A 57,671-nucleotide genomic window follows, 5' to 3' on the forward strand; every position below is an offset into this window, starting at 1 on the left:
GCCAATTATGTTCTGAATTACGCAGAAACACGTCAGTTACCATTTCAGGTTGCACTCGATGTTGATGGCAAATTAGCGCAAGCATTTGGCGAAGTAAAAATGACCCCGACGACCTTTGTCATCGATAAGCAAGGCAATATCTTAAAGCGTTATCTTGGTGAACCTTCGTTTGATGAGTTGCATGGCATACTTGAAAAAGCACTCAAGGCGTAACTAGCCATGACGAAATATCCCTCCGGCGACGTTACGATTGCAATGTCATAAATGTGAGTTCGTGTATCCGCTGGGGGCGGGTGGACACCCAGTGATTGATTTACACCCCAAACCCAATATTAAAAGGCTTAGAAACACGGCATAAACTTCGCTCAAAAATCTTTGCGCCTTCTTTAGGTTTAGTCTGATCGAGCTTAATACCTTTGATAACGGGAGAAATGCCAGTTAAACCTTTTTTAGTGTTCGCGTTGGCGCCGATTCCCATGATGGTTAGGTAGCCATTCTTGGGATAAATAATGTACATGCCGTGGTAACCCTCACTTGCAGTATGTTCATCCGGTTGGTGTAGATTTTTTCTAATATTCTGTATTGCTTCTTTGTTGAAATTGAAAATGTCTTGTATTGTGTGCCCATTTATAAGACGCAAAAAACCATAATTGAGATAATGTATCCCCGAAACGCCATCTCCATAATGCTGCCAACATTCATCGAAATGGTAATTTCCGAAATTATTTGTAAATTGCTTAAAAATCGGAGATTGATAAAAATCGCTATCCCCTAGATTTTCCAATTTAACATCAAGACCTTTTGTACCTGCGAATGCCATTGGAATTGCCATTAAATTTAATAAAAATATTCTGGTAATAAATAACATTTTTTGTATCCATTAAAATTATGCCATTGGGTCTGTTTGACCAGCACCTGGATTTTCACGAATATCAATTGCCCCACCAAAATATAATCGAGCTGCATTAATATCAACTTCATGCAACCCCTTTTCTTGCTCCTTCTCCGCAAACTTTTGATACGCAATCGGCACAAAATACTCCACTCCTTTGCTGGTCGGATCAGGGTATTCAATCAATATCGTATCGTGCTGGTTACCTCCCAACACCAGCATCTTTCCTTTCCATGTGCCATACACAAAACAAACATGCCCACCACCATCTCGCCTGCAATAACGAATGGCGCCATAAACAGGCTTGCTAATTTTGACGAATTTGTCCGGATTGTTGTGACAGAAATGAGAGCTCATGAATCCTGTAGGTGCGGGTGAGTAGCCGGCTTCTCGCAAGCAATAATTCACAAACGAAGCGCACCATGCATTGGCGTCACCAGCTAACGTAGGATTGCCATCATATTTCACGTCACCTGCTTTGCTTTCTACCCCTCCGGCTCGGTCGTTGTCTCATAGTGAGTAATTCATTTACACCCCAAACCCAATATTAAAAGGCTTAGAAACACGGCATAAACTTTGCTCAAAAATCTTTGCACCTTCTTTGGGTTTAGTCTGATCGAGTTTAATGCCTTTAATGACCGGAGAGATGCCAGTTAAACCTTTTTTAGGATCAGCGTTGGCACCAACTCCCATGATGGTTAGCTGCCCATTTTCAGGTTTAATGATGTACATGCCGTGAAACCCTTCACTGGTTGTTTTTTCATTTGCCTCGTGCAAATCTTTTCTGATTTTTTTTATTATTTGCTTCGCACTTGCTGCCTCTTGTATTGGGTCACCGTGTTTCTTTACATTCCAATTTCCGTATTCCATATAATCTATTCCGGACATACCATCGCCGTAATGGTGCCAACATTCATCTTGGTCGTAATTTTTGCTGTTTTCTAAATACTGCTTAAAAATAGGCGTCTTGTAAAAATTTTCGTCACCTATATTTTCTAACATGACTGCAAATCCTTTAGTTCCAGATTGAACAGAAAGAGAGATAGTTATCATCGAAAAGAACGCTATCATTTTTAATAATTTATTCATGGTATAAATGAGGAAATTAATTGTAAATAGGTTTTTCGTCACGACTCTTACTGATAAATATAGCTTCACCAAAATATTTTCGAGCACTTTGAATATCAATTTCTGGCAACCACTTCTCCTGCTCCTTCTCCGCAAACTTTTGATACGCAATCGGCACAAAATACTCCACTCCTTTACTAGTCGGATCAGGGTATTCAATCAATATCGTATCGTGCTGATTACCTCCCAATACCAGCATCTTTCCTTTCCATGTGCCATACACAAAACAAACATGCCCACCACCATCGCGCCTGCAATAGCGAATGGCGCCATAAACAGGCTTGCTAATTTTGACGAATTTGTCCGGATTGTTGTGGCAGAAATGAGAGCTCATGAATCCAGTAGGTGCGGGTGAGTAGCCGGCTTCTCGCAAGCAATAATTTACAAACGAAGCGCACCATGCATTGGCGTCACCAGCTAACGTAGGGTTGCCATCATATTTCACGCCACCTGCTTTGCTTTCTACCCCTCCTGCTCGGTCGTTGTCGGTGACCAGGCGATGGAAGTTTTGTGTTTTTGTGATGACGTCTTCTTTTTTACCTTGCCATAGCGCCGCCTCGTAGGCTGCGATGATCATCCACGGGGCGATTTCTCTGCTGACGGGCACCAGTGCTAACGGTGCGCCTTTGCCACCCTTGCTGCGCACTACGGGGACATTGTTGGGTATGGTGGATAAATCTTTGGCTTTTTTATGCTCTGACATTAAATGGGAAATTTGTACAATCGGTACAGTATACCCGCGAGAAATTCCCTTACCGTCTATCCACAGTAATTGCTCTGGAAAGACGCCATTACCGTTTAATTGATTGATTTTTTTTAGCTCGTCTTCTGTCGTTTTAAATTGCGCTGCTATTTTGGCGAGCGTGTCACTTGGCTTTACTCTGTATTCATGCGGTGGTTTGATCGATTCCGCACCTGCTGGGGCTGCATGGCTCATGGTTGAGGCCTTTGCATAAATCATTTCTGATACCAGTAAAAAGAATCCTGAGGGCGTGGTTCTCGTTAGCACTTTAAGAATTTCTGACGTGCCATTGGACAGCCGCTGTCTGATAACAGTGTAGTCGTCCCCTTGGGGGTGAGGAATCGTTGGAAATTGGCCAAATTTATCAGCTTTGATAATCGTAGATTTACCCTTGTGCTCGACGTGCAGTTCTGCGTGAGGAATAGGTTGAGAGCCATTAGTAACGATCAAACTGGTCGCGTCTATCCATGTTTCTTTGCGTGTCCGGATATCTTTGTCATAGCCTTCCATCGTTTGAATGGCATTGACTAACTTATTGAGATCAGCATCAGAGAAGTCGCCAATGGTAGCGTCGCTGGAAAAGCCAGTACTGTGCGTCACCATATCTAAATAGTGCTGCGGATCGTTGCCATCACCTTGGGGGGCATATTTGGGTACCGTTTCAGCGATGGTCTTTTTACCGTACTTACGTTTGAGTGATTTTTTTAGCTCAGCTTTGCCAGTTTCATAGTCGGGGAAAATAAAGAAAAAATGTGGCTCGGGATTGTTCACTTCAGCAAAACCAATGTAAGACTGGGTTTTTTGGGGCGCTGGCAATCCATTGACAACAGGAGAACTCATGTTTCCGCAGTTATTGAGACGCCAACACAGGCTGCCACCTTCACGCAATAGTCGACGGCCTTCTTTGGTGACAAATTCTGCGACTTTATGATCCCTGTGATAGGTGGCTTTAACAAATTCAGTCATGATAACGATTCACTTTCCTTTTTCCTTGTTCGTTCACGTTAAGGTGAAAGCAGTTGGTTGAAGTTTAAAAACGCATGATGTTGATCTTGCACACCGTGATAGCGATTTGCATAAATTTCTGCCCAATCCACATCTGATGACTCACTATCTGCCTGTGTTACTTCAACGTGCTCGTGTTCATGTTCGACCTTGCTACTTGCGGGTGGCTTGGACGCAGGTAATTGGCGAGCTTCATTGCTGATGTTGAAATGCAAGGCGCTGAAAAGAACAAAAATCGTAGCGAAAGATAAAACTTTGCGGAAGGATTCTTACGAACAGATGCTTCTATTACATCTTGCAACTTTTACCGCTAAAGACGCTGATGCGTTGTAGACATGCTGCTCTTTGTGGCTATAAGGCGAAGATAAATCTTGTGAATGGGAGAAAGTAGGATGTGAAAAAGTATCCAGCTTTACGTAAAAAAAACGCCTTAAACCGAATGGTCTAAGGCGTTTTTCTTTAACTGTTTCAGCGGCGCTGAAACAGTGGCAGTAAGGATGTTTAGCTCAGTTTTTTAACCACAACGCAGCCGATTGAGTAGCCAGCACCGAATGAGCAAATAACGCCAATGGAACCAGGTGCCAAATCGTCCTGATGTTTGTGGAAAGCGATGATAGAACCAGCGGATGAAGTATTCGCATAGGTATCAAGAATCGTCGGTGATTCTTCAGTTGTCGCATCACGACCGAGTATCAAACGAGCGATCAGCAAGTTCATATTCAAGTTCGCTTGATGTAACCAGAAACGGCGCACGTCAGTGACTGCCAATGAGGCATTGGTGACGGTATTCGTAATCATTTCAGCTGCCATCGGGCAAACTTCTTTGAATACTTTGCGGCCTTGTTGACGGAATAGCTTGTCTGGTTTGCCGATGCCTGATTCATCGGCGCGATTCAAGAAACCGAAGTTGTTGCGGATGTTGTTGGAGAATTGCGTTTTCAGTTTCAAACCAACGATTTCAAACTGGTGTGCAGACGTTGCGAGATCGGCGCGTTCCACCAGAATCGCGGTACAAGCATCACCAAAAATAAAGTGACTGTCGCGATCGCGCCAGTTTAAGTGACCGCTGGTGATCTCCGGATTAACCACCAATACCGCTCGTGCCTGACCGCTTTGAATCGCAGTGACAGCTGCCTGAATGCCAAAAGTGGCTGATGAACAAGCGACATTGATATCGTAGCCATAACCATCAATACCCAGTGCGTTTTGAATCTCAACAGCCATTGCAGGATAGCCGCGCTGCATGTTACTCGCTGCGCAAATCACCGCATCGACGTCAGCAGCAGTACGACCAGCGCGCTCCAGTGCCTGTTTTGCCGCTGCAACTGCCATTTCGCACATGATCGATGGCTCGTCATCGCTACGCTCTGGAATGCGTGGCACCATGCGGTTGATATCCAGCACGCCGTCTTTATTCATTACATAGCGGGATTTAATGCCAGAAGCTTTTTCAATAAAAGCTACGCTGGATTCTTCTAATGCAACAACTTCGCCAGCCGCAATGGCAGTCGCATTTTCAGCATTGAATTGCTGAACGTAGCCGTTGAAACAAGCAATCAGTTCTTCATTGGAAATCGATTCAGAGGGAGTGAACAGGCCGGTGCCGCTGATGACTACATTGTTCATCGTTTAACTTTCTTTTTTGGGGCGCGCGGCCTCCGCTGGTCAAGGACGCCGAGACTGGCATCCTGGAAATCGGTGGCGTCGTGCCCTGATGTTGTGTGTGGTGGATGCGCAAAATGCGCGACCTTGTCGCTCGATTTTACACAAAAATAATGACGGATTAGGATTTATTGCACAGAAATAGAGTGCTTATTCGATCGGGCTGACGCAACACCGCTTATGCTGCGTTGCACTCTCCTGGCAGTGCAAAAGCACTCTCAGCGTCGGTCATTCTTGCCGTATCAGTCTCACGCTGACATGTATCGCCCGGGCCGATGGTTGAGGCTGATCGCCAGATTCAGAGCGAACGCACCAAGTATCGATGCTGCCAGAGCCATTGGCGTGACTACGGTCAGTGATGCTAATACAATGCAAATATCCAGACCCATTTGCAGCTTGCCAGCGCGAAGTCCACGGGTTTGTTGCAGATAAAGTGCCAGAATATTAATACCGCCTAAGCTAGCTTGATGTCTGAATAGCACGACAAACCCGACACCCATCAATAAGCCGCCTATCAGGGCAATATAAAACGGTGTCCATTGCGTGACGTTAATCAATTGCAGGAAATGTGCATGAAAGCCTGATAACGTGGAGACCAGTGCTACCGAGCAAAACGTTTTGAGCGTAAATTTCCACCCCATGCGTTTCCATGCCAACCAATAAAATGGCAAATTAATCAGAAAAAACACTAAACCAAATGATAGGCCTGTCCGGTAATGAATCAAAAACGCCAGACCCGCGGTACCACCAGTCAGTAACCCAGCTTGGTTGAATAAGGCAATACCCAGAGAAACAAATAAGGTGCCCGTGACGATCGCCAGCACATCTTCCACCAGACTATGCGGCACAAAGCGTTTGGAGGGACTAGGCTGGGTCATGTTGAGTGAAATTTATGCGATGAAGGAAACAATCGATTGTACGCGTTTCAATTTACGAAAAAGCCTTTCGACGTGGCGACTTGATATGCGTCAAGCCGCCACAGCAAACTCACTTTTGTATTAAACTGCCAGACTGAATCGATCAGCTTTCAGCGGTTTTTTCTTGTTCTTTAGCAGGCAAAAAGAAATCTCTGGTGCCCGAAACAAAGCGCTTCATTAGCAAGCGGATCAGATTGCCACCGTTGCCAAAACTTGCTCTGCGTGAACGCAATGCCACCAACATCGCAAGGCTAAAGCTTACTGTCAGATTGACCATGCCAATCAGGATAATTCCAAATAGCGTATAGACCGCTAAATGCCAGCTCATGTGGTTGTCCATTCCCGCCAATGCAAACGCAAAATTCGCACTGGAGAAAGTAATATGCCGGATGTCGATAGGCAATCCAAAAAACTTACCAAATTGCCCAATTGACCCAAGCATAATACCGAAGAAAAAATTACCAGCCAGGGCACCGAGGTTATTACCTATGTATTCAGTGATCTGGAATAAGCGCTGTTCACCGAGTATTTTTCGCAACCATTTGAGCTGTCGCAGACGCGCAGGGATATTCGAATAGCTCGCTTTGTTATCGTAATAGCCTGAAATTAATCCGGATAAAAACAAACAAATCCCGGCAATCGCAGCGTGTGGTAACGCCAGACTGCCGAACGGGTCTAGCTCATGCAACAGATACTGCGCTTTTTCAGGGCTGACCAGGTGTTCACCATAAATCCCATGCCAAGCCCACGCAATAGCAAACGCAGTGGGCATGGCAAGACCGATATTACCGATGATTGCGATAAATTGTGAGCGGAAAACTCTGACAATCAGCTCAACCAGTTCATCGAGTTTTTGCTTACTGTCGTCAAGCGCTTTGGCAATCAGCGCGGCGGTCATCGCGGGCTGTTTGGTTGCAATCGTAAAGTGCAAAACGTGCACCAACATAAAGCCAAATGAATAGTTTGCGCTATACAAAAGCGCAAAACCAAACGGCGCCAATGCCAGCGTTCCAAACAGAATTTTGATCATTGCCATAAAGCCGACAATAAACCCGGCGCCCAATGCCGAATACAGCATATCTAGCCATTCAGCGCGGGTATTCGTGACGTAATGCTCACCACTTTTACCTGCACGCTCAGTCACTTGCAGCGACAATAGCTCGGTATTGGTTTTCATTAATTCGCGCAGACTGTGGCGTTTATTATCTGCGGTAACCAGCTCTTTGAGCAACTTGGTACCTATGCTGATACTGGTCTGAGGTTGGCGGCTATCGAGTAACTGCAAGAGCGTGCGTAAGCGGGCAATACTTTGATCCAAGCGTAGCAACAGTCGCGTCAAGCTGACTGATACACCTGCCACAGCTGCCGTGCGACGTATGCGGCTGGCGATGTCTTCACATTGTTCTAACAATACTTCTATATGTTTGGCGTCATCCCGTTCTATGTGGTGATCCATGAGCCACTCACGGTAGCGTACGATGTATTCATTAATGCCATCGTTCTGTCGCAAAAATGGTGACTCGAATTTTTCTATTTCAGGATAATTGCGCACCAACTCGGCTTCTAAGCCTATGTTGGTAATCCTGTACGAAAGTACCTGAATTGCATTGAGCACTTCATTCGCCAATGTTGCATGGGTATGGCGTACTCGTTGGGTGCGAAAGCCGATCGCGCGAATGACGTCGTGCCAGACCTCATCCGTTACCGCATTGACCCACACATAGTCCTTAGGATGATCAAAAATTTGTCCGAAAATATCGCGTACGTAATCATCATTGACCAGTGGCGGTAGCAGTTTGGAGAATAGTCTTTGCGCTCCTGCCCCCCAAAAACCATTGTTTAAGGTAATCCCCGTGTCCGTCAGTAAATGGACCAGTTTGCGTGATGTAATGACCTGTACCATATATTCGCGCAAGGTTTTCTGCCATACAGGATTTTGCTGTAATACATAGCAAAATGCCCGTAAATTATCGGTGGCACGCTGCGCATCGTCAGATTGTTGAGGGCGTATAAACGCAATCAACGACCGCAAGCAGCGCACCTCGTTGAATGACGGTGTTGTATTGAGGCTGAGGTTGATTTCAGCCAATATAGTATCCAAAGACAAATTTTTCTCCTTCTCAGACTGACGAAAAGCCGCACCCGCTGCGTTATGACTCCTTGCCGTACGTTTGTACTGTCTGCGTCGCCATCCCTTGCCGGTGCGGCTTTGAGTCAGTCTTGTTTAATGCCGAAAAGCCGTTCCTGCTGCGTCATGACTCTTTGCCGTGCGTTTGTACTGTCTGCGTCGCCATGCCTTGCCGGTGCGGCTTTGCGTCAGTCCTGTTTAATGCCGAAAAGCCGTTCCTGCTGCGTTATGGCTCCTTGCCGTAGGTTTAGCCCTTCTCGCGCATGCCGGAGAAGGGCAGGGAGAGGGGGCGAGAGGTAAAAATAACGAGAAATTAACAGCACTTTTTCTCATACTCCCTCTACCAATCCCTGACACTACCCGCTAGCTAGCGCGACACTTGTCTCTTAAAAACATAATTAACTGCAAATGTAATTTTCTTCCAAATTTTAGCAATGTAAATCAAATTGCAGAGCGTAAAAGCCGTGACAAACAGTTGGAATCATTATCCGACAATGATTGTACTTGCTGCCCAACGCTTTTCATTCTCACATTGAAGCTCATATGGGGACGAATTTGTAAAAAACTTAACTTGTTATGACAGTGAAACAATGTGACCATAAAATGCTATTCAACGTTCCATGGTTTGATCTGCATCGGCGTAAGAATGTGCATGATGCTTTAAATTAGTCTAAAGTGTTGTGATGTTTACTACTAGGGTTTCATGTTGGAAAATTTTTTTCTGGTCGTTGCCGCGCTTTTACTGGTGTTGTTAAATGGTTTTTTTGTTGCCGCTGAGTTCGGTCTGGTCAAGTTACGTCAGACTCGTGTGCGCAGCATTGCCAAAACCTCGGGTTTGCGTGGTCGTTTGTTAGTCACAGTACATCAACATCTCGACACCTATCTGTCGGCGTGTCAATTAGGTATTACGCTCGCGTCTCTTGGGCTCGGTTGGATCGGTGAACCCGCTTTTGCCAGATTGTTATTGCCTATTTTTGATTTGTTAAAGGTGTCCTCGGTGGAAATTATTCACGGAGTGTCTTTTTTCTTTGCTTTCTTTGTGATTTCGTTTTTACACATCGTTGTCGGGGAATTGGCACCAAAATCGATGGCGATCCGGATGCCTGAGCGCGTTTCATTATGGACAGCGCCAGCTTTGTACGCGTTTTATTGGGTCATGTATCCGGCTATCTGGATGCTCAATTACAGCTCGAACAAAGTGTTGAAATGGGTTGGGTTGGATGTCGCACATGGCAGCGACAGCCATTATTCTCCGGAAGAATTAAAGCTGATCTTACGTGGTAGTCATACCGGCAACAAAGAAACCCGCGATGAGTGGAGCATCATGGCGCAGGTGCTCGATTTTGGTGGTTTGGAGATTTCAGACCTGATGCGTCCTATCAATGAAGTGGCCGCCATGTATAAGGGCATGAGCCTGGAAGAAAACATGAGTACGGCAACCAGAAATCGTTTCAGCCGCTATCCTTACTTCGATGAAGATGAAGAAACGGTATTGGGTATGTTGCATCTGAAAGATTTATTTCTGGCGCAACTGGCAGGCAAAAAGCTGGATGATCTGAGCAAGCACTTGCGTCAGGTTGAATATGTGCCGCCAAATATGCCCGCCTTAGAATTGTTCCGCCGTTTTCGCAAGGGTGCACCGCATTTTGCTATTGTCGGCCACAAAGGAAGCAGGCCAGTCGGCTTTTTGACTTTGGATAATTTGCTAAGTGCTTTGGTCGGACAGATTCGGGATGAATTCCGTCAAAATGAAAATGACTGGACCTTGTTAGATGATGGTACCTTGATAGGAAAAGGAAGTTTGCCTTTATATACGTTGGGCATGGCTCTGGGCTTTGATCTTGATAGCGACGAGGTCGAATCGATAGGCGGCCTGATTATGCAAAAATTGGGCGATTTGCCAGTTGAAGGGCAAAAAGTTGAATTCGAAAAGTTTGATGCTGTCGTTAAAAGAATGAACGGTCCGAGAATTATTCTGGTACGTATTTATCCTAAAGAAGTCTGAGTTTTTTCTATGTGAAATAGAAGGTTTTTAAGTGAAACTTATACCGACGCATCGTAGCTTGTCCGCCTATACCCGAAGTTTTTGGTGGCTGTTGCTTGTCATGCTGGCATTTGCACTGATGTTAATCTTTTATGTACGTTCTGCTGCAGAAGTTGAGCATGCAAAAGATCTGCGCTTTGAGTCCTATATTCTGTCTGAAGAACTACGACAATCATCCAACGACCTGACCCGTATGGCGCGTAGCTATATTGCTACTGGCGACAGTCGATTTCCGCGTTACTATCAGGAGATACTTAATATTCGAGATGGTAAACGCCCGCGTCCCGCTACCAATCGAGCCAACTATTGGGAAATTTTGTCTGAGAAAGAGCAACAGGAAATGAGTACACCAGTTACTCGTTTTCAAGGTGGTAAAACAATTTCTATGCTCGATTTGATGCGTCAGGTCGGCTTTACTGAGGCAGAATTCGCTAAGGTAGCCGAAGCAAAAAAAGAATCTGATGCGCTCACTGCAACAGAGCGCAAAGCAATGCACTTGTTTGAAATGGCTGGTGATAAAGATCAAGTCAGTCGCGAAGAAGCAAGGAAGTTGTTATATGACGAATCGTATCAACATGCAAAAGCTTCCATCATGCATTCTATCGATGACGCCTATCACTTTATGGATATGCGCACTGCAGATTTACTTCGTGATGCCCAAACCTTAAACTCTCGACTCAGGCTGTGTTTCATTTTTTTCGGTCTCCTATTTCTGTCTTTGTTGTGGCGCGCGCAACGTGCTTTAAGTGAAACACTGGGCGCACCTTTAGAAGAAATTTACTCCTTACTGGCACAAATTGGCAGCGGCAATTTTGCACAAGTAATTCAAGTCGAGCCAAGGCAAGAAGCTAGTATCAAAGCCTGGATCGCATTGACTCAACATAAATTAGCCATCTCTGAAGAGAAGCACGAAGATATCAACGAGAAGAATCGCCGCTTAACAGGTTTGTACAATGCATTAAGTCAGTGTAATCAGGCCATCGTTCGTAGTCACTCTGAGCAGGATCTGTTTGAAAAAATTTGCCATAGTGCGGTGGCCTATGGCGGTATGAAAATGGCCTGGATAGGCATCATCAAGCAAGATACGCAAGAGTTTGTTCCTGTTGCCTATTATGGTGTTGACGGGAAGGAATATATCGAAGGGCTGACTATCTCGCGCAAACCAGATAGCAATGGCCAGTTAGGTCCGATTTCCTGCGTGCTGATCAATAACGAACCCATGTGGTGTCAAAATTTTGTACAGGATGTCGCAAGTTTTCATTGGTATGAACGCGGTGCGCGTCATGGTTGGCAATCGATGGCCATTTTACCTTTACATAAAAATGGTAACGTCGTTGGTACCTTTAATTTATTTTTGGACAGAATCAATGCCTTTGATGAAGCTTCGCGCCAGTTGTTGTTAGAAATGACGATGGATATCAGCCATGCTTTAACTCGCTTTGAACTGGAACGGACAAACGAGCAATCCCGCAAGGCAGAAGGCTTACGCAGCTTTATGCTGGAAAAAATTAACAGTAGCTTATCCCTGGCAGAAATTTTGCGGGACGTGGTGCTGGAACTGGAAAAAATTATCCCTGACAGTATTTGTTCCATCATGCTGGCGAGCGAAGATGGAAAGTGTTTGAAACTTGGCGCTGCCCCCCATTTACCGGATTTTTACTGTCAAGCGATTGATGGACTGGCGATCGCCCCGGGCGTAGGTTCTTGCGGCAATGCGATTGCTACCGGTCAAAGAACCATCGCGGTAGATCTTGCGCTTCACCCGTTCTGGGAGCCCTATAAATCATTGACTGAACAAGCAGGTTTGGGATCATGCTGGTCAGAACCAATTTTGTCTTCATTAAACAAATCACTGGGCGCCTTTGCGATTTATCACAGAGCAGCGGCGATTCCACAAGAATTCCATTTGCATCTACTGCAAATGGCGGCGCATTTTATTGCGATTGCCATTGAACGTAAACAATCTGAAGATAAATTACGTAAGCTTTCACAAGCTGTCGAGCAGAGTTCCAATGCCATTATTATTACAGACGGTCGCGCCAAAATTGAATATGTGAATGCCGCATTTTTAACAAGCAGCGGTAAAACGCTGCATGAAGTCATCGGCAAACGACCATATTTAAATCAAAGCGATCGAACTTCTAAATCAAGTTATAAAACGATGCTGAAAGCTTTGCGCCGCGGCGAAAACTGGCATGCAGAGTTAACGCATTTTGATCGTTTAGGTAGTGAGCACACCGATTTTATTCAGGTGTCTCCAATTCGGGACGAGGCAGGACAAATAAGACATTTCTTATTTGTACAAGAAGATATTACTGAAAAAAAGCGTAGCGAGGAACGGATACAATATCTGGCACATTTTGATGCCCTGACAGGAATCGCTAACCGGACTTTGCTAGAAGAACGCGCGCGTTATTCGCTTGGCCGCGCTGTGCGTTCGAAAGAGCCTTTGGCGGTAGTGTTTTTTGACATTGATCATTTTAAGGACATTAACGATTCCTTGGGACATAGCTTTGGTGATGCTTTGCTGGTCGAATTATCGAAACGTTTGGTAAGCAGTTTGCGTGCTGAAGATACTATTTCACGTTTAGGTGGCGATGAATTTGTTCTTTTATTACCGGGCATTGATAGTCATGGTGTCGAGGCGGTTGTGCAAAAATTAATGCACATCGTCAATGCGATTTACCGCATCGGAGAAATTGAACTCAATATTACGACATCGATGGGGATTGCAGTGTTCCCTGAAGATGGCAAAGACCTCGAAACTTTATCCAAGAATGCTGATTCGGCGATGTACCGGGCAAAGCGCGAGGGACGCAACACTTATCGCTTTTTCACTCCGGAAATGCAAGCACGCTCCGCACGTCATCTTGAACTGGTCAACGCTTTACGCTATGCGCTGGAAAAGGAACAGCTCTCTTTACATTATCAACCGCAAGTATCGATAGCCAGTGAAGATGTGATAGGCGTAGAAGCGCTGTTACGTTGGCATCATCCTGAAATGGGCAATATTTCTCCTGATGAATTTATATCGGTTGCAGAAGAGACAGGGCTGATTTTAAACATAGGTGAATGGGTGATCCGTACAGCCGTGACACAACTGAAATCCTGGCATCAGCTTGGCTTTTATGGTTTACGTATCGCCGTTAATTTATCAGCTGTGCAGTTCCGCCATGGAGATTTGCCAAATACTGTGACGCGAATTTTACAAGAAGCGGATTTGAAGGCTGAGTTTTTAGAATTAGAACTGACCGAAAGTGTCGCCATGCACGATCCGGAAGGCGCTATTGGTATCATCAAGCAGTTGTATGAGCGCGGGGTACGAATGTCGATCGACGATTTTGGGACTGGATATTCATCCCTGAGTTATTTGAAAAAATTTAACGTCTATAAACTTAAAATTGATCTTAGCTTTGTACGCGATATTTATACTGATCCTGAAGATAAAGCGATTGTGAGTGCCGTGATCGGTATGGCTAATAGTTTGGGCTTGAAGACGATTGCTGAGGGTGTTGAGACCTTTGAGCAATTGGAGTTTTTGCGTCAGCAGGGATGCGCAGAAGTTCAAGGTTACTATTTCTCCAAGCCTTTGCCTGCGCCGCAATTTGAGGAGTTTATGCAGAGTCGTCAAAGTGCACGTGGCGGAGTGCGGTTGGTGTTGTAGATACTATAGCTAAAACATGAGCTTCAATAATAGCAGTTTAAACCTGTCGAACATTTCGAACATTTCGAACAATCGACCACACGCTTGCACCAGCTGTGCACTAATTTGCCTCAACTCAAAGCTGATTCAACGGAATTTTCAAATAACTCACACCATTGCTTTCTGGCTCAGGAAATCGGCCAGCGCGGATGTTGACCTGTATCGCAGGCAGCAATAAAACCGGCATGTCTAGCCCGGCATCACGTTTTTGCCGCATGCTGACAAACGCGTCTTGAGTCACGCCATCATGTACATGAATATTATGTGCCTTTTGTTCAGCCACCGTTGTTTGCAAAACAGGTATGCGCCCTGCTGGTGGATAGTCGTGGCACAAAAACAGCCTGGTATCGGCTGGAAGTGCGAGCAATCTTTGTATCGATGAAAATAGCTGATGCGCATCGCCACCTGGGAAGTCGCAACGTGCGGTGCCCACGTCTGGCATAAACATGGTGTCACCAATGAACACGGTATCTGCAATCTGGTATGCCATATCTGCGGGCGTATGACCGGGTAAGGAAATTGCTCTGGCAGTCAGTTTTCCTATCGAAAAAATTTCATTGTCTTTGAACAGAATATCAAATTGCGATCCATCGGTAGCGAATTCCGGTTCCAGATGGAATATTTTTTTAAACACCTCCTGAACCTGATCGATGTGTTCGCCAATGGCAATTTTTCCACCCGCTTGCTGGCGCAGATAATGTGCTGCGGATAGATGATCAGCATGCGCATGTGTCTCTAAAATCCATGCTAAATTCAAACGTCGAGTGTGCAAAAAATCTAAGACTTTGTCTGCATTTAAAGTGTGCGTTTTGCCGGACTTGGGATCGTAATCAAGCACCGGGTCGATCACCGCCGCATGTCCACCTTCCTCGTCATACACGATATGTGTTGCGGTGCTGGTGTGCGGATCAAACAAACTTTCAATGATTGGATTCATAAGCGTAGTCTCGAAAAATTTGGCTCAATGTTTTCGGGTAACGAACATTGCTTTCCATTTGTGTGTCATAGATCAGAAAATTCGCAACAATTAGCAAAATTTCTAGCCAAAGCAAGCTTAATCGGTAAAGCGTTGTCGTTGCAACGAAATCGCATTATTATGCATTATTCGAATAAGCTTATGTGTTTTTTGATATAAGGGGTTGCTAGTGTTGTCTTTGACAATGTTGTTGATCATCATTGCTGGGAGCGTCGTCGGGCTTGTGATGGGTTTGACTGGAGCTGGTGGAGGCATTTTGGCCGTACCTGCGCTCATTTATAGCCAGGGCTGGACAATGCAGCAGGCAATGCCAGTCGCTTTGTTGGCGGTGACCGTTGGGGCCATGATAGGAGCTATCGAAGGTTTTAGTAAAAAGCTGGTGCGTTACCGCGCTGGCTTTGTGATGGCTCTGGCGGGAAGTTTTCCAACCTGGTTAGGTGTACATATTGCTCACCGCATTTCCCAATACTGGCTGATGCTGAGTTTTGCGATGATATTGCTGCTGGTGGCGACACGACTTTTTATACAGATACGTCAACACGGGGCGAATGAGAACGAAAGAAATACTCTGGCGAACATCAACGCCAATACCGGGCGTTTTGACTGGACACCTAAAACAGCCGCGGTGATTGCGGGCATTGGCAGCATTGCGGGTCTGAGTTCGGGCTTATTGGGTGTTGGTGGTGGATTTATTATTGTTCCGATGTTGCGCCATTTTACGAATGTCAGCATACAAGGCGCGGTTGCTACGTCCTTGTTTGTGATTTCGCTGGTAGGCATGATAGGTGTGAGTTCGGCTTTGATGAATGGTGCCGAATTACCATTGCAGCTTTCTGCAATTTTTGTCGCGACCACGGTGGCCGGAACTATGCTTGCACGTAGAATAGTCAGCTATCTGCCTGCTCAGATAGTGCAAATCATTTTTATCCTTTTGCTGTCAGGCGTTGCATCTAGTTTGCTGTATCGTGTTTTTGCCTGAGTTCGCTCGGTGCGAATTACGCAAAACTTTTGAGGTCAGACTGTTAAAATAGGTATCTCGTTTTTTATAACGCTAAACCATGTGTGCAACACCGATTACCGTTAATGTCCCTGTAGAGCAGTTATGCATAGGTTTATACGTTCATCTGGATGTTTCCTGGCTTGATCATTCGTTTGCTTTAAATAGTTTTAAAATTAAAACTGAGCAAGAGATCGTTGCACTCAAACAGTTGGGCCTGAAGACGATTCGCGTCAATCCATCTAAGTCCGATTGCCGCCCACTTCCTCCTGTTCCGCGCACGCCTGGTCAGCCAGAAGCTAGTACAGCCGTCGCCATTGTGACACCAGAGGAACAAGAAAAAATCAACGAAAAACGTGCGAGAGTAGAGCGCTTGATCAAAGAGCGCGCAGCCATTGCCGAATGCGAAAAGCAGCTACTCAAAGCGGCAGGCACACTCAAAAATATCACCAAAAATCTCTTCGCCAGACCGCAAGAATCAGTTAGACAGGCAGACGAATTAATTCAACAAATGGTCGATTCGCTGCTGGTCGATAAAGACATTGCCATTCACTTAATGAACGATAAAATTGTTGGTGAAGAAACGTATTACCATTCATTGAACACGGCAGTGCTTACCATGATGGTCGCTAAGGAATTATCCTTTTCTGCCGCAGATATTAAATTATTGGGAATGGGTTGCTTGTTTCACGATATCGGCAAGATAGAAATTCCGGATCGCATCGTCAATAAGACTTTTGAATTGACACGTGCAGAACAAAATCTGTTGCAACAACACTGTCATTACGGTCAACAAATTGCAGAAAAGTTAGGACTGTCAAAACCTATCGTCGATATCATCAGCCAACATCACGAATACGCGGATGGCAGCGGCTATCCGAGTTTTTTACGTGGCGATAAAATTTCTCCGTTAGCCCGTATCGTGGCAGTGACCAATACCTACGATAATTTGTGTAATCGCCCTAATCATGCAGACTCCATGAGCCCACATGAGGCAATGTCGTATATGTTTGGCAAAATGCGTAAGCAGTTTGATCCCGCTGTCTTGAATCTGTTTATCCGCAGCATGGGCATTTACCCGCCGGGAACCATCGTCAAGCTCTCTGATGCTACGTTAGGTATGGTTGTCGCGGTAAATTCCGGCAAGCCGCTGCGTCCTAGCGTTTTAATTTACGATCCAGGCGTGCCAAAAAGTGAGGCGATCATTCTCGATCTCGAACATGAGCCTATCCTGGAAATCAGTGAAAGTCTCAAGCCTGCGCAGTTACCGGCAGAAGTTTATGATTACCTGAGCCCTCGCAAACGAACTACATACTTTTTTGATTCGGAGCGGCAGTCTAAAGATAGGTAAGATGCTCGAACTACAAATCATCATGCAATGATGAAAAGAATACAGTTTTTGCACCTGGATCTTGTGTGAGTGCCGGAACTCAAATTAATAGGGGAACAACATGGCCTCTGAAGGTCGCTGGAACACATTGCAAACCAACCGCCAGCAACGATTGGCGCGGGTGGCACAGACTTTAGGTAGCGATTTGCAAGGCAGGATATTTCCTCAGCAAAGAATAAAAGATGTGCTGCATGCGACCTTAGAAGTCGGCGACCGCGTTTGCATAGAAGGAAATAACCAAAAGCAGGCAGATTTTTTGGCTAAGGCGCTGACGCAACTTGATCCACAGCGCATACACGGTCTGCACATGTTGCAATCGGTGCTTGCCTTGCCTGAGCATCTGGATGTGTTTGAAAAAGGAATCGCCAATAAGCTCGATTTTTCTTTCTCTGGACCACAAGCGGGGCGTCTGGCAAAACTGGTTTCTGCTGGCAAACTCAACATCGGTGCGATTCATACTTACCTGGAATTATATGCCCGTTATTTTGTTGATCTGACGCCACGTGTGGCGCTGGTTGCGGCACAAGCGGCAGATCGTCATGGGAATTTGTACACCGGCCCCAATACCGAAGATACTCCGCCCATTGTCGAAGCGACGGCGTTCAAATCCGGCATTGTGATTGCACAAGTCAATGAAGTGGTCGATGTGTTGCCGCGCATTGATATTCCCGCAGATTGGGTCAATTTTGTGGTGCAGGCACCAACGCCGCATTACATCGAGCCTTTGTTCACGCGTGATCCAGCTTTGATTTCTGAAATACAAATTTTGATGGCGATGATGGCGATCAAGGGTATTTATGCAGAATACGAAGTCAAACGTCTCAACCACGGTATCGGCTTTGATACCGCCGCCATCGAATTGCTTTTGCCGACTTACGCTGCGTCATTAGGGCTCAAAGGTAAAATCGCCAGCCATTGGGCATTGAACCCGCATCCAGCTTTAATTCCAGCGATAGAAGCAGGCTTTGTCACCTCTATACATTCGTTTGGCTCTGAGCTTGGTATGGAAGACTATATCCGCGCGCGGTCCGATGTGTTCTTTGTCGGCGCTGATGGCTCCATGCGTAGCAATCGCGCCATGAGTCAGGCGGCTGGACATTACGCCTGTGACATGTTTATCGGCTCGACCTTACAAATTGATTTGCAAGGTAATTCATCAACTGCCACTTTAGGTCGGATCGCTGGCTTTGGCGGCGCACCGAACATGGGTGCCGATGCGCGTGGTCGACGCCATGCCAGCCCTGCATGGTTAAAGGCGGGACGTGAAGCCCGCGATGGTCAATACGCGATGCCACGGGGGCAGAAGTTAGTGGTGCAAATGGTGGAGACCTTTCGCGAACATATGCAACCCGCTTTTGTTGAAACATTGGATGCCTGGCAACTCGCTCAACAAGCTAAGATGGAATTGCCACCGGTGATGATTTACGGTGAAGATGTGAGTCACATTCTGACTGAAGAAGGCATTGCCAATCTCTTGTTGTGCCGCAGTGATGAAGAGCGCGAACAAGCGATTCGTGGTGTCGCTGGTTATACGCCGGTGGGTTTGGGCAGAGACCAGCGCATGGTCGAGAATTTACGTGATCGCGGTATTATCAAACGTCCGGAAGATCTGGGCATCGACAAGCGGCTGGCTACGCGTGATTTGCTGGCGGCAAAAAATATGAAAGACCTGGTGCGCGCCTCGGAGGGTTTGTATCAGCCGCCGAAACGTTTCAGAAACTGGTGAGGAAAAGTATGGAAACTCTGGTATTCCGCTTTGAAAACGGCACACGAAAATTGGATAGTGCAGCGCAATTAGTCGGTGTTGTGAGTTCCGGCAACCTGGAAGTATTGGTCAATCAGACCGATTTGCAATCGGCGTGTGAAATTGAGGTCAACACCGCGGCCATCGGTTTTGCAGCAATATGGGAAGCGGTCATGAAAGACTTCCATGCACGTTGGCAATTGGCTGATGTAAGGATTGCGATTAATGATATGGGTGCAACACCAGCGGTAGTGAGTTTGCGTCTTGATCAGGCAATAGAATCGAGTCTTGAAGCAAGTCTGGAAGCAAAAAAATGAATAGCTATATCGAAGCGACCGCGCGGCAACGCATCCATGCCGTCATCGACAATTTTACTGAAATGCTGGTGCCGGCAAAACAATGGACCAGTCCGCATCTGCCGCAATTAAATGCCGCCGTGTCGTTTGACGATGGCGTAGTGATAGGGTATGGCACGCTTGCTGGTCGGCGCGTGTTTGCTGCTGCGCAGGAAGGTGGTTTTATGGGCGGTGCTGTTGGTGAAGTTCACGGCGCCAAATTAGTCGGTTTAATGCGCCGTGCGGTTGTCGAAAAACCTGCGGCTGTGATCTTGTTGGCCGAGTCCGGTGGCGTGCGTTTGCATGAAGCGAATGCGGGATTGATTGCAGTGTCAGAAGTGATGCGAGCCGTGTTTGCAGTGCGGGCAGCAGGCGTACCGGTAATCGTATTAATCGGCGGCAGCAATGGTTGTTTTGGTGGAATGGGTATTGTTGCCCGTTGCGCCAATATCGTTGTCATGTCGGAAGAAGCGCGCCTTGCGATGTCAGGCCCGGAGGTCATAGAAACAGCCAATGGCGTAGAAGAATTTGATTCCAAAGATCGCGCTTTGGTGTGGCGCACTACCGGTGGAAAACATCGTTATCTGATGGGTGATTGCCAGATGCTGGTCGCTGATGATACGGCAGAATTTAAGGCGGCAGCAAGGCGAGCGATTGACTCGTTCTTGGAAAAAACTGTTGTCGCTTTGGATTTGCCCACACTGATGCAAGAACAAAACATGCTGGTGCAGCGCATCGCACAATGTGGCGACTATTGTGAGCCGATGGAAATCTGGAAAAAGCTAGGCATCAGCGAGCCAGAAAAAATCGCCATGCTTGATGCTGATGCATTTTTACAGCTGGCAAAATTACAGTTGAAATATTCACTGATTCAAGAGGCATCGACGATGTCCGACGTGGGCGTGGATGGCGGTGTTACTCAAGATGGATATTGGCGAGATATCGCAGATCAGTTCTTCCTTAACGGTCATAGTATCAAAGAGTATCAGGAATTTTTATCTGGTAGTGCACAGCTCGGTGACACTACCATCTGTATCATCGGTACCAGCCGACATACACCTATCGGTGTCGAAATCGCTTTGAAACAAGCGCAGGCTGTGTTGCAAACGATACGCGATTTTCCGCAGCGACCGATTTTGCTGATGGTGGATACGCAAGGTCAGCGGCTGCGACATCGCGATGAAATGCTGGGCATTAACAGTTACATGGCGCATTTGGGCAAATGCATAGAATTGGCGCGGCAATCAGGGCATAAGGTGATTGCGCTGGTTTATGATCAAGCCTTGTCGGGTGGATTTATTACCAGTGGCATGATGGCAGACGCTTGTTATGCGCTGCCGCAAGCAACGATCAGGGTGATGGGATTGCCAGCGATGGCAAGAATTACCAAAGTCTCTGAAGAAAAACTCAATGAATTGGCCATCGATAATCCGGTATTTGCCCCTGGCCCGCGCAATTACGAACGCATGGGGGGCATACAGGCAATATGGGAGCATGATCTGGCGGCGCAACTCGCCGCCGCGTTTGCCAATGCGGATGCAAGCGATCAAAGAATTGCCAGTGGCGCAACACGTGGCGGCCGTTGGATGGCACAAAAAGTAGTGGATGCCGTATTATCTGAGGATATTTCCAGCTAATACCAACAAAGAGCATTATTGATGAAGGCAGCACTCACTTGGACCAGATAGAACAATTTCAGCGACATGATCTGGTGTGGTTATCTCATCAGGCCTGGGCGGCGGTGTTTGCCCAACAAATGCAGCGCGTACCGGATGAGATGACCAGCTTCACGGTACAGGCTTTACATCGTTGGCAACAAGAAGAATGGCCAGCTGTCGTTCGACGCCGTGATATCGATGCGGCCGATGATGAAGTCTGCATCGGCTTTGCTCTGGTACCTGTGAATGGACGCAAGCCACGCATCGCTGCGCGGGTAAAAGCGCAAGATATTTTGGAACATCAACCAAGCTTGGCGCTGAGCACGGTTATCCCCTTCGTTGCGCCACAATGGCAACCAGCCTTGAAAGTGTTTAATAGCGAGGGCAATGCCGTTGGCGTGCGTTGGCGCGTCTATGGTTCCGTTGTATTTGAGTTTCTGACCGGACAATCTTATGTGAACGAGCAATCGGATATCGATGTGCTATTTCGTCCGCAAAGTCAGGAACATCTGGTACAAGGCCTCGCGTTGCTACGTCAATTTCAGACGCAAATTCCACTCGATGGCGAAGTGATTTTTCCGCAATCCCAGGCGGTGTCGTGGAAAGAATGGTTGTTGTCTGATCTGGTGTTGGAATCGAGTCAGACGCAACGACTGTTGGTCAAAGACAATCAGCAGGTCAGGCTGGTGTCTAAATTGGAACTCATGCAAAGCTTGAGCGCGAGCTGATTCTATGCAAAATTTTTTCCTTCCCGCATCTGAACTCCAACATCATCACGCATTGAGTTGTAAAGCGCCGGTCACAGCTGATATCTCAGCGCTTGCCAAACCGATTGCCATCATGGCGCTGCGCAGTTTGTATGCAGAATTGGTGCTGTATCCCAAACCAGGTCTGGTTTCTTTGCGTGATAATGGCAGCCATACAGACATGACGGCGACGACGTTTTTTCGCAGCTTGTTTTCTTTGCGCCATTACTTTCTGGCGATGGCGAATGCGGGAATAGGTGACGGCGATTTTCAAACCTTAAAAAACTTAGGTATCGTTGCTGAGCAACAAATGTTGCGCGCAACGCAAGGCGTGAACACGCACCGCGGCGCCATTTTTTGTCTGGGGTTGTTATGTGCCGCAGCGGGACGTTGTTTGTCTCAAGGCGTGGCTTTACGAGCGCAAAACATACGCGCTGCGTTGCTTGAACATTGGGGGGCTGAGTTACTCGCACACAGTAATGCCGCGCTCAAGCTTATCGCAAATCAACAAACAAAAAGCCATGGTCTGCAAGTCGCGCAAAACTATGCCATTAGCGGTGCGCGTGAAGAAGCCGCGGCCGGATTTCCATCGGTATTTGAGTTGGCGTTACCACGTTTGATGCAAAGTCTGGATCAGGGCCGCTCGCATACCGAAGCGCAAATCGACAGCTTGTTTATGCTGATGGCGCATATGCATGACACCAATTTGTATTATCGCGGCGGCGTTGCTGCGGCTGAATTTTCCAGGCAATCGGCACGCGCTTTTTTAGCTGCGGGAGGCACAGAACAAACTGATTGGCTTGCTCAGGCTGAACATTGTCATCGTGAATTTGTTCAACGCCGTTTGTCACCCGGTGGCGCTGCTGATTTATTGGCGGCCAGCTGGTTTATTTATCAGGTTCAACAAATGCCATTGCCGCCAGCGTATGCCTAGGTTTGCATTATTGTGTCCTGGGCAAGGTGGGCAAGAGGCACACATGTTTGCCATCGCCAACAGCAACCCGCGTGTCGCCGCGTTGCTGGATCAATTCGATACCAGCCAGTATTTTGGGATGCCATTAACAGCATTGCTCGCCTCTCCCTCACTGATGTTTGAAAACCGATTCGCACAACCCTTGATTGTCGCGGCGACACTTGCGAACTGGTTGGCCTTGCGTGAAGAATTGCCGCCCCCCGATGTGATCGCTGGCTACAGCGTCGGCGAAGTGTCAGCACATGCTATCAGCGGCGAATTAGACGTCGGGCAAGCGATACATCTGGCGTCGATCAGAGCTACAGCAATGCAATCCTGCGTGAAGCCCCAGGCTGCACATGCGATGTTGTCGGTCAGCGGTTTGCCGCTGGCACCATTGCAGGAAATATGTTTTTCTCATCACTTGTATATCGCCATTGTGACAGGTGAAACCAATGCCATCGTTGCGGGTCTGCGCGACGATATTCTGAAGGCTGAGCAAGCATTGCGCGCACATGCAATTGCACAATTGCATCTGAGCTTGTTACCAGTGCATATCGCGTCTCATACGCCATTAATGGCGGATGCTTTGCCGGCAATGAAGCAGGTGTTGGATAAGCTACCATTTCAAGCTATTACAACGCCGGTATTGGCTGGCGTCAATGCGATGAAGAGCGTCAATAGCGCCGAGAGCAAACAAAGCTTGCTGGCGCAGATGACCCAGACCATACGCTGGCATGAATGCATGGATGCATTGGATGAAGCCGGAATGAATGTGGTACTGGAATTGGGACCAGGAAGCGCTTTATCGCGCATGCTGCAAAGCCGTCACCCACATATCGCCTGCCGTTCCGTGGCAGATTTTCGTAGTTCATCTGCCGTGGCAGAGTGGGTGAGGAGGCAAATGCTGCGTGATTGATCTCGTGATCAACAATTCACGCGCCGGATTCAACAAGGAACCGGCATCAGTAATCGTAATTGCTCGCAGTGATTAATAACGACGACGCGGTTGTCCGCCGCCACCGCTTTGTTTTTCGATATGACGGAAAGTGATACGGCCTTTGCTTAAATCATAAGGTGACATTTCCAGTGTCACTTTATCACCCGCCAGAATGCGGATATGATGCTGACGCATTTTGCCAGATGTATAAGCGATCAATTGATGACCATTTTCCAAATTCACGCGGAAACGGGAATCCGGCAGCACTTCTTCTACCATACCACTCATCTCTAACAGTTCTTCTTTTGCCATTGTATTTTCACATTCATAAAAGGGTGGGTACGGCCGTGCAAATCACAGGCTGTACTGCCAGCTGGCAAAAAACATTACCTGCCGGGCGTTGGTGTTCGGTTCTTGGCGCACGTCGTTTGCACAGACAATGTGCAATGGCGCAAAAATGATACGTTATGTAGGCTGATTTTGCAGTGCTGATAGACAGCAAGCAAAGACAGTGCGTGAGATTGAAACGAGGTCAAGGTCACCACAACATACAACTAGGGGGTGTCCAGATAGAGTCACAGATACAAGAAAATCTGTTCGATCAAAAGAAAACCGGGCTACAAGTACGGAATTATACCTTGATGTGCTGGTTTGACCGAAAATCTTAGGCTATTTTCGAAAAATAGTGGGATTTTTTAGCAATCTCACCTCAGTATTGTCTTATTTTACCATTTGGTCAAGCTGATTATTTTTTAATCGACCTTGTTGGTTTGATATGCTTACCAGACTGCACCACGGGGAAAGTCTGCAACAAACCTGCCATCAAAACATCAAGTAAAGTATCCACGTGCATTTGGTGATTGAGCTTGGGTGTCCATTCATCACCTTCATCCATGACCAGATTGATTGATGTCAGGCCATGTATACCTTGCCAGAAAATTTGCGTCATCATGTGCAGACGCATCTCATCGCCGTCGACCAAACCTTGCTCTTTGAGATGGATAAATAAGCTATGTGCAAACGCATAAGGATCTTGTTGCACGTTTCCGTGTTCGACTTCAGCTGCCTCTACCGGCGCATGCGGACGGCGCTCCATGAAGACCAGCGCGTATTCATCGGGGTTGCTTAGGCCGTATTTGATATAGGCTTTACCTGTATGCTTAATTTTTTCGATAGGGTCTTCGGTCAGCGCGGCGGCTTTTTTCATGACCTTGACCAGTTCTAACAAGGTTTCATCCATCGCCTGTGTGATCAGGGTGGCTTTGTCATGAAACAGTGCGTACACAATGGTGGTAGAAAAACCTGCTTCTTCTGCGACTTTACGGATTGTGATTTCGCGTGCTCCACCTTTTTTTACCAAGGCCTTGACGACAGAAATAATATGTTTTTTTCTGGTCTCAGATTCACGGCGTTTGCGTTCTTGTAAATTTGCGGAAGCCTTGGTCACACTTTTTTCCTATCTTTCATTTTTGAAAATTCCGAATGCACACTGGTTCGTCTGTTTGATGAATTACTATCATGATACGAAGCAGTGTGCATATTATAGCAAGCAGCATTAAGACAACTCATGCTGCATCTTGGTGACTACATTCTGACCTTCACTTGCACACCAAAAAGACGTGGTGCGGTGATCGACGCAAACGGCGTCCCCAATACTGAAGTAATCGGACTACCATCAAATACATAGCGTTTATCGAACACATTGGTCACATACATGCTGACATTCCAACGCCGGTCTTCACTCTGCCAACCCAGATGCAAATCGGTGCGGTTTTGCGCTGAACCTATGCTAAATGTCGGTGCTGTCAGGCAATTCATCTGCGCTGCAGAATTGGCATTGCAACGGGTTCCGCCAGTATAAGCATGTTGTATGCTCAAATTGACATTGCCATGCATGACATCGTTCCAGGTGTAATCGGCACCTGCCGCCGCACTGAAGCGTGGCGTGCCAACTGGCTGTCCAGATAAATCCGGGCCATTTTGTACGATATAGTTGGCGTATTTTTGGTCGATGTATTCCAGATTGCCATACAACTTCAGACCACGCATCGGTGCCCAATGTGCATCCAGATCAATACCGGTCGCGTTCTGATCACTATTGGTCACTTGATATGCAGGAATCGGTGCCCCTGGCGCTTGTACCAGCGTCAAGGATTGCAGATTCGTGAATTTGTAATGGAATAAAGATGCATTTAACATCAGCTTGGCTTCTTTGAAGTAGGACTTGATGCCGACTTCGTAATTCCATACGTCTTCTGGCTGAAATTGCGCACCCATAGAGACCGAGTTAAAGCCGCCGGACTGATAGCCTTTGGTGACTGAGGCATAGCCCATGATGTCTGGTGTGTAGTGGTAATCAAGCACAACCCGGGGGCTGGTATCGGTCCAACTCTTCTTGATACTCATTGCAGTTGACGGTGCTGAACCATCAACAAAAAAGTTTTGCGTCAATGCAGCCAGTGCCTGACTTTGACCATTGAAAAAGCCATACTGATTTGTCGTTGCAATCACACTATCAAGACCCGGTGCTATCCGGTTAGGATAATTCCAGCTAAACGTTTTGCTATCATGCGTTACTCGTAGGCCAGTCGTTAAATTCCATTTTGGTTGCAAGTGCCAGATCACGTCGCCATAAATCGCCTGAGATTGATAGCTGCCATTGTTCATCATGTTTTCTTGCCAGGAATTGCCTAAGAAATTCAAAGGCAAACCATTTTGCGCCGCCGCACCATTGAGCGTCGTAAAAAGCGGAAACCCCAGCATATTATTGGTGATGGTATCGTAGCTATCAGTATTGGTATTGACCTGACTATCCTGATACGCATTTTCTTTATAAAAACTAATACCTCCTAACCAGTCGGCCGTGTCATTTTTACCAGCGATTTTAAATTCTTGTTGCCAGGTGGTATTGGTTTCTATATTGGCTGTGTTTAAGAACGTCACATTGTTATTGGTACCGTCTTCATCTTCCTGATTAAACGACTTAAAGTGGCGATACGCTGTGGTCGATGTAAAATCGCCCCACGCGAATGGTTTTTCAATTTTCAAGGTGAAACCGTCGTAGCGACGGGTTTCTACATTGTTGGCATTGGTGTCGTTGTAGACGATGCCTCGACGTGGATCGAGAAAGGTCGATGGATCAGCCGGAAATGCTGGTGCAACACCGTTAGGGCTTGGCGCGACCAAAGAGATTGCCGGACGCGCCATCTGGTGTAAATCTTCATGTTCCCAGGTCAGCAAGACGCGGGTTTTTTCCGGTCCTTTCCAGAGCAAAGCAGTGCGCGTGCCCCAGTTGTCATTGTCTTTGTATTTCTGACCGTTGCCACTATCGGTCAACCAGCCGTTGCTCTTGTTATCTACGACATTGAAACGCAACGACCAATCAGGATTGAGCGGGATATTCAACAAACCTGCGGCGTATTTCGTACCGTAGTTACCGAGCCTCAATGTGGCCTCACCCTCTAATTCATCCGATGGTTCATTAGAGACGATAGAAATGGCGCCGCCAGCACTATTGCGACCAAAAAGTGTCCCTTGCGGACCTTTTAACACTTCTATCCTTTGCACGTCATTGAAATTCATCAACGCACCGCCGGTTTTGCCACTATACACCCCATCAACATAAATCCCGACGGGGGCATCTGTACCGATACCAAAATCCTGCGTGCCGACGCCACGCAAGTAGAAGCTGGGCTGCGTTGGACGATTACCATCTACGGTCAGACCCGGAATATAGCCATTCATGCTATCGAGATTGGTCGCCGCTAATTTGTCGAGCTGATCGGCTTTTAAAATCTGAAACGGAATCGGAACGGCCTGTGCTTCTTGCGAACGGCTTTGTGCTGTAACCGTCACCGTATGCCCGCTCTCGAGATCGTCGGCGCTGGCAATGATGGGTAGGCTACCGCTAAGTAGGAGTGCCTGCGAAATGCAGATCACGATTTTGCGCTGCTTGAATTTCATGTCTCTTCCTTTGGTCGGATTTCATTTGTTTTTGTATTACGTGAGCTGGCTCTTGTCCTTTGTACTCACTCGTCAAACATTTTTTTTAACTTCTGATTTACTTCCTTTTTTACTGCATAAATTGATGATGATTTGTTCTGCTCGGATGTTGGCTTCACGCAGTGGCAGGAAAGGCTGGCCACATGTCGATAATTTTTCCAGCGTCATAGACAGCAATATCGCCAAATTGTAAAAGCACGGCTTCGCTTTGACGTGGTCGGAAGATGACGACATCATCGACCTTTAAGCCTTGTCGTCCTGACTCCACCAATAACTGTTGGTTTGACGAAGTCCCATATAAGCCACTGGCGTTTAAGCCCTCGGGCGATACCGGATCAGCCAGCCAGTTACCACCGTAAATAAAGATGCCGCGCTGTTGATTGACATCCCACGCACGTGCTGCATCCCCCAACCATTCAACGCCATACGGCATTTGAAATTGATCGCTGACTTTTAATACTGGTGTGGCAATGAAAGCGGCGGCTTGCAAATCGGCCAGACCCGGCAAATCAAAGTCGCTGGCTTTGACGAAAGCTGATCCGATTGATACTTCATTTTCTATACCTGAACCATCGTATAAACGGTAGGTCGGCGATCCTGCGGCGTTAAAAGTGAGTGGACGTTTTGGTGCGTGGCTAGTGCTGTTTTTTAACGCATTGAGGGCATATTGAGCAAGGCTGGTGTAGGTCTGGTGAGCATGTTCATGTGCCGCTTTTTGCAAACCAGGTAAGTCAGGAATTTTTGCCACATGCGCGTCGTAACCCATCATGCCTGCAAACTGCAAACGTGGATCGCTTTGTAAAATCGCCAGCATTTGTTGCAAGGTGTCGGTGTGATTGATGCCACCGCGATGAAGACCAACGTCAATCTCAAAGTTCAGTAACAAGTTCAGATTTTGCTGACGTGCCAGTTCGCGATATTGGCTCAGACGTTCTGGCGTATCGACCAGCCATTGCAATTGCTGATCAGGGCGAAATCCACTGCTTGCAACATCATGCTGACGATAAAATTGCGCGGCCGCCGCAATAGGCATAGGCTTTCCAAGCAGAATATCGGTATCTGCTTTGGTCATGCTAAGCAGTTGCGGTAAGCTAAATAACATCATGCGTTGGCTGCCAGTTATGCCGGTAATTTCTTTAATCAAGGCATGCGAAGGCAGAGATTTCACCACCAGGCGCTGCGCCACTTTGCCGCCGATGTTCTGCATGATATTGCTTGCATTTTGCCGTAGACGCTCGCGGTCAATGATCATCGTTGGTGTTGCTATGCCAGCATTCTTCATGGCCTGTGCGATGCCAGCGAAATACGCCGTGTGCGGGGCACCTTTCATACCTGGTTTGAGTGCAATGGCACCTGCTACGCCAAGACCAGCAAGGGCTAAAAATTTGCGTCGTTTGGTCGAGATCATGCGCTGACTCCAAACACTTGTCGTAAGTGTGGATTGAGCATGCGTCCGTGTGGATCACAATGTTCGCGGATCGCTAAAAAATCCTTCCAGCGCGGATACAAGTTCGATAAATCAGCGGCCTGATGTGCATGCAATTTGCCCCAATGCGGACGCCCCTGGTATTTTCTAAAGATAGGCGCAATGTCTTGCACCAGATATTGATATGCTTCTCCAGCGGCTGCATGTACTGCGATTGAGCAAGTCTCACGTTGATAAAATGGGCTGAGCCACGCGTCATCGGCTTTGACAAAGCGGAACTCCAGCGGGAAAAATACATCATGCCTTTGCTCTAATTTTTGTATAACTTCACGTACGCAATCTATCCCATGTTCTTGTGGGACGTGGCATTCTGATTCATTGAATTTGGTTGGACGCGATGTTGACAGTAATTTCCAGGATTTATCTTGTGCCAGTTCAACTTGCTGCGGGTCTATTAACTTCTTAGCTAGCCAGCGACGTAAATCCGGGAAACGTCCCATCCAATCGCGTAGCTGACGCAAGTCATGCAACATGGCTTCATCACCAGATTCCGGACGTAAGATTTTTTCATCGTTAGCAATGTCGTGGGTAATCGCAGCTGCATAGCCAGTGAAGGGCAGATAGTAGAATTCAAAATGCCGATGTTGATTCGCCAGATCATGCGCCATCGCCAACATCTCGTCGACCGGTTTTAACCATACTTTTCTTTGCAAGTGATACGCTGGAACTGCTTCTAGTGTGACTTCCGTGATGATGCCTAAACTACCAAGTGACACGCGCGCAGCCTGTAGTAAATCGGCATTGGTATTGGCGTCACAAGTCAGAATCTCGCCGGCTGGTGTGAGAAGGCGCAACGCCTGTACTTTGGCGTGCAGCGCAGGCAATTCTTTACCGGTGCCATGGGTTGCAGTGCTGATGGCCCCGGCGAATGATTGCGCATCGATGTCAGGTTGATTATGCATCGCCAGACCGATGCCATCGAGTTCACGGGCTAATTGGGCAAGGCGGGTGCCTGCTTGCACACGTACCAGATGATCATGGCGACCAATGATGCCAGACATTTTGTCGAGTGAAACGATGGTGCCGTCGGTGGGAACTAAAGGTACAAACGAATGCCCGGCACCGACACAGCGTATGGTGCCCGAACTTTGTTTGAATAAATCTGCAATCGCACTTTCATTCGCCGGGCTGTTGATGCCGAGGGGTTGGCAGCTTTGTATGCCTGACCAGTTTTGCCAGCTGATTGCGTTTGCTTTTCCGACTGGTAAAGCTGGGGAAAGATTTGCTGGTATTGCGGCTAGTTCGACCGGGACTTTAGCAATTTCTGCCAGCACACCCAGACCGCCGATAGCACCGACTGCAACGCCTGCTTTTAACAGTGTTCTACGAGAGCCGTGCGCAGTGTCGTGTGGATATTGCTTACTCATGAGTTGTCCTTTCCTGCTGGAATGGTGGTCGACATAAATTCAATCAGCTTTTGTAAATCCTGATCGCTACAGTCGCTGCAATAGCCTTTCGCAGGCATCGCCTTGTAGCCTTCACGCGCATGCTGTACCAGTGTTGCCATACCTTGTTGCAGGCGTGGTTGCCAGGCGGGTGCAAAGCCCACGATCGGTGCGGTGCTACTGACGGCTGTATGACAGCCTATGCAGGAACGTTGATAGATCTTGGCTATTTGTGGGTCAGCCGGAAGCGCAGTTTCGGCGGCACTGATTTGGCCGGCAGTAGGTGTGGCAGGTTTCGGGGTGCACGCCGCCAGCACCGTGGCAGCGCAAGCCGCCATGATGAGTGTTCTCAACATAGGTCATCCTTTTTTCGCTGTTCAATCGTGTGAACTAGCTAGTCTCAATCATAGTTATTTTTATACTGCATGCTGGATATTACATAACAGCGTTTTTATTATATAACGTTGTTTTTTATTTGGGACGCAATTTTTTAGTTGTTGTTTTTGTGTCGGGAGTGAGTTTTATCGTTGAGATAAGTAGGTTGTCAGAACCGTATTCAATGCACATGCGGTGTGATTAGCATTCAGTTCCAAAAATAAAAAAAGGGTGCCGTGATGTTATCCACGGCACCCTGAGGCAAACGAAGCGTTAAATTTTTATTAGCGATTAGTAGCGTTAATCGCTTGTGTTTTCATGATTGTATTGAGGCCATCACTGAGAGATATTTGCACGCTACCAGCTTGAGTCAGCTTTGGCAGGCTCAGATTGATATTGCCTCCAGTGGCGCGCATGGCTAGTGTTGTACGGCTGCCGTCATTAGCAATGAAAATGGCGGTCAGCCACGGATAGTGGTTGTTATCCCACACCAGATGCAGATTGCTTCCGGACTGCTCAAACGTTGCTGTGTCAGCGATAAGTGCAGCTGATTTTTTTACGGGCAAAGTGCTCATGGCTGCGACTGTCGGTTGGGCCGAAACGACTTTAGTTGGCGCGGCTTTTGGCATGATTTTTCCATCTTTCATCACGTCGATACTGACAATACCCGGAATGGCAGGCAGCAATACGGAGATGTGCTTTTCATCCAAATGATCCAGTGATGCCGGAGTAAAGCTACGATACGTGGTCTTGCCATCAGCGCTGACAATACGCAACTGATACGCGCCACTTTCTGCATCTGCCTGATAACCGTTACCCAAAAGTTGCACCGGATCCAGAATGACATGGCCGTCTGCGGAAATGCTACCGGATACCATCAGGATTGCTTGCGATGCCACCGATGTAGCAACACTGGCGGATTGCGCTTTATCAGCGAGTGTCGCTACCTGATAATTTGTCCTGCCGCGGATGTAATTGGCAATTTTTTGGTAACTGTATTCAGACAGCCATCTGCCACCGCAATACGCCATCAGATCTGTGGTTCTTGATCCTAATACACCTGGCGAAGACAATAAACTATTTTCCTGGTCAAACAATGGTGCTTCAGTTAGCTGTGCTTTATCAGAGTTTTGCCATGGAAGCGGTGCCGTAGAGAAATAAGGATCAGGGCCACCTGGGCCGCCACAAGGCGCGTGCGATAAGCTAAGGTTGTGACCTACCTCATGCACGATGACATTGTGTAAGGCATAGTCACCACCACCGTGCATGTCGTCACCCACAGCGGTCAAGCCAGGCACATAGCCTACTCCCGCAACACCGCCACTAAATGCCGGTGGAGCCATTCCGTAATAATGTGTCTGACTTTTTTCAGTCACGCGGAGTTGGTCCACGAGGCCTAATGCGTGTCCATAGCTGTCACTTGCAGTCAGCCCACCACTCGGCGACCACGGAGCATGAAAATTCACGACAACGCTCGCAAACGGCATAATCTTTTTAAATACACTCACCAGTTGTGCAGCTGTTGGAACGTTGGCTGTCACCGAATCGACAATCAAAGGAACAATCGTCAGATGTATAACATTGCTGTTATTGACTACAGGTGTTGCACTTAATGCTTGACCATCTGTCGTCGCAACGTCAATTACCATTCCCTGCTGCACTTGATTTCCAGGGATCGTTGCATAACATTGGTCATTCAGATTATAGGAAATATTGATGTCACCATCATAAAGCGGAAGTGCTTTAGGGCAGGTCATTGTGATCGGATTATTGCTGCCACGAACCTGTATGGAGACCACTGGTGGTGCAGTATTAGATGTGTTGACTGCGTACATGTAGGCACGCACCAAAGCATCACGACCAGGTGTCAGAATTTGGTAGGTACTGGCAGGACGTTGAGCCAGGCTTTGTGCAAGTTCAATATGGGCCAGACGTGAGCTGGCTGTATTTGGTACAACGGTTAATGTATAAGTGGCGGGAGTTGCCGTATATTGATCTGAAGGTAAATTGGCGGAAATGGTTGTTGTTCCAACTTGTAACGCGTTTATGGCGCCACTCACGCTGTCTACCGTTGCCACGGCAGTATTGCTACTTGAATACCGGATCGCCGTTGTTGGCAATATTGTACCGCTTCCATTTTGAGCCTGCGCAACTTGCGGCATATTACCGGAAATTTGAGCTGGGATTGATTTACTCGCAGCTGGAAAACTCAAACTCGCTGGTGTTAAACAATTAATATTAATCGTCACATCGGTCGTGCCTGCTACACCAGATGGGTCCGCGAGACTGCTGGTACAGGTCTGGCCATTGCCAGGTTGCTGTGTCACCGAGCCGCTGTAATTTCTGCTGCTTTGGGTTTTAATATAGCTGGTGGTTACGTCATTTCTAGACAGCGTATTTATGCCATAGACACCACCTCCATCTACCCAGCCATTAACGCGAAATGAAATAGTTGCGCCGGAAGTATTATCAAACCCGCTCACGTTCAACAAAATATTATCAATTGCGTTGGTAGTCGCAGTTGCTGCCGGACTAGCTGCGGAACAACTGCTAGCATTACATGCCGCTACCTGATAGCTATATGCCGTATTGGCAACCAGACCGGTGTCGACCAGACTCAATGCAGTCAAATTTGTGCCACCAGTTTCGGTACCATTACGGGTCAAAACGTAGCGCGTTGCTCCGGCAACACTGGACCAGGAAACAGTTACGGTGCTGCTATTTTTTGCGATTGCACTTGGCTGCGTTGGTACTGGCGGAGGTGGCGTTGTAGGAGGCCTAGGAGGCTCAGTTCCACCTGGCGTTGCTGCCGTTTGCAAGTTACTCACTGCACTCCATGCTGAACAGCCAGCACTGTTACAAGCTTGTACCTGATAAGCGTAACTCGTTGCAGGCGTTAAGCCCGTATCCGTATAAGTGAGCCCGGAAATTGTCGCCGCATTAGCGATTTGGAACCCATTGCGCTGCAATTGATAGCTCGATGCACCGGGAACACTCGCCCAGTTTAAAACAATTTGCGTGCTGGTTATTGTTCCTGCTGCCGGTGCTGCTGGCACGCTTGGCGCCGTAGAAGGTGAGCTGCTGGTCGCTGCCGGAAAATCAAAGTTGCCGCCGCAACCAACGTTAGAACAAGCAACTAAGCGGTACACATAATTTGTTCCTGCAGTTAAACCGCTGTCGACGTAAGAGTTGGTTGTGACATTCCCTAATGATGTGAAGCTGTTGGGATTGCTGCCATTCGCCACACTACGAAAAACCTCGTAGTAACTTGCACCAGTGACAACTGGCCAACCCAGACTGATGCTGGTTGCTGATGTGTTTTGAATACTTGCTGTTGTGACGGCTGCAGGTGCTGTTGCAGCGTTGCTATCGGTCGTAGAAGTACTATTACTATTCGTGCTGCCACCCCCACCACCGCCGCAGGCTACGAGAGATAGCAAAGTGCAGATCAGCACACCAGTGCTGGGATTGATTTTCATACGAAGTTCCATTCGAGAATGAGTTTTTGTAGATTTTTTTCACCAAAAAAATAAAGATATTTGACGAAAATTTGACGTGGAAGGCATTGCCGGGATTGAGCTTACTCAGCTAATCGATGAAGAGATATTGTACTTTGGTGCAAAAAATATTCTTAAAAAGAAATTTCTTGTTACGTATTTGTCGATTTAATCACTTAAATCAGAAAATCACATGAAATTGCTTATTTGAACATAAAAAAAAGAGGCTTTTATATGATGGATATGTCAATGCTGAAGAGGTCTGAAAAGACTCATAATATTTTTTTTGCGCCTTAATGGCTAATTTTTAAATTTCGGCCCCATAATTCGTCCATGAATTCTTTGACACAATATTTGCGTTTCAGGATAACTGCGCAGATCACAACGTATTTAAAATTACAGGCGAAGCCCCGCATTAAGCCTCGATTTGTTGGTACATGCGCTTTGCTTGTTGCTGCGTTGTACTTTTCGTCTCCTCTGACGTGTCAGGCAGCGACGAACGAAGTAGAACTCGATAATCTGACCTGGACTGAAGCGCAACATCGCATTACCAGCGGTAGCACCACGATTCTGGTACCGATAGGTGGGACCGAGCAAAGCGGGCCCTATGTTGCATTGGGTAAGCACAATGTGCGTGCCTTTTTGTTGGCGCAAAAAATTGCGCAAACGCTAGGAAATACGCTAGTTGCACCGGTGATTTCTTATGTACCAGAAGGCAGCATCCATCCACCAGTTGCGCACATGCGCTTTACTGGCACCATTTCAATTCCGGACAGTGCATTTGAATCTGTGCTGGAAGGAACTGCACGAAGTTTTAAGCAGCACGGATTTAAAGACGTGATATTTCTCGGTGACCACGGTGGCTACCAAAAGAATATGCAAAAAGTCGCTGCACGTTTAAACCGCGAATGGGCGAATGATCCAACTTGTCGCGTATCCGCATTACCGGAATACTATCAGGCAGTTTCAGTGAGCTACGTCAATACTCTGCGTAATCGCGGGTTTAGTATGGCGGAAATTGGTACGCATGCTGGTCTGGCAGACACCGCATTGACGATGGCTCTGGATCGCTCCTTGGTCAGAGCGGATGTGATGGCGCACGCAGCCAAACCAAGCGAGAGCGAAGGCGTGTATGGTGATCCGCGCAAGGCGACCGAAGAGTTAGGGCAAATCGCCGTCAAACAAATTATAGATGCGTCGGTTACAGCGATTAAACGTGTAACTGCCGCCCGATGAATTACATTTTGTTAAAGTAGTGAGTCTTAAGTATGCCTTTGAAATTTAAATATGTTGTTCGAACTGGTGTTATTGCTGCTTTGTCGATCGCTGGATTTCAGTTTCTGACCGCAGGTGCTGCACCTGCCATTCAGGCCGCTGCTACCGTCAATACAGTACCTGGTATGCCAGCGGTAGTGGATGCGCGTAACCTATACAGTGAAACTGGTGCCAGTCATTTGAGTCCTCAAGTGAAAGACGATTTGCAACGTGTTTACGTACCTAATTTGCGCTCGAATGACGTTTCTGTGATTGACCCACAAACGCTTAAAGTAGTTGATCGTTTTAAGGTCGGCAAAGCGCCTCAGCATATTGTTCCTTCATGGGATTTGCGTACTTTGTGGGTCGCCAATAATGCCGAGCGTCTGGATTCTGGGAGCCTTACGCCAATCGATCCACGCACTGGAAAATCTTCCAAAGCATTACCAGTGGATGATCCGTACAACTTGTATTTCACACCGGATGGTAAATCGGCGATAGTGGTCGCTGAAGCGAAGCACCGTCTTGACTTCCGTGATCCTCACACCATGGCCATGCAGTACTCGATTTCTACTCCGCAGTGTGGTGGCATCAATCATGCCGATTTTTCGATTGATGGTAGTTATGCGATTTTTACGTGTGAATTTGACGGCAGTATTGCAAAGATCGATCTGAAAAATCGCTCCGTCATTGGCTATCTGAAATTACAAATGCCAGCAGTACGTTTTAAAGACGTACCTAGCCTTGCTGGTCCAGGTGCGACAGAAATTTGTTCGTCCAAAAAAGGCATGCCGCAAGATATCCGCATCTCGCCAGATGGTAAGCGTTTTTACGTCGCCGACATGGAGGCAGACGGTGTTCATATCATCGATGGCGATGCGTTTAAAGAAATTGGTCTGATCCCAACTGGCGTTGCAGCGCATGGCTTATACCCTAGTCGTGACGGTAGTAAGCTTTACGTTGCCAATCGTGGCTCACATCTGATCCACGGCCCACGCAATGGTAAAGGCAGTGTGACCGTGATCGATTTCGCCAGCGGTAAAGTGGTACAGCAATGGCCTATTCCCGGTGGTGGGAGCCCAGATATGGGTAACGTCAGTGCCGATGGTAAATACTTGTGGTTATCTGGCCGCTACGATGACGTTGTCTATCGTATCGATACTACTAGCGGCGCAGTCAATAAGATTGCCGTGGGTCAGGAACCGCATGGTTTAACTGTTTGGCCGCAACCTGGTCGTTATTCACTGGGACATACTGGTAACTTGCGCTAGTGTTGATCGTAATTGGTAGAAATAAGCGAGATGTCGTTTTAAATAAAGCGACAAAAAAATGCCAGCTAGTGTGTATCTGCTGGCATTTTTTTATGTTTCTGTTTTGGGATTTTTTGTGTGCGGAAAATTGCTGTGCTTATGCGATTCAGTCGTAAACATCGCAATCAACGTGGAGCTTGACGCCCTTTTCAGTTAGCTTATTTTCACGTTTTTGTCTGTCCCGCAAGATTTGATGACGACGGTGATCTTTCATTTTGCTCCACTCCCGGCATTCAGGTAGGGTGCGCAAACAGGCAATGCAAAAACCTGTTTTTCCATCGAATTTGCACACCTCAATACAAGGTGATTTAACACTCATTGTGACCTCGTTTACTTGGTGTTGCGCTGACTATTTACATCGACGTTAGCGCTGGTCGGAATCGTTTTGAAATTGCGAGAGAAGAATGATAGTTGAGGCTGGTGTAAGTCGAATTGACGGTGCCGAAACCTACTTCGGCGAACCAGTCAACTTGTGAATAGTCAGTGAGTGGTGAGACAAATTGTGCTTTTTGAATGATATAGTTCAATAAGTGACGCGACACATGTCAGCAAGTTGCGAGACTATTTCTGTATATAAATATGAATCATAATGTCAACTACTGTATTCACTAACTAGCCTAAGTGCTAGGCAAAGGTGACTGCTAGTAATCCACGACCTGTAATTTGAGGGCACTCCGTTGCAGTAACCAGAAAAGAGGAAGCCTCTGTCTTATATAACCAGATTTCGCATTCTGAAAGTATTATGCTGGTTCGCAAAACTCCCAAAAACCGTCTGGTCGTGACAGGTAGCTTTGCCAGCAGCAAGAACGGCCAGATGGACGCCTTCGAGTCTCTTCTCGAAAAGGAATACATGCTGCTCCTGGAATTTGATGAGCGCGTCTTACGATTCGACCCGCAGCCGGTTGCCATTACCGTCCCGGGAATTACCAAGGGAACGCAGCGATGTAGCATTTCGATCGACGGATAAGCCACAACTTCAGAAACATCGGGAGAAAAGTTCGGCTTCATAGGTAATTTACCAAAATTCATTGTTACCGGATTACTCTCTATTTCGGATGACCAGTAACTCCTCAAGAAGCTGACCATCTTCGTTCGACTGGATTTCTTCGAACAGAATATGTGCAGAGCTAAAATCCTTGTATGGGGTTTTAACTGTAATAGGAAACCCGTGGTAAATGTTCTTTTCGTGGCAATGAAATTTATACCATTGTCCTCCAACTTTATTGAAAACGCACTTTCCGATCATCACGCCATTCGACAACACGCGCTGGGCCTCATCATTCGACAATTGCATCGCTGAGTATATTTCACCATCCACAATGAAATCTTTTGGGATTTCGTGCTTTTCATTGCTCTGGTAGACCCATAGCATATTATTCAGTTGATCAATATTGCTGATGTTTAAGATCTTTCGCTGACCAAACATACTGCTTTTTATAGAAATATATAGATCTGTCGGTTGGCCCGTAACTTCTGCCGAGATTACTGCAGCACCTGTTCTGCAGGCGCTCGCATCGTCAAAGCAGCTGTACTTTAGACATTGCCCTTGTAAGTCGGTAATTGTTTGATTATCGTCATGAAAACCACTCAAGAATGGTGCCTTGGCAAACAATTCTAAGAACAATGCCTTTACTTTTTTCCGATTAGGATCAGGATGATTACCTAAAGCTATGATGTATTCGACCAAAGATTGTCCAACGAGAACTTCTTTGTTTTTTAAATCGCGATCGCGCTTAATTTGCTGATTATTTGAAATCTTTTTTATATTTGCAGCAATATGAATTAATTTATTAAGAGCAATGTAAATTTCTTGAGGATCGATCGCTTTTTCTGGAATTGACCGTTCATTAAGGAATACCTTCATTAAAAAAGCCTCAATAAATCATTTTCTGCTTGGTCAAAAAAACCTTGATGCGCATCGCTCAGATTTCCGTCATGATCTATTGTAATAAATTTAACTGGAGTCACGGGGTCTTGTCTCGAAATAGAATTGATCACTATTCCATTGCTCGCATGAGGATGTCCTTTTGCATAAAGGCGAATTCCGTTTATTATGTGGTCGCTGTGGGTTTCAATAATGACTTGTACTCCTGTTTGCGACAGCGCAGCGAGAAATTGTGCCAGTTCTGATTGTGCACTTGGATGCAAATGCACCTCCGGGTTTTCCACAATAAAGGTACTTCCCTCGCCAAGGCAAAAAGCACCAACAATGATTGGAAAAATATAACTAACGCCGAAACCGGTATTTACAGGACGGACAGCTGCCTTAGTTGTACTGGAAGAAAAGCCATTCGAAACTTTATCCACTGTTTGATGTGACTCATAGTTTATGTCAAAGCCAGGTGATATCCTCCGCATCACGGTTTTGACCGCTACTTCCAAAGTGATGTCCTCTATATCTGAAGGCCGAGAAATATCTGCATAGGCTCTTGCTAGGGGCTGATTTCTCGCAGCTGTCGAGGCCCGCCGGACGAATTCGGCCATGGCGTATTCGCCATAAATTCCTATATTCAAACGGTTAGAATCAAAGCGCACGTCATAACTATTGCGTGGACCTAATCTTTCAGCGCACAGGTAAACAAAATCACCAGTAAAGAGATTATGGTCGTAATTGCCATTGGTGCGAAACCGCATTCGATAGCTTTCTTTATCGAGCACACCTAGATCGATAACAAATGGGAGTGTGTCAATTTGAATTAACAACTGACTTTCTTTGGCATTATGAGAGATTATGTCGCTCAAGTGTCCAACAGAGAAATATGCGCCCATCAACGCTATCTCGTTCGATGCAAAATGGTCATCATTGTAGCTTTGTCTCAATAAGAGCAATGTCTGAATTATCGTTGACTTCCCTGCGGAGTTTGCGCCACATAAGACAGTAAGATGGGAAAATTGGAAGGCCTGAGCCTCGAAACATTTAATATTTTTTATAGTTAACGATCTAAGCATTTCGAGCCTCGAATAAGTATGAAATTAGGTTTCGTGCCGGATACGACTTAATAAATCGGTTCGCTTTAGCGGTTTCCCAATTGTTAGATTCATTGATTTTATTGGAATAGACTCGCACAAAAAGCAAATACAACTCGGGCAATGACAATTCTTCATTTGGATTGTGCAATCGTATCTTTCGTATAGAATTAGAAAGAAAAACCTTAGGTGCCTGTCCGAGATATTTAGATATTTGAGAAAGAGCCCAGTGAATGGCGCCACTAGCTTCAATTCGTTTTCCATTGGAGTTATCGAAATCGCTCATGGTCCTGTCTAATAAGTCATTGATAGAAATACTGTCATCGAGGTAGGCTTCTTCAAATACGTCTCCGCGCAAAATCGAATAGATCATCAACATGTATAGGAAAACCTCATCTATTTCACTGCTAACTTTTGTGGTCTTTGGATGAAGGTGCCAGCGGGGATCGCGTGGTGCGAAATCTATTAAGCTTTCGCAACTGTTTTTGATTTCTTGCAGAAATCTAAATGTTCGTGGCCAGGCAAAATTACGTGCGGCTTGGTCGTTAGTATTCCCCGTGTCATTTAATAGTCGTCGGAAGAATTCGCATTTAAGTCGAGGAGGTGTATCGTTATTTATTATTACAAATGTAAATGGATACCTGTCCTCGAGAGAAATTTTCTCGTGATATGGAAGGGACTTGAAGTGGTAGCCTCTATATTCTTTGCGAATCTTTAAGGTGGTTAACGGAAATTTTCCCATAACAAAATCAACGATGGTAACAAGCCGCTCAGATCCTTCAATGACGATGTAGTCCCCGAAAGGTGATTCTTCACACCATATGGGCTGGGTAGGAATCCCTAAAATCAGTGATTCGATAAATAGGCTTCTCTCTCTATTGCTTTGAGCTTTTAAATCTTTAAACTCCGGGGTAACGCTCATCCTCCCACTTTCGATCTGCCGGAGCACAAAGTGGAGGCTGTAGTTCTGCGTTTTATAGCGAAAATTCTCATCCATTGCAGGAATCTTTCATACGTACCTCGACCTCAATTGAAAAATGCCACTCAGCACACCAACTGATCTTCTATTGAAACTAAGTTAATTAGCTATTTTAGCGTTGTTTGTTACACCTGCATATGCTACTACGCTGGCTATGACGAGCATTGACTGTCACCGACCAGGGTTCGGCACTCCCCGACGATGTCGACAGACCAGCAATCGTTGACTCGCGCAACGCAGGAAACTTTAACGACTTAGATCATTCCAAAATAACACGTTGACGCTTCGATGACATGCCTTATTTGTTCAGGACAGGGCTTCACGCGTTCACTTGAACGACGGTTCGGAGCTGGTCTTGTTACTATCCCATTCAACTCTTTCAGATGCACTATCCAACATGTGGACTTCCCCTTCTTAGTTTCGACATTATGAAATGTCTACTAAACTAGGGGAAGTCCAAAAATTATTTTCTAATTAATTTCTGCTAAGATAGGTTTCAGGAAGTGGTGAGACTAAATTTCAAACTTCGACTTTGGTTAAATTACTTATGCTCGCATCATGAATATGCCCTACGCACAGCTTATATATTATCAGAATAGCTCGGCTAGATTTACTTGGGCGAATGCATAATTTACGCTCCCCGGAGGTATATGCCTATACGTAAAATTCCCAAAAACCACCTGGTCGTGACCGGTAGCTTTGCCAGCTGCAAGAACGACCAGATGGATGCCTTCGAATCTCTTCTCGAAAAAGAATACATGCTACTCTTGGAGTTCGACGAACGCGTCTTACGATTCGAACCGCAGCCAGTCACCATTGCCGTTCCAGGAATTCCCAAGGGATATGTTCCTGACGTTTTAGTTCATTACCATCCAGACCCGATATCCGGAAAAATTCCCAAATCCTTACTTACCGAGGTCAAGCACACCGACGACCTCCAGCGCAACGCACAAAAATATGCCCCCAAATTTGCGTTGGCAGAAGAATATGCATCCGAATGCGGGTGGGAATTTCGGATAACAACGCAAGTTGATATCCGAACGCCGCTGCTGGCAAATCTCAAATTTCTGCGCGAATACCGCAATATTGAACCGGCGAATCAAGATAGTTTGGGGTTGATCCAAATCGTGCGGGGAAATGGCGGTCTTTCCTCCGTCGAGAGTCTACTTGAGCGACTTGCCGTAACCGATGACGACCGACTGCACTGGCTTCCTATTATCTGGCATGCGGTCGTCACACGAGGTTTGCTTACTGACTGGGATCAACCCATCAATAACGATACAGTGCTCCAGTTGCCTGAGGACGTTATATGAGTAAACAGGAACGCACGCTGCTTTGGATTACCGAAGGCGCAACGATCACCAACAACGGTCGCGACTACATCATTGTTTCGCTTGCGGACATCAACTTGGTCTTGGCAAAAGAAGTCGGTTCCAATGAGAAAGTGCTGTTGAAGATTGGCGATATAGGGCCACCAAAGAAGATAGGCGAAGCCAAGGCACCTCAAGCCGTTGCCAAGGAATTGGCTGTCGTGTCGGAAGAGGATTGGGCAGTTGCCGAGGAACGTCGTCGACATATAGAACCTCTGCTCAGGAATGACTATCAAAAATCGAATGCTCTTGCCGACCAAGCGGCAGCTGCGGCCGGCGTGAGTCGTGCAACGATTTACAGATGGTTAGCTACATTTAGGGAAACAGGCTTGCTATCGTCGTTGATTCTGAATCCAGGAGGTAAAGGGGGAAAGCGGCCATCGCGCTTATCTCCCGAGGTCGAGGCAATTATTGAGGACTGCATTGAGAACTTTCATGATACGGATCAAAGCCCGTCGACCGCTGCAACGATCACAGAAATCCGCCGGCGCTGCTCCAATGCAAATTTGAATTTGCCGGCAGCAAATACGATTCGTAATCGCCTTGAACAAACCATGGGGCGTGAGCGGATTGCAAAACGTAAAGGTATGGCGGCCGCACACGACCAGTTCGACCCCATCAAGGGACAGATTCCCGATGCCGACTGGCCGCTGGCCATGGTACAGATCGATCATACTGAGCTGCCTGTCATTATCGTCGATGACATACACCGAAAATCGATTAAACGCGTCTGGATCACGTTGGCGATCGATGTCAACTCGCGTGTTTGTCTCGGTATGCATTTGTCGCTTGATGCCCCTTCCGCCATGTCTGCTGGCATGTGCATTGCACATGCGATTCTTGCAAAAGAGAAATGGCTGGCACGTTTACATATCACGTCGACCGACTGGCCGTGCTGGGGGACGATGAGCGTATTGCACATGGATAATGCACGCGAGTTTCGCGGCAATATGCTGAGCGTTGCATGCAAAGAATACGATATCGATCTGCATTTACGTCCTGTCAAAAAGCCTCGCTATGGCGCGCATATCGAAAGGTTGATGGGCACGGTTTCCGAAGGGCTAAAGACGGTGAAGGGCGCGACATTTTCAGGACCAGACGAAAAGGGAGAGTACGACGCTGAAGGGAATGCATGTATGACCTTCAGTGAACTTGAACGTTGGCTTGTGTTGTTCTTTGCGGCTTACCATCGGAAACGTCACTCAGGAATCGGTATGCCACCATTGGTTAAGTGGAAGGAAGGTCTGCTCGGAACGAAAGGTAAACCTGGGCGAGGTTTGCCTGCTCGGCGTTTAGATGAAGAGAAAATGCGCATAGATTTTATGCCATTCTTAGAGCGAACTGTCCAAAATTACGGCGTTCTGATTGATGATGTTCATTACTACCACGATGTACTTCGTCCCTGGATTAATGCGGAACATCCAGAATTTAAAGGCCATCGTCGTAAGTTCCGGTTTCACCGAGATCCGAGGGATATAAGCACCTTGTATTTTTTCGACGAGCTCGTTGGACGTTACTGTGCTATTCCATATCGTGATACCAGTTTGCCTCCAGTCAGTATTTGGGAGCTACGCGATGGGCATCGCCGCGCTGATGAAAGAGGTATTCCACACGAGAACGAAAAAGCGGTGTTCGCATTAATTAATGAGCAACGCAAAATTGAAGAAGATGCCGCGGCAAAAACAAAATCCGCCAGACGAGCCCAACAGCGCCGAACATTGCACGTTGAAGCACGCAAAGTGACTGCTGAAAACCTGCCGACCGTAAGCAGCTCACTTCCAAGTGGATTACCTCCTTCAGTCCGCGGCTATGATCCTGATGCAGTAATCCCATTGGATGACGAATGAAGCCGACGGCGAGCGACTATTTTCATCTGAATGAAACAGCAAAAGCGTTGGTTGAACGCAGCGACGAAGAGCGTATCTACGCTATTCGCGAGGGAACCTGGCTCGGCTATAAGGATGCCAAACGCATTCTCGCCAAGATGGAAGATCTGTTGAACTATCCGCGCATCACACGTATGCCGAACATGCTGCTAGTCGCACCATCGTTCAACGGAAAGACATCGATCCTCCAGCGATTTTTGTCGCTGCATCAACCTGATCTGGATCCTACCAATGAAGTCACAATTTGTCCGGTCATTATGGTCGAGTCTCCACCAAAGCCGGATATTTCTGATTTTTATACGCGCATTCTGGATGTGCTCATGACACCTTACAAGCCGACAGCCTCGGTGTCAGAGAAGTATTCGCAGATCAAGCGACTGTTTCGCCAGATGGAAGTGAAAATGCTGATCGTTGACGAGATTCATCATTTGATCGCAGGTAGCCTGAATCGACAGCAGGAATTTCGCAATGCGTTGAAGAGCCTTGGTAATGAAACCATGGTGACGATCGTCGCTGCTGGTATTGAGGACGCCTACAATGCTTTCAATACCGATCCGCAGATGTCGAGCCGTTTCACCCCAGAAGAGCTGCCACTCTGGAAGGCCAACAATGAATTTGGCTCTCTCCTGGCAACACTCGAAATGCGTATGCCTCTCAGACTGGCATCGAATTTGAAGGATCCGGCGACGATGCTGGCCATCCATACCCGCAGCGAGGGAACGTTGGGCGATATGTGCGACCTGGTCAAGGAGCTGGCTGTTGATGCTATTCGTAGCAAGGAAGAACGTATCACGCTTGACAGGGTAAATGCGCTGCAATGGGTTCCGCCTTCCAAGCGCAAGCAATATCGGCGTCACTGACCGCAATGCGTGGCTTCACTTCACCGTTGTGGCCAATACGTTATAAGCCGTTTCCGGATGAATTGCTCTCGTGTTGGCTGGTGCGCCTGGCGCATGGGCATGGTCTAAAGGTACAAACATTCTGCAACCTGATGTTCGGTAATCGGCGTCAAGTTTGGAATCGGGATGTTGATCGATTAGCTCCGGCATGGTTAGTCGACGAACTCATTCTGCGCACAGGAACTTCGCCTGAGACGGCATGGGGAACGACCTTGCACCCTTACGAAGGCATTCTTTATCCCAAATTTCGTTTATCCAGTACCTTGAGGTGGATCCTTGCGCTCAAGGTATATCACCGGACGCGCCAAGGATATGGTTTGCAATTTTGTCCTACATGTTTGGCTGAAGACGAAATTCCCTATTTTAGAAAGCACTGGCGAATTGCGTTAAATACCGTTTGCAGCACACACGGCACCATGCTTTTCGATCGGTGCCCGCATTGCGGTGCCGCGGTTGCCTTTCATCGTCTTGATATGGCTGGAGCTGAGGCCATTGATGTCGCACCGCTGTCGTATTGTCACTCGTGCCAATTTGATTTTAGGGAAGCGGTACCGGCAAATCCGATTGTCTACGATGCGGACACATCTTCATTATTGCTCGAAGCGTGTCGCCAATTCGAGCATGACGAGGTACTGGAGTCAGAGTGGGATTTGGGACACTTCGCAGTGATGCATCAGTTATGCAGAATTATGACTACGCGATACAAGCATGCGCATTTAAGGGAGTTCGTGTTGGATCAAATTGGAGTGCCAGATATTGAATTGATAGGCGGGCATATCCCTTTTGAAATGCGGACTATACAGGAACGGCATCACTTATTGCAGTTGGTTGGCTGGCTTATGGTCGATTTGGAACCACGACTTACTGCTGCTTGGCGTGCTAAGGCTGTACGTTATAACTTGCTACTGAAGGATTTTGATGATCCGCCGATGTATTACAAATTCATTGCCGAGAAGTTTTCTAATTGGCGTGATAAATGAACTGGAAAATGGGTAATTCTAAGAAATGCAATCATATAAAAAATTTTTATTTTTTTTAAAAATACGTAATAAGATTTTTGTGTATTTGAAAAGAACCCAGCCTACGCTTCATCAAAATATTGTTATATTGGAACCGTATGAATAAAGAAAACCTTGATCAGCTTCTGAGACTCAAAAAGAAGTTATTGGATGCCATAAGGCAGGGGCGGAGTAGACATTGGTGCTTGACGCTGTGGAGTCGATACATACGTGCTCGAGATCTGTTGCAATGTGTTCGTTGTAAGTCGTCCGAGAAAACTCAAGCGCATCACATTTTTCGCAAAGTCACCTACCCGAAGGGATGCTTTGAACTAGGAAATGGCATTACTCTATGTCATACCTGCCACCGGACGATACATGCAGAATTCAATGGCCATCCAGATATTAACGAGCCGCTAAATGCTAAAGGAGGGGATGATCAAGACGAAATTGCATATCTTTACGGGATACTCCTGGATGATGCTCAGGTGCGCAACCTTAATCAGGACGAGTTTTACTATATATGCGACGATATGTTGCAATTTTTTGTCGCAGTACAAGGTTATGAGGAAATGTATTGGTCAGTACAGAGCCGCGAAATAAGTAGACTACGAATGTCCCATGAGATACTCCTAGATATCTGAAGCTTAAAATCTACCCAGCTGCGCTTCGCTTTATAGGATATTTTGAGACGACGATTGTACGCGCGATATCTACTTACTCCATTTTAATTTTGGCAAAATAGAAATTGAATCCAATCTATAGGTCATGACTAACGATGCAGCAAATTCTTCGAAAGGTAGATGGCATATCATGATTATTTTCATTTAGCGATCGCTTTTTTTAGTGTTTGTGAAACAATGCTGAAAGCTGTTAAAATGGAGAGTTAACATGGAAAAAAAACTTAAAATAGTCGATTTGTTTTGCGGATGCGGCGGTTTCGGATTGGGCGCAAAGCAAGCCGAATTCGACGTTGTAGCTGCAGTTGACATAGACACTACTCTCCAGTCGGCTTATCGTCTTAACTTTCCCAAAACCCGCGTCCTAAATGGAGATTTATCCAAGATGGATAAGGACGCATGGCACTTAATTCTTGGGGATGAAAAAATTGATGGCGTCATAGGAGGCCCACCATGCCAAGGCTACAGCCGAATGGGTAAAGGTGACGTTAATGATCCGAGAAGGTCATTGCTTTATCATTTTTTTCGAACGATAAATATAATTCAACCAAGTTTCTTCGTGATGGAAAATGTTGAAGGACTTCTCGACGAAGGGAATATAGAGGAGTTACAAAAGGCCATTGCAACAGCTGATCGTAAATACACCATTCTACCTCCTATAATATTAGATGCATCAAAATACGGCGTACCGACGAAACGAAAACGCGTTGTAGTCATTGGATATGTTGCACAAATATTCGAAAAAATTACTGAAGATGACTTAATTGCTGCTCAGCAACCAAGCGTAACCGTAAAAGACGCGATTCAAGATATTCCAGAGCCAGTGCCCCAATCGAAGGATAAGGGTAATTTAGGATGGTCTAAATATCGGGAAATAGGGAGTGTCTCTTCTTATGCGGCTAAAATGCGTTCGGCTCCGCCAGAAAACATGGGATCGCCGGAAGCAATTGAGATGCTGGCTCGTGGCTATACGTCTGGTAACTTTGAGACGATTCATACTGATTTAGTTAAGCAACGCTATGAGGCGACGAAACCGGGAGAGGTCGATAAGGTTAGTAGAGCCAAGAAATTAGCTTGGAATGGATTGTGCCCGACGCTGCGAGCCGGTACTGGAGTCGACAAGGGCAGTCATCAAGCGGTTCGCCCGTTGCATCCTGAAGCAGCTAGAGTTATTACAGTAAGAGAAGCAGCACGACTGCAAGGTTTTCCGGATTGGTTTTGTTTTCACTCGGCGAAATGGCATAGTTTTCGCATGATCGGAAACAGCGTGTCGCCAATAGTATCTGAAGCAATTTTAAAATTGCTTCAGAAGAAATTATCTATCAAATCGCACCAAAAAATTGAACGCTCCGCCCGCAAGCGTAATGGCTAGAAATAGAGTAATTTACATGCAAGATCTCCCTAAGTTTTTGCTCCTGAAAATCTTGGGTTTGAGCGTTACTATTTTCTAAGAAGCAAGATACGTAAATATTTATTTGTAGCAAGCTTTTATGAAGGGATGGATATCTCTCCAAAATGGGCGGATCAATTCACCGGATAGAAAGTTGCTTTTCGAATGAATACTGTTTTGTAGGTATTCGATCGAAATAACTTCTTCGCCTCTTGGACTACAAATACTTTTGATCGCTGCTATTTCATTGCCATCAGTCAATATGTTGTTTTGCTCCATGTAGTGCACAATCGATTTCACAGTCTTTGCCAAACTCCCTTTATGCTCAAGTTGAGTTACCCCTGGGTGTCTGCTGCTATAGTACTTGCAACTTTCCTCAATAAACACACGCAATAGCAGCATTGTTGAACAAGCGAAATTTTTAATCTCCAGCTTTTGCAATTCATTGACGATCGCCACCAATTTTGGTGATGTGCTAGGAATTTTAAATTGAACTCGACTTGTGATATTTGGCCCGAACAAATAATTCCATTGGTTTGGGTGTTCTTGCACGTTATATTTATCTGTGCTGGGAGCCACTCCTTGATTGGCTTGAGCAGCAACACCATGAGTCGTTGACGCGTTCTGGTTGCCATTTAATGTTGCCTGAGTAGCGGCATCGCCTGAGATTGCAGCTTCATTGGATGAATTTGCACTAGGCAGCAGTGATAACTGAGAAGACCCTTGCCTTTCTGGATCAGTAGAAATTTGGAAATTTATTTTTCCCTTTTTTACCTTATCCGTGAATGATCTCCATTTCGAAGAGTAATCTCTCATATGTTTCAATGCATCCACATAAACGGCGTTATGTAAGTCAACATCTTCCTTACTTGTGCTCCAAGGTAAGAGTCTTGGCTCCCCTCTCAAATGCACAATTCCAACAAAACCATAATGTTGTGAATGTCTTTCAGTATCCCATCCGACCTTATGGGTCATTTCATTTATAAGGATAGCTCTATCATTACAGTAAACCGTCCAGCCGTAATCTTCGGTAGGAATTTTGATCGCATTTTCTGTACCTGGATCCTCACCCGTGAACAAGTGCAAGTGATGCCGCCCAAGTTTTATTTCAACCGATACGCCATCTTTTACAAATTGGGTTTCTAAAGGTTTGAAGTGGACACTTTCTTTTATTGAGGGCACTAATGCTGGAATTTGGGCGCCGTTTAAAGTAATGATGCATCCTTTATTCTTTATAAGACAGCCGTAACGTTTCGATAATTGCGCGATTAAACTTCCTTTCCATTTAGAGTCGGAGAAGGCTAAAGCTACATCGTCTGTTAGTGCATGGACTTGGACCAGCGTTCCTTGCAAGCCTTGCTTTGACTTTACTGAAATTGGGATATCCCAAATATCGTTGTTCATATACTCAACAACATTCCAATTTACTTCGATCCTCTCGTCGGTTGTTTCGCTTGTGATGGATACATCCTTGCCTAGCTTAAATAATGCCCGATTCAACCCAACGCCAAATGCTCCTATTCCGTCCACGTGTGAGGTTACCGCACCGAAGCGCAGAGTACTTTCGGACATTTCATTTATTCCAATGCCGGAAGCGTAGTCCTGAATGCTAAAGGTACTGCCGTCAAACTTGATTTCAATTAAGCCGCTATCGTTTTCCTTTTTTGCGTCGATCGAATTATCAATTAGGTCGAAAATGCAAGCTTCAACTGTTAAATCTCGAGTTATACCTTCGATCAATAATTTTTTTGTGGGACGAGTATCAGCGGCAATATTTTTTTCTTCTTCATCGGTGTTCGGGGCAGTAACTAAATCAGTCTCTGACATACTTCGATCCTCTTTATAGAAACAATCACAATACCATTGATCGTATAACAAGCATTTGGAGTTTGTCGAGCAAATACATAGCAGAACTTTAATGATTCAAAAGAATTCAATTAATTCTCAATTCGTGTAATCAATTCCGATTCATCGCTGACGGTATGGAATGTATCTGCGTGACAGATCTCACCAAGTCCGAAGTAATCGATATCCTCAGGACTTTTTTCATCGCGAAGTCTCTGTATTTCGATTGGTGACTGCATCAATTTCAAATCAACATCACGCTTTATCAAAGAGGTTGGTTCCATAGCGGATCCTTTCTAAAGTTTTTGTAGGCCCATTCTGATTGATCGCAGTCAATACTCGTAACGTATCCTAACTAAGCAACGAAGTGCCGCTTTCTAGCGGCTATTGCGTGTCAAATACCCACCGAATCAAGTGTGAGGCATTTTCTGTTTTTGGTTCTGGTCTTGAAATGAAATCGGACGCAGCACAGGCCAATGTTTCCACAAGATCTGTTTCATCATCGTTAGATGGTAGATACAGTTTCATATGCACTGGAGACGACTCAACAGCGACGATTTTTATGCATTCCGTTTCGTATTCCACCGAGAATACCGCCACGCGCCTCTCGCGTAACCGATTTTCACCCCTCTCGATAAATAAGCTTGCATCGATTTCCCCATCTTCGCTTACCAGCACTGTAATAGGAATGGTCCAGCCATCCTGCTCGCTATTCGTTAGCAGCTGAATATTGAAGCCGTCCAATACCTCTAATTCGTCGACAATTGCGCGAAGAAATTCCGGCACTGGAAATTCGGATTGCTGTTTGGCGCGTATTTCGAAATCAATAGGGCGGGCGCGTCGTTCTGAATCTTGGCTACCTACCGCAGAATGCTGAACGTCACTTGGGCGAGTGCCGCCAAAGACATTATTTGCGGATGGTTCCGACAGTACTCGATTTCTCCAGATCGTCTTCAGTGTGAGGTCTGGGAAGCGTGCAGCTCCCCATCCTGGTCGAGTTTGTTTAGTCAGTTTGTTCGAGGCATCTGTTTCTATGAGTTGCTGATCTGGCGAATCACTTGCTGACTTTCTCACTATGCGCGCGCCTGACTCATTTTTCTCTTGACCATTTTTCCGGACAGATGATGGACTGCGATCTTTCACGTCATATCGTAGTGATCGAAATGGAAACGGGTAGGAGCAAGAGCGTAGGCTGTAGGCGATGAACGTGGCACGCGGATCGTCCTGGAACGACAGCCATTTTCCGGAGGCGATAAGATCCGTCTGACCTTCAAATGGAAAGTAAGCCTGAGGATACGCACCTTGACCGGATACTGATCCTTTGAGTAGCGATGCTCCGACGTGTACGGCGGTTCTCCATGCATGCGGATCCATATGTATGCGCCCGATGTCGGCGGCAGACACGCCAGAGATACCGGCAGCAAGCTGTAAGGTAAGTCGGCCGCTGTTCTTGTCGAAATGGGATTTGTTGTAAAGCGTATCGCGAACCAGTGGTGGCAGGAACAGCTTGGTCAACAGATTACTGGACGAGCCGAAATAGAATCGGATCAACTCCATGCACGGAATGATCAGCCGGAGATTTTCCTGTAGCTCGACCATCAGGCAATACGACTGCGTGCATTCCATGTGCCATGGGTGTTCTGTGCGTGGTAGCAGAAAGCCCTTTTCTTCCAAATTTAAACCCGCCTTAACCAGAACTGCAGTTTCAGCGTTGATCTCAAGGCTGAGAAATTGTTCGAGTTCGTAATCTGGAGTTGCTGCTAGCTGACCATTTCGCCAGATGTCGCCAATGCGCAGCAGAGGCAATGTTCCGATGGAAACCCACACCTTGCGTTGTCTCGACGCAAATGTGCAGTCTGAGGCAAGGAGCAGAGCGGGATTTTTCTGAAAGGAAGTATTTAGTACACGCGAAAGGTGCACCAGTACGGAAGGTTGGGTTCGGCGTAGCAGTCGATTGGGGAAAGCAACTTCGCCGAACCAGTCAATTCGCCAAAAATTTTCATCCTTCGGAAAGGCGAAAATTGATGGCAAGTGATTGTTATTAAAGGATTTTTTCGAAAAGTCCACTAAAGGCGTTAATTGACTTATCTTGTCAGTAAATGATTTGTCTCACCACTTACTGATCTTCCACACAACTCGTCTAATTTGATTATTGCCAGTTAGTCTTTGACAATTACTCACCAATCCCATGCGCCTGTTGGTCAGCATGGTAGCTGGAGCGAACCATTGCACCGACGGCGGCGTGGGCGAAGCCCATTTTGTAGGCTTCTTCTTCGTACATTTTAAAGACGTCAGGATGTACATAGCGGCGCACTGGCAAGTGGTGACCACTTGGTGCCAGATACTGGCCGATGGTTAACATGTCAACGTTATGCGCACGCATGTCGCGCATGACTTGTAAGACTTCTTCATCGGTCTCACCGAGGCCAACCATGATGCCGGATTTGGTCGGTGTATTCGGATGCATTTCTTTAAAGCGTTTCAACAGATTTAAAGAGTATTCATAATCAGAACCAGGGCGTGCTTCTTTATAGAGGCGTGGTGCGGTTTCCAGATTGTGGTTCATCACATCTGGTGGTGCCATGTTCAGAATTTCTAAAGCACGATCCATACGACCGCGGAAATCTGGCGTCAGAATTTCGATGCGTGTCATTGGAGACAATTCGCGGATTTTGCTGATGCACTCGGCAAAATGGGCGGCACCGCCATCACGTAAATCATCGCGGTCAACAGAAGTGATGACAACATAGCTGAGTTTTAAGTCAGCGATGGTTTTTGCCAGATTGGCGGGTTCATTGACATCGAGTGGATCAGGACGGCCATGACCCACGTCGCAGAATGGGCAGCGGCGGGTGCATTTGTCACCCATGATCATGAAGGTGGCAGTACCTTTACCAAAGCATTCACCAATGTTCGGGCAAGAGGCTTCTTCACAGACCGTCACCAGTTTATTGGCACGCAGGATGTCTTTGATTTCGTAAAAACGGGTGGTTGGCGAACCGGCTTTGACACGTATCCAGTCTGGCTTCGGCAGACGTTCCATCGGTACAATCTTGATAGGAATACGCGCAGTCTTACTCGCGCCTTTTTGCTTTTCAGTCGGATCGTAGGCGGCAGTAGCCGCATTGCTGGTGTCAGCAGGAGAGACAGGAGTATTTTCGGTTGTCATGATACGGAGCGGTGTCGAAAAATTTCAAAAATTCAATCGGGTGCAGACAATAAGTCTTGCAAATTCTGTGCGAGGGCGTTTTGTACATCGGCTAAGGCAGCATGGACGCCCAGAGTTTTCATGTCGACCGTTGCCAGTCCGGCATAACCACAAGGGTTAATCCACGAAAACGGCGCTAAATCCATGTCCACATTCAGGGATACGCCATGGTAGGTGCAACCGTTACCACGTACTTTGAGGCCTAACGCTGCAATTTTTGCGCCTTTAAATGCGCCATCACTAACATAGATGCCGGGTGCGCCTTCTTTGCGTTCGCCAGCCAGATTATACGCTGCCAACGTATCGATCACGGCTTGTTCTATCTTGTGAACGAATTCCCGCGCAAATAAACGTGCTTTGGGGTGGCTACGACGCAAGTCCATCATGAGATAAATGACAACTTGACCTGGGCCGTGGTAGGTGACTTCGCCACCGCGGTCAGTTTGAACCACAGGGATATCATGCGCCGCCAACACGTGCGACTGATCGGCACCCAACCCCAGCGTAAATACCGGCGGATGTTCGACAATCCAGAATTCATTGGGCGTATTGGCATCACGCGCGTCAGTAAAGGCGCGCATCGCATCGAAGGTCTGCTGATAAGGCTCAGTGCCACGCTGCAGAATGATGGGCGTAGTGGAAGTAGAGGTGCTGTTTTGCATAGACCGCTAGTTTAACATTCCTTACCAGCGACTGCGGTTTTTCGCAGAGGATAAACACATACAACCAGCGTGTTTCGCCAGTTGTCGTGTGATTCAATAACATTAAGCAAAGACGTGTGTCAGTTTTTGAGACAGTTTTTGGAAGTAATTAGACACTGCGAATTCTGGTTGTTGCACGACGACCGGGCTGGTCACTGTTTGCAATTCGATCAAACTTGCTTTTTGATCGGCTTCTACGACCACCATGCGATTGGCTGGAATGACAACGGTTTCATCGTCAGTGAGCCAGAAATCACAATCTTCACCAGCAATGGTCAGCCAGACGCGACCGCATACGACTCTGACTTTACGATCGACAGGGGATACGCCAGAAAGTGTTTTTCCAGCAGTGATAGTGTAAGATGGGTTTGCGAAATTATTTGTCATTTCCTTGCTCCTTGTTGTGCAGCAAAAAATCAATAAAAAATTGACATCTCAGGGGAAAATCCAATGCTGCATTGCGATGTATGCATTGTAGGCGTTTGTAATTCAGAAACAAAACGAGAAATTTTGGCTTTGCTTGCTAATAAAATTAACATTGTTATGTGTATTCTTGATGATAGATATATGAAAAATGGATATCAGAAAACTGCCTAATTTAGCGGCACTGCGTGCATTTGAAGCGGCAGCACGGCATCAGAATTTTTCTAAGGCGGCAGAAGAGATCCATTTGACCCACGGTGCCGTCAGTCATCAGGTACGGGCACTGGAAGAAGAGTTGGAAGTTGAATTGTTTGCGCGGCATGGTAAGCGCTTGGTGTTGAATGCCGAAGGCGAGCGGTACGCGGCAGCGATACGATTGTGTCTGCAAAATTTGGTCGAAGCCACAGAACAATTGCAAAAACGTAATCAACAAAAACGTCTCGGTGTTACGTCATTGCCTTCATTTGCTGCGCGTTGGTTGTCACCACGTCTGGGGCGCTTTATTGAGCACTATCCGGATTTAGAGGTCAGTTTGCAGTCGAGTAATCAACTGGCGGATTTTTCGCGCGATTCTATTGATATCGGAATACGTTTTGGGCTTGGAAATTATCCGGGTCTGGTTTCTGAATTTTTGATGGGTGATTACTATTACCCCGTCGTCAGCCCGCGTTATCACGGCGGTAATTTGCCAATGACCCCGGCTGAACTGGCGGCGTCCAATTTATTGCGTTGCGAAGAAGAGCCGTGGGAACCATGGTTTCGCGCTGCCGGTTTAAATAATGAAGAGCCGACCAGCGGCCTGGTGTATCAGGATGCATCGATTCTCGCACGCGCAGCGGTGGACGGGCAGGGCATTGCTTTAGGGCGGCATGCCATCGTGCAATCGGATATTGAAAGTGGTCAGTTAGTCAGACTGTTTGATGTAGAAATCCCTAGCCCGGTTTCATATCATCTGGTGTATCAGGAACAGTCACTCAAGAAGCCGCAAGTAAGAGCATTTCGTGAATGGTTATTAGCTGAAGTGGCATTGATAAAACGCTAGGTCGCACAGACTAAATCAAGCAAGCATGATTTTTGTTTTGATTTTGTCAAAAGTTGCATGCATTTGTTCTGGCACATCTTTATCGGTAAACAGCACATCGATTTGCGATAAGTGTCCTAATTTGACCAGGGCTGGGCGATCAAATTTGGAATGATCTGCCGCTAAAAATACGGTTCGCGAATGTTTGATGATTGCCTCGGAAACCCGTACTTCGCGGTAGTCAAATTCACGCAGCGTGCCATCCATTTCTATGCCAGAAATACCGATGATGCCGAAGTCGACCTGAAACTGATTAATCACATCCACTGCCGCTTCACCGGTTAAGCCACCGTCGCGCGGGCGTACCACACCACCAGTCACAATCACCTCAATATCTTGGTAATTGCTCATGATGCTGGCAACGTTCATGTTATTGGTAATCACACGCAAATTGCGGTGATGACACAAGGCGCGCGCAATCTCTTCCGTGGTTGTGCCCAGGTTAATAAACAGGGTTGCCTGATCGGGAATATGCCGCGCCACCAAAGCGGCGATCCGGCGCTTTTCTTCAGATAGCAAAGTCTGGCGCGTGTTGTACGCCATATTTTCGGCGCTGGAAGTTAATCCGACACCACCATGAAAACGTCGCAATAAATTCATATCGGCTAACAAATTAATATCGCGCCGTATGGTTTGTTGCGTGACCCGGTATTGCGCGGCGAGTTGTTCCACCGAAGCAAAACCTTCTCTCTGAACATTTGCCAACATTTCTTGTTGTCGCAAATTGAGTGTTTGCGTAGATGTCTGGCTGTATGACGGCGGTAGCGTGGTCGGCATGTAACAAGCTTCCTTCAACGAAAGAGAAAATGTTCGAAAACGAAAATATGCATTGTAATCGAAGCATGTATCAAGCGTGTTTCAGAGAAAAATATGGGTGAGGGGCAGGGCGGATGCAACCCTGTGTATTGATGAGCTTGGATTTTCGTATGGGTTGAACCCCCCCCTTACTCTTTATATGTAGCAGGTACTGGTATTGGCACCTATGCTGAAATGATGAGGTAAGAACAGGGTTTTTGGGTGAAGTTAAAATGTTCGAAAACGAACTTGTAATTATTCGTTTGGTGATTTATGATCGATTTAAAACAAAAAATTGATGATCAATATCTCAATAACATCTAATTCTTCGATTTTTTTAATCATTTATTAATTGCAATGGCGGCCTGACATCATGGCGAATGATCAACATTACGATTTACTGGTTGTGGGTGGCGGCATCAATGGTGCTGGCATTGCACGTGATGCTGCCGGGCGCGGTTTGCGTGTTTTATTGTGTGAGAAGGATGACCTTGCCGGACACACTTCATCAGCGAGTACCAAACTGATCCATGGTGGCTTGCGCTATCTCGAATATTATGAATTTGGTCTGGTGCGTAAAGCGTTGAAAGAACGCGAAGTATTGCTGCGAGCGGCACCGCATATCATTTGGCCATTGCGTTTTGTGATGCCGCATGTGCCGCATTTACGCCCGGCGTGGATGATACGCATGGGCCTCTTTTTGTATGACCACCTGAGCCGACGCGAATTGCTGCCGGGATCTTGCGGCGTGAACTTAGATAAACATGCGCTTGGTGTTCCCTTGCAAGATAGTATGCACAAAGGCTTCGTCTATTCCGATGCATGGGTCGATGATGCACGTTTGGTCGTGTTAAATGCGATGGATGCCCAAGAACGCGGCGCGAAGATTATGACACGCACTAAGCTGCAGTCGGCGCATCGTGAGGCTGGTTTGTGGCAGGCTACGTTGGTCAAAGACGGGCAGATTGAAATCAAGGTTTCTGCGCGAGCGATTGTGAATGCAGCGGGGCCATGGGCAAGCGAATTATTGCATCAGCATTTACATCAGACGGCGAGAAATGATGTACGCCTTGTGAAAGGTAGCCACATCGTCGTCAAAAAAATGTTTGATCACGATCATGCCTATATTTTTCAAAATCCTGACAAGCGCATCATCTTTGCTATTCCTTATGAGCATGAAT

General features: G+C 46.6%; 48 protein-coding genes and 1 pseudogene (2 of these 49 only partly in view). 22 read left to right on the forward strand and 27 right to left on the reverse strand.

All coding sequences use genetic code 11. The features are described 5' to 3' along the window. Positions 1-213, forward strand: the end of a protein-coding gene (locus tag ACO0KY_RS01135) for a peroxiredoxin family protein (protein WP_423043556.1). 309 nt of this gene lie to the left of the window's left edge; 213 of the gene's 522 nt are visible here — the last part of the coding sequence; its start codon lies beyond the left edge, outside the window; its stop codon occupies positions 211-213. A 100-nt stretch (positions 214-313) separates the two neighbouring features. Here ACO0KY_RS01135 and ACO0KY_RS01140 read toward each other — a convergent pair whose 3' ends face one another. From ACO0KY_RS01140 to ACO0KY_RS01175, 8 genes are all read right to left on the reverse strand, one after another. After that, positions 314-868 carry a hypothetical protein gene (locus ACO0KY_RS01140; protein ID WP_423043558.1) on the reverse strand — a complete coding sequence of 185 codons (555 nt, stop codon included), beginning with the start codon at positions 866-868 and terminating at the stop codon, positions 314-316. 18 nt (positions 869-886) lie between these two features. Next, positions 887-1,360, reverse strand: a complete 474-nt coding sequence (locus tag ACO0KY_RS01145) for a TIGR02594 family protein (protein WP_423043560.1) — start codon at positions 1,358-1,360, stop codon at positions 887-889. Positions 1,361-1,420: 60 nt separating this feature from the next. Next, positions 1,421-1,981 carry a hypothetical protein gene (locus ACO0KY_RS01150; RefSeq protein WP_423043562.1) on the reverse strand — a complete coding sequence of 187 codons (561 nt, stop codon included), beginning with the start codon at positions 1,979-1,981 and terminating at the stop codon, positions 1,421-1,423. A 16-nt stretch (positions 1,982-1,997) separates the two neighbouring features. Continuing rightward, positions 1,998-3,728, reverse strand: coding sequence for a LysM peptidoglycan-binding domain-containing protein (locus ACO0KY_RS01155; protein WP_423043564.1), 1,731 nt, complete (start codon positions 3,726-3,728; stop codon positions 1,998-2,000). A 38-nt stretch (positions 3,729-3,766) separates the two neighbouring features. Further along, the gene (locus tag ACO0KY_RS01160; RefSeq protein ID WP_423043566.1) at positions 3,767-3,982 is read right to left on the reverse strand and encodes a hypothetical protein; all 216 of its coding nucleotides are present in this window, start codon (positions 3,980-3,982) and stop codon (positions 3,767-3,769) included. A gap of 286 nt (positions 3,983-4,268) precedes the next feature. Continuing rightward, positions 4,269-5,393, reverse strand: a complete 1,125-nt coding sequence (locus tag ACO0KY_RS01165; RefSeq protein WP_423043568.1) for a beta-ketoacyl-ACP synthase III — start codon at positions 5,391-5,393, stop codon at positions 4,269-4,271. A 284-nt stretch (positions 5,394-5,677) separates the two neighbouring features. Then, entirely contained in the window at positions 5,678-6,307 is a 630-nt protein-coding gene (locus ACO0KY_RS01170; RefSeq protein WP_186913882.1) for a YitT family protein, read from the reverse strand. 142 nt (positions 6,308-6,449) lie between these two features. After that, on the reverse strand, positions 6,450-8,453 hold the full coding sequence (locus ACO0KY_RS01175; RefSeq protein WP_423043570.1) for a site-specific recombinase: 2,004 nt from the start codon (positions 8,451-8,453) through the stop codon (positions 6,450-6,452). A 727-nt stretch (positions 8,454-9,180) separates the two neighbouring features. Between ACO0KY_RS01175 and ACO0KY_RS01180 the strand changes: the two genes are divergently transcribed. Both ACO0KY_RS01180 and ACO0KY_RS01185 read left to right on the forward strand, forming a co-directional pair. Further along, the gene (locus ACO0KY_RS01180; protein WP_186913884.1) at positions 9,181-10,479 is read left to right on the forward strand and encodes a hemolysin family protein; all 1,299 of its coding nucleotides are present in this window, start codon (positions 9,181-9,183) and stop codon (positions 10,477-10,479) included. Positions 10,480-10,510: 31 nt separating this feature from the next. Beyond that, positions 10,511-14,182 carry a sensor domain-containing phosphodiesterase gene (locus tag ACO0KY_RS01185; protein ID WP_423043573.1) on the forward strand — a complete coding sequence of 1,224 codons (3,672 nt, stop codon included), beginning with the start codon at positions 10,511-10,513 and terminating at the stop codon, positions 14,180-14,182. A 115-nt stretch (positions 14,183-14,297) separates the two neighbouring features. On the opposite strand, the gene ACO0KY_RS01190 is transcribed toward ACO0KY_RS01185, so the two are convergent. Continuing rightward, complete coding sequence (locus ACO0KY_RS01190) at positions 14,298-15,158, reverse strand: MBL fold metallo-hydrolase (RefSeq protein ID WP_423043575.1); 861 nt, start codon at positions 15,156-15,158, stop codon at positions 14,298-14,300. 208 nt (positions 15,159-15,366) lie between these two features. On the opposite strand from ACO0KY_RS01190, the gene ACO0KY_RS01195 reads away from it, so the two are divergent. The 9 genes and pseudogenes from ACO0KY_RS01195 to ACO0KY_RS01235 all read left to right on the forward strand — a co-directional run bounded on the left by ACO0KY_RS01195 (position 15,367) and on the right by ACO0KY_RS01235 (position 23,938). Further along, on the forward strand, positions 15,367-16,176 hold the full coding sequence (locus tag ACO0KY_RS01195) for a sulfite exporter TauE/SafE family protein (RefSeq protein ID WP_423043577.1): 810 nt from the start codon (positions 15,367-15,369) through the stop codon (positions 16,174-16,176). 79 nt (positions 16,177-16,255) lie between these two features. Continuing rightward, positions 16,256-17,545, forward strand: a complete 1,290-nt coding sequence (locus tag ACO0KY_RS01200) for an HD-GYP domain-containing protein (RefSeq protein ID WP_423043579.1) — start codon at positions 16,256-16,258, stop codon at positions 17,543-17,545. A 100-nt stretch (positions 17,546-17,645) separates the two neighbouring features. Next, the gene (mdcA, locus tag ACO0KY_RS01205; protein WP_423043581.1) at positions 17,646-19,310 is read left to right on the forward strand and encodes a malonate decarboxylase subunit alpha; all 1,665 of its coding nucleotides are present in this window, start codon (positions 17,646-17,648) and stop codon (positions 19,308-19,310) included. Positions 19,311-19,318: 8 nt separating this feature from the next. Continuing rightward, positions 19,319-19,645, forward strand: a complete 327-nt coding sequence (mdcC, locus tag ACO0KY_RS01210; RefSeq protein ID WP_186913893.1) for a malonate decarboxylase acyl carrier protein — start codon at positions 19,319-19,321, stop codon at positions 19,643-19,645. After that, positions 19,642-20,511 (forward strand): annotated as a pseudogene (locus ACO0KY_RS01215) (biotin-independent malonate decarboxylase subunit beta); the annotation flags it as partial. The gene mdcC and the pseudogene ACO0KY_RS01215, both read left to right, overlap by 4 nt. 39 nt (positions 20,512-20,550) lie before the next feature. Continuing rightward, positions 20,551-21,300, forward strand: a complete 750-nt coding sequence (locus tag ACO0KY_RS01220) for a biotin-independent malonate decarboxylase subunit gamma (protein ID WP_423044132.1) — start codon at positions 20,551-20,553, stop codon at positions 21,298-21,300. 38 nt (positions 21,301-21,338) lie between these two features. After that, positions 21,339-22,049 (forward strand): malonate decarboxylase holo-[acyl-carrier-protein] synthase, encoded by a 711-nt coding sequence (mdcG, locus tag ACO0KY_RS01225; RefSeq protein ID WP_186913894.1) that lies wholly within the window; start codon positions 21,339-21,341, stop codon positions 22,047-22,049. A gap of 4 nt (positions 22,050-22,053) precedes the next feature. Beyond that, positions 22,054-23,001, forward strand: a complete 948-nt coding sequence (gene mdcB, locus ACO0KY_RS01230) for a triphosphoribosyl-dephospho-CoA synthase MdcB (RefSeq protein ID WP_423043584.1) — start codon at positions 22,054-22,056, stop codon at positions 22,999-23,001. Then, the gene (locus ACO0KY_RS01235) at positions 22,994-23,938 is read left to right on the forward strand and encodes an ACP S-malonyltransferase (RefSeq protein ID WP_423043586.1); all 945 of its coding nucleotides are present in this window, start codon (positions 22,994-22,996) and stop codon (positions 23,936-23,938) included. The genes mdcB and ACO0KY_RS01235 overlap by 8 nt, the downstream gene beginning before the upstream one ends. Before the next feature lie 72 nt (positions 23,939-24,010). Here the strand turns inward: ACO0KY_RS01235 and infA are convergent, their stop codons facing one another. The 7 genes from infA to ACO0KY_RS01270 form a co-directional block, all read right to left on the reverse strand. Next, the gene (infA, locus tag ACO0KY_RS01240; RefSeq protein ID WP_186913897.1) at positions 24,011-24,271 is read right to left on the reverse strand and encodes a translation initiation factor IF-1; all 261 of its coding nucleotides are present in this window, start codon (positions 24,269-24,271) and stop codon (positions 24,011-24,013) included. 433 nt (positions 24,272-24,704) lie between these two features. Beyond that, entirely contained in the window at positions 24,705-25,406 is a 702-nt protein-coding gene (locus tag ACO0KY_RS01245; RefSeq protein WP_423043588.1) for a TetR/AcrR family transcriptional regulator, read from the reverse strand. Positions 25,407-25,543: 137 nt separating this feature from the next. Continuing rightward, positions 25,544-27,922 (reverse strand): TonB-dependent receptor, encoded by a 2,379-nt coding sequence (locus tag ACO0KY_RS01250; protein WP_423043590.1) that lies wholly within the window; start codon positions 27,920-27,922, stop codon positions 25,544-25,546. Positions 27,923-28,076: 154 nt separating this feature from the next. After that, on the reverse strand, positions 28,077-29,369 hold the full coding sequence (locus ACO0KY_RS01255) for an alanine racemase (protein WP_423043592.1): 1,293 nt from the start codon (positions 29,367-29,369) through the stop codon (positions 28,077-28,079). Beyond that, complete coding sequence (locus ACO0KY_RS01260; protein WP_423043594.1) at positions 29,366-30,814, reverse strand: D-arabinono-1,4-lactone oxidase; 1,449 nt, start codon at positions 30,812-30,814, stop codon at positions 29,366-29,368. The genes ACO0KY_RS01255 and ACO0KY_RS01260 overlap by 4 nt, the downstream gene beginning before the upstream one ends. Next, a complete protein-coding gene (locus ACO0KY_RS01265; protein ID WP_222613179.1) occupies positions 30,811-31,188 on the reverse strand; it encodes a c-type cytochrome in 378 nt (125 codons plus the stop codon). Before ACO0KY_RS01265 ends, ACO0KY_RS01260 begins: the two co-directional genes overlap by 4 nt. A gap of 303 nt (positions 31,189-31,491) precedes the next feature. Continuing rightward, on the reverse strand, positions 31,492-34,686 hold the full coding sequence (locus ACO0KY_RS01270; RefSeq protein ID WP_423043596.1) for a fibronectin type III domain-containing protein: 3,195 nt from the start codon (positions 34,684-34,686) through the stop codon (positions 31,492-31,494). 351 nt (positions 34,687-35,037) lie between these two features. On the opposite strand from ACO0KY_RS01270, the gene ACO0KY_RS01275 reads away from it, so the two are divergent. Then, positions 35,038-35,940: a creatininase family protein gene (locus ACO0KY_RS01275; protein WP_423043598.1), complete on the forward strand. Its 903-nt coding sequence runs from the start codon at positions 35,038-35,040 to the stop codon at positions 35,938-35,940. Positions 35,941-35,972: 32 nt separating this feature from the next. Then, positions 35,973-37,229, forward strand: a complete 1,257-nt coding sequence (locus tag ACO0KY_RS01280) for a hypothetical protein (RefSeq protein WP_423043600.1) — start codon at positions 35,973-35,975, stop codon at positions 37,227-37,229. A gap of 145 nt (positions 37,230-37,374) precedes the next feature. Here the strand turns inward: ACO0KY_RS01280 and ACO0KY_RS01285 are convergent, their stop codons facing one another. Then, positions 37,375-37,587 (reverse strand): DUF1289 domain-containing protein, encoded by a 213-nt coding sequence (locus tag ACO0KY_RS01285; protein ID WP_423043602.1) that lies wholly within the window; start codon positions 37,585-37,587, stop codon positions 37,375-37,377. Between the two features lie 423 nt (positions 37,588-38,010). Here ACO0KY_RS01285 and ACO0KY_RS01290 point away from each other — a divergent pair, with 423 nt between their 5' ends. Continuing rightward, positions 38,011-38,235, forward strand: a complete 225-nt coding sequence (locus tag ACO0KY_RS01290) for a hypothetical protein (protein ID WP_423043604.1) — start codon at positions 38,011-38,013, stop codon at positions 38,233-38,235. Positions 38,236-38,307: 72 nt separating this feature from the next. Here ACO0KY_RS01290 and ACO0KY_RS01295 read toward each other — a convergent pair whose 3' ends face one another. Genes ACO0KY_RS01295 through ACO0KY_RS01305 form a run of 3 tightly spaced genes read right to left on the reverse strand, consistent with a single transcriptional unit; the run spans position 38,308 to position 41,232 of the window. Continuing rightward, a complete protein-coding gene (locus ACO0KY_RS01295) occupies positions 38,308-39,132 on the reverse strand; it encodes a hypothetical protein (RefSeq protein ID WP_423043606.1) in 825 nt (274 codons plus the stop codon). After that, on the reverse strand, positions 39,132-40,217 hold the full coding sequence (locus ACO0KY_RS01300; protein ID WP_423043608.1) for a DUF3696 domain-containing protein: 1,086 nt from the start codon (positions 40,215-40,217) through the stop codon (positions 39,132-39,134). The genes ACO0KY_RS01295 and ACO0KY_RS01300 overlap by 1 nt, the downstream gene beginning before the upstream one ends. After that, a complete protein-coding gene (locus ACO0KY_RS01305) occupies positions 40,210-41,232 on the reverse strand; it encodes a hypothetical protein (protein ID WP_423043610.1) in 1,023 nt (340 codons plus the stop codon). The genes ACO0KY_RS01300 and ACO0KY_RS01305 overlap by 8 nt, the downstream gene beginning before the upstream one ends. 632 nt (positions 41,233-41,864) lie before the next feature. Here ACO0KY_RS01305 and ACO0KY_RS01310 point away from each other — a divergent pair. The 5 genes from ACO0KY_RS01310 (at position 41,865) to ACO0KY_RS01330 (ending at position 48,419) form a co-directional block, all read left to right on the forward strand. After that, positions 41,865-42,527, forward strand: coding sequence for a TnsA endonuclease N-terminal domain-containing protein (locus ACO0KY_RS01310; protein WP_423043612.1), 663 nt, complete (start codon positions 41,865-41,867; stop codon positions 42,525-42,527). Beyond that, entirely contained in the window at positions 42,524-44,431 is a 1,908-nt protein-coding gene (locus ACO0KY_RS01315; protein ID WP_423043614.1) for a helix-turn-helix domain-containing protein, read from the forward strand. The genes ACO0KY_RS01310 and ACO0KY_RS01315 overlap by 4 nt, the downstream gene beginning before the upstream one ends. Further along, positions 44,428-45,330, forward strand: a complete 903-nt coding sequence (locus ACO0KY_RS01320) for a TniB family NTP-binding protein (protein WP_423043616.1) — start codon at positions 44,428-44,430, stop codon at positions 45,328-45,330. Before ACO0KY_RS01315 ends, ACO0KY_RS01320 begins: the two co-directional genes overlap by 4 nt. Then, the gene (locus tag ACO0KY_RS01325; protein WP_423043618.1) at positions 45,288-46,349 is read left to right on the forward strand and encodes a TniQ family protein; all 1,062 of its coding nucleotides are present in this window, start codon (positions 45,288-45,290) and stop codon (positions 46,347-46,349) included. Before ACO0KY_RS01320 ends, ACO0KY_RS01325 begins: the two co-directional genes overlap by 43 nt. A gap of 909 nt (positions 46,350-47,258) precedes the next feature. Continuing rightward, the gene (locus tag ACO0KY_RS01330) at positions 47,259-48,419 is read left to right on the forward strand and encodes a DNA cytosine methyltransferase (RefSeq protein ID WP_423043620.1); all 1,161 of its coding nucleotides are present in this window, start codon (positions 47,259-47,261) and stop codon (positions 48,417-48,419) included. Between the two features lie 99 nt (positions 48,420-48,518). On the opposite strand, the gene ACO0KY_RS01335 is transcribed toward ACO0KY_RS01330, so the two are convergent. The 6 genes from ACO0KY_RS01335 to ACO0KY_RS01360 form a co-directional block, all read right to left on the reverse strand. Continuing rightward, positions 48,519-50,264 carry an ATP-binding protein gene (locus ACO0KY_RS01335; RefSeq protein WP_423043622.1) on the reverse strand — a complete coding sequence of 582 codons (1,746 nt, stop codon included), beginning with the start codon at positions 50,262-50,264 and terminating at the stop codon, positions 48,519-48,521. A gap of 110 nt (positions 50,265-50,374) precedes the next feature. Then, complete coding sequence (locus ACO0KY_RS01340; RefSeq protein WP_423043624.1) at positions 50,375-50,566, reverse strand: hypothetical protein; 192 nt, start codon at positions 50,564-50,566, stop codon at positions 50,375-50,377. A 100-nt stretch (positions 50,567-50,666) separates the two neighbouring features. Continuing rightward, positions 50,667-52,313, reverse strand: a complete 1,647-nt coding sequence (locus ACO0KY_RS01345) for a hypothetical protein (protein WP_423043626.1) — start codon at positions 52,311-52,313, stop codon at positions 50,667-50,669. Between the two features lie 142 nt (positions 52,314-52,455). Then, entirely contained in the window at positions 52,456-53,451 is a 996-nt protein-coding gene (gene lipA / locus ACO0KY_RS01350; RefSeq protein WP_422990991.1) for a lipoyl synthase, read from the reverse strand. 32 nt (positions 53,452-53,483) lie between these two features. Continuing rightward, a complete protein-coding gene (lipB, locus tag ACO0KY_RS01355; protein ID WP_186913905.1) occupies positions 53,484-54,152 on the reverse strand; it encodes a lipoyl(octanoyl) transferase LipB in 669 nt (222 codons plus the stop codon). Positions 54,153-54,254: 102 nt separating this feature from the next. Continuing rightward, positions 54,255-54,578, reverse strand: a complete 324-nt coding sequence (locus tag ACO0KY_RS01360) for a DUF2917 domain-containing protein (RefSeq protein ID WP_186913906.1) — start codon at positions 54,576-54,578, stop codon at positions 54,255-54,257. A 187-nt stretch (positions 54,579-54,765) separates the two neighbouring features. Between ACO0KY_RS01360 and gcvA the strand changes: the two genes are divergently transcribed. Continuing rightward, positions 54,766-55,656, forward strand: a complete 891-nt coding sequence (gene gcvA, locus ACO0KY_RS01365; protein ID WP_186913907.1) for a transcriptional regulator GcvA — start codon at positions 54,766-54,768, stop codon at positions 55,654-55,656. Between the two features lie 15 nt (positions 55,657-55,671). Here the strand turns inward: gcvA and ACO0KY_RS01370 are convergent, their stop codons facing one another. Beyond that, positions 55,672-56,472, reverse strand: coding sequence for a DeoR/GlpR family DNA-binding transcription regulator (locus ACO0KY_RS01370; protein ID WP_186913908.1), 801 nt, complete (start codon positions 56,470-56,472; stop codon positions 55,672-55,674). A gap of 391 nt (positions 56,473-56,863) precedes the next feature. Between ACO0KY_RS01370 and glpD the strand changes: the two genes are divergently transcribed. Then, positions 56,864-57,671 carry the 5' portion of a glycerol-3-phosphate dehydrogenase gene (gene glpD, locus ACO0KY_RS01375; RefSeq protein ID WP_423043630.1) on the forward strand. It continues 797 nt past the right edge of the window, so 808 of the gene's 1,605 nt are visible here — the first part of the coding sequence; the start codon lies at positions 56,864-56,866; the stop codon falls past the right edge of the window.

The sequence above is a fragment of the Undibacterium sp. Dicai25W genome (assembly GCF_049340505.1).
GTDB classification, from domain to species: domain Bacteria; phylum Pseudomonadota; class Gammaproteobacteria; order Burkholderiales; family Burkholderiaceae_D; genus Undibacterium; species Undibacterium jejuense.

What these genes read in the sequence shown, in the direction of transcription:
- ACO0KY_RS01140 (WP_423043558.1), bottom strand. Translation starts at nt 868, where the DNA reads ATGTTATTTATTACCAGAATATTTTTATTAAATTTAATGGCAATTCCA.
- ACO0KY_RS01150 (WP_423043562.1), bottom strand. Translation starts at nt 1,981, where the DNA reads ATGAATAAATTATTAAAAATGATAGCGTTCTTTTCGATGATAACTATC.
- ACO0KY_RS01155 (WP_423043564.1), bottom strand. Translation starts at nt 3,728, where the DNA reads ATGACTGAATTTGTTAAAGCCACCTATCACAGGGATCATAAAGTCGCA.
- ACO0KY_RS01165 (WP_423043568.1), bottom strand. Translation starts at nt 5,393, where the DNA reads ATGAACAATGTAGTCATCAGCGGCACCGGCCTGTTCACTCCCTCTGAA.
- ACO0KY_RS01170 (WP_186913882.1), bottom strand. Translation starts at nt 6,307, where the DNA reads ATGACCCAGCCTAGTCCCTCCAAACGCTTTGTGCCGCATAGTCTGGTG.
- ACO0KY_RS01190 (WP_423043575.1), bottom strand. Translation starts at nt 15,158, where the DNA reads ATGAATCCAATCATTGAAAGTTTGTTTGATCCGCACACCAGCACCGCA.
- ACO0KY_RS01200 (WP_423043579.1), top strand. Translation starts at nt 16,256, where the DNA reads ATGTGTGCAACACCGATTACCGTTAATGTCCCTGTAGAGCAGTTATGC.
- mdcA (WP_423043581.1), top strand. Translation starts at nt 17,646, where the DNA reads ATGGCCTCTGAAGGTCGCTGGAACACATTGCAAACCAACCGCCAGCAA.
- mdcC (WP_186913893.1), top strand. Translation starts at nt 19,319, where the DNA reads ATGGAAACTCTGGTATTCCGCTTTGAAAACGGCACACGAAAATTGGAT.
- ACO0KY_RS01220 (WP_423044132.1), top strand. Translation starts at nt 20,551, where the DNA reads ATGTCCGACGTGGGCGTGGATGGCGGTGTTACTCAAGATGGATATTGG.
- mdcB (WP_423043584.1), top strand. Translation starts at nt 22,054, where the DNA reads ATGCAAAATTTTTTCCTTCCCGCATCTGAACTCCAACATCATCACGCA.
- ACO0KY_RS01235 (WP_423043586.1), top strand. Translation starts at nt 22,994, where the DNA reads ATGCCTAGGTTTGCATTATTGTGTCCTGGGCAAGGTGGGCAAGAGGCA.
- infA (WP_186913897.1), bottom strand. Translation starts at nt 24,271, where the DNA reads ATGGCAAAAGAAGAACTGTTAGAGATGAGTGGTATGGTAGAAGAAGTG.
- ACO0KY_RS01250 (WP_423043590.1), bottom strand. Translation starts at nt 27,922, where the DNA reads ATGAAATTCAAGCAGCGCAAAATCGTGATCTGCATTTCGCAGGCACTC.
- ACO0KY_RS01255 (WP_423043592.1), bottom strand. Translation starts at nt 29,369, where the DNA reads ATGATCTCGACCAAACGACGCAAATTTTTAGCCCTTGCTGGTCTTGGC.
- ACO0KY_RS01260 (WP_423043594.1), bottom strand. Translation starts at nt 30,814, where the DNA reads ATGAGTAAGCAATATCCACACGACACTGCGCACGGCTCTCGTAGAACA.
- ACO0KY_RS01265 (WP_222613179.1), bottom strand. Translation starts at nt 31,188, where the DNA reads ATGTTGAGAACACTCATCATGGCGGCTTGCGCTGCCACGGTGCTGGCG.
- ACO0KY_RS01270 (WP_423043596.1), bottom strand. Translation starts at nt 34,686, where the DNA reads ATGAAAATCAATCCCAGCACTGGTGTGCTGATCTGCACTTTGCTATCT.
- ACO0KY_RS01275 (WP_423043598.1), top strand. Translation starts at nt 35,038, where the DNA reads ATGAATTCTTTGACACAATATTTGCGTTTCAGGATAACTGCGCAGATC.
- ACO0KY_RS01280 (WP_423043600.1), top strand. Translation starts at nt 35,973, where the DNA reads ATGCCTTTGAAATTTAAATATGTTGTTCGAACTGGTGTTATTGCTGCT.
- ACO0KY_RS01285 (WP_423043602.1), bottom strand. Translation starts at nt 37,587, where the DNA reads ATGAGTGTTAAATCACCTTGTATTGAGGTGTGCAAATTCGATGGAAAA.
- ACO0KY_RS01290 (WP_423043604.1), top strand. Translation starts at nt 38,011, where the DNA reads ATGCTGGTTCGCAAAACTCCCAAAAACCGTCTGGTCGTGACAGGTAGC.
- ACO0KY_RS01295 (WP_423043606.1), bottom strand. Translation starts at nt 39,132, where the DNA reads ATGAAGGTATTCCTTAATGAACGGTCAATTCCAGAAAAAGCGATCGAT.
- ACO0KY_RS01300 (WP_423043608.1), bottom strand. Translation starts at nt 40,217, where the DNA reads ATGCTTAGATCGTTAACTATAAAAAATATTAAATGTTTCGAGGCTCAG.
- ACO0KY_RS01305 (WP_423043610.1), bottom strand. Translation starts at nt 41,232, where the DNA reads ATGGATGAGAATTTTCGCTATAAAACGCAGAACTACAGCCTCCACTTT.
- ACO0KY_RS01310 (WP_423043612.1), top strand. Translation starts at nt 41,865, where the DNA reads ATGCCTATACGTAAAATTCCCAAAAACCACCTGGTCGTGACCGGTAGC.
- ACO0KY_RS01315 (WP_423043614.1), top strand. Translation starts at nt 42,524, where the DNA reads ATGAGTAAACAGGAACGCACGCTGCTTTGGATTACCGAAGGCGCAACG.
- ACO0KY_RS01320 (WP_423043616.1), top strand. Translation starts at nt 44,428, where the DNA reads ATGAAGCCGACGGCGAGCGACTATTTTCATCTGAATGAAACAGCAAAA.
- ACO0KY_RS01325 (WP_423043618.1), top strand. Translation starts at nt 45,288, where the DNA reads ATGGGTTCCGCCTTCCAAGCGCAAGCAATATCGGCGTCACTGACCGCA.
- ACO0KY_RS01330 (WP_423043620.1), top strand. Translation starts at nt 47,259, where the DNA reads ATGGAAAAAAAACTTAAAATAGTCGATTTGTTTTGCGGATGCGGCGGT.
- ACO0KY_RS01335 (WP_423043622.1), bottom strand. Translation starts at nt 50,264, where the DNA reads ATGTCAGAGACTGATTTAGTTACTGCCCCGAACACCGATGAAGAAGAA.
- ACO0KY_RS01340 (WP_423043624.1), bottom strand. Translation starts at nt 50,566, where the DNA reads ATGGAACCAACCTCTTTGATAAAGCGTGATGTTGATTTGAAATTGATG.
- lipA (WP_422990991.1), bottom strand. Translation starts at nt 53,451, where the DNA reads ATGACAACCGAAAATACTCCTGTCTCTCCTGCTGACACCAGCAATGCG.
- lipB (WP_186913905.1), bottom strand. Translation starts at nt 54,152, where the DNA reads ATGCAAAACAGCACCTCTACTTCCACTACGCCCATCATTCTGCAGCGT.
- ACO0KY_RS01360 (WP_186913906.1), bottom strand. Translation starts at nt 54,578, where the DNA reads ATGACAAATAATTTCGCAAACCCATCTTACACTATCACTGCTGGAAAA.
- gcvA (WP_186913907.1), top strand. Translation starts at nt 54,766, where the DNA reads ATGGATATCAGAAAACTGCCTAATTTAGCGGCACTGCGTGCATTTGAA.
- ACO0KY_RS01370 (WP_186913908.1), bottom strand. Translation starts at nt 56,472, where the DNA reads ATGCCGACCACGCTACCGCCGTCATACAGCCAGACATCTACGCAAACA.